Genomic DNA, 49965 nt, shown 5'->3' with positions numbered 1-49965 from the left:
GAATTCGTTTAAACTTTTTTCTTTTTGATGGGTTTGAACTTTTTCAAAGCTAACACAATAAAAGCAAGATAGTTAAACCCTGTCCAGCTTGCCACGGTGGTGTCAAACCTGTTTAGTAATGACCGGAAACTGTCCATCCAGGCATTGGTTCGCTCGATGGCATATCGCTGGTCATAAAGTTCTTTGTCAAAATAGTCATCTCTGTCCTTGTCACTGTTACGCCTGTTGAAACAGATATTGGCATTGATTTCCTTTTGGGCACAAGCCTGTCGGAAATCCTTGGAATCAAAGCCCGCATCAGCATTGAGGAACAACCCATCCACACGGAGGTCAGCATCTTCCAGAGTACCAGTGACTACTTCGAACTGCACCTCAATGTTATACAGGTCGTTATGATTGCCGGCAACAGGTTCAGACATAGCTAAAGGTAGTCCCTGCCTTTCGCTAAGGTATAGGGCATTGGTGGTTTTGCGCTTCTTACGGCCTTGGTATTCCACTTGTTCCCCGCCCCTGATGGCCGAGGTGTGACTGCCATCCAGGTCCACACTGGAAAGGTCAAGTTTTGATTTATGGCGGTTGAGGAAGCTCACCCAACAGTCTTTCCAAAAACCGCACAAGCACCATTTCCGGTAATGGTAGTAAACCGATTGCCAACTTAGCACTTTACTGTCAAAAAGGGCTTTTACAGGCACTTGATGCCACTGCACACCGGTCTTGAGCTTGTAGAGGATGGCGTTAACAATCTCAACCAATGGAACGGTCGGGGCAAATCCTCGATGAGTTTTAGGTATGTAAGGAACTATTTCCAATTCTATCGTATCTTTGTCAAGTACAGAGTACATAAAGGGTTGGTTTAGATAATTGTATGTTTCGCAACACAAATATCTTCAACCCTTTTTTATTTTTAAAAAAAGTTTAAACGAGTTCGTTATATATATTGCCACGGACCAAGAAAAAAGGTTGGTTTTATTATTTTTTCTTTCACCTCAAGCAATACACTTATTTACACGAACTTATTCTCTTACCGGAATGTTTTAGTTCGTTCATCCTTATCCATTACTAAAAATCCGATTTTTATCGGTTATCTACTCTCTATAATTATAAGTTCCGTCTGCCCCGGAGGCATCTTTCCAGCCTATGGTTTGTTCCAGCCAGTCATTTTGTGTTAAGACACTGGTGTTCAGTCCCTGGATATAATAATTCTGTTTCCAGTCTATCTGGACGGGATCTCCATTGACATTATCCATAGGGGTTATCAGTTCTTCCAGGACAAAATTATCGGTATAAAAGCCGGCCAGTTCCTGTAATTGCTCTTCGAAATCTCCGGCGTCGGGATCTACAGAAATATCCTCGCGTATACCGGCCAGGGGATCGTCGGCAGTAGTCACTCCATTATATTGCAGGAAATGCCCTGTGCGCTGAGTACCGTTAATAGGCGCTATTCCAAGCATGGCACAGGTATTGTTTCCTGCTGAAGCATCATCGTTGTACAGCATCCACCGTTGTACGTCCCAAAAGCGTTTTCCTTCATAAGCGAGCTCTATTCTGCGTTCGTACAGGCAGGCTTCGATAGCTTCGTATTTACTGCCCAGTGTACCGATACCGTAATTATTGGTAGATGGAATACCTACCCGCTGTCTTACTTTTCCGAGATAAGCGGCACAATTACCCAAGTCACCTATTCCCGCGTAGCATTCGGCTATATTCAGTAATAATTCGGCATATCGGTATTCGAAGATATCGGTACCGGAATATTCAAAACCACTTTCGTTGGTTACTTCGCTATTGGTCATTTTGCAAATGAATGCCGGACTGGATAACTGGTTATTATCACTGTAATGCGCTTCGTCATTACTATCTACCCAGCGATATGCCCATACGACAGATTCCGGATCTTCTTTATATCCCCATTTTCTGCCGGAAAAGGCAAAAGTCCTGTAAAACCGGGGATCGCGATTGAGAAAGAAAAGGAAATCGTCATACCCGTTTGCGGCAGTAGGCCTGGAACCGTCGGCCATAGGGAACAAATCGATCATTTCTTTCGGGGCCGATTGTCCTCCGCCACCGTCCTGACTGTTTAACCGGATATTCTGCTCCCACGAATTGTTCAGGTAATTGCTCAGGTTACCGCTACCTAAAAGCTGTACGGTAATAGCCTCAGAACAGAATGAATTATCTACCATAAACATTTCTTCCCAGTCTTTTGCGGAACTTCCGTATAACCCGTATCCATCTGCGGTTAACTGGTTTTCGGCTTCCAAAGCAGCCTGCAGGGCTTGCTGCCATCGCTCGCTACTGTCCCAGTTGCTGTTGAAAAGCGGGCTGGCATAGGTAAGTAATACTCTTGCTTTCTGAGCCATAGCAGCTCCTTTGGTAAAACGTCCGTAATCTGCCGGCTCCCAGTTCTCGGGCAATAAGCTTGCGGCCATATCGAAATCTGCTATGATCTGCTCTACCACTTCGTTAACACTTGCGCGGGGAAGTTTTATAGTTTCGTCGGTAGGAGATGGTGTCTGAACTTCGGTTACAACAGGCACACCTCCATAGACACGCATCAGATCAAAGTATTGCAACGCTCTCAAATAATACATTTGTCCTTTGGCCCTGTTGCGGAACTCTTCATCCAGGTCAGCTCCTTTAACATCTACTTCTTCTATAAAAGAATTACATTCCCTGATCCTGTGATAGGGCTCGTTCTTTACTTTATCTTCCAGCCTGGTCCCGTAATAGTCGGAAGCATCATCGGCATTAAAAAAGGTAAGAGTTGGGTTTATCAGGTTCCGCATCCCTCCTATTTCTTCGGTCATACCGGAATTTTCAGTGTCATAAGAACCTACCACAATGGATGATGGCGAAGTATAGGCCGCGAAAAAATCGTAATACACATTATCAATATACGCGGTAACCCGCTCCTCGCTTTGGTAAAATGTATCGTCGTACTCTCCGTAGTTTTTCATATCCTCCAGAAAATCATCGCTGCAGGAAACTCCTGTTACCAGGAGAAAGATCATGCTTACATATGTGCTTATATTTGTTTTCATAATTATTTTCCGGTTTAAGTTAGAATGTCACATTTAGATTAACAGTCCATGTTCTGAGTGTGGGATAGCTGACATAGGAGTTATCATACATATTTCGGTAATTACCGGGATACGGATTATTCAAAAACCAAAGATTGTTTCCTGTTACGCCAACAGTAAGCCTGTTTATAAAAACTTTGGACAGGAACTCTTTGGGAAGTTCATACCCTACGGTAAGGTTTCTTATAGCACATGAAAAGGTATTTAATTTCCAGAAATCTGACGGTTGTGCAACATAATCGTAATGGGCCAAGTTGGGATATTTTCCATCCGGATTATCGTCCGGATCATACATATCTTTCCAGTAACTTTCGTGGGCCCACATGTTGTGCGATGAAGATGTTCCCTGTTTTACGATATCCACCATACGGATGCCCCCCCAGGAAGTTTGGATCTGGGTCCTTAAGTAAACTGATTTATAGGCCATTCCCAGGTTTGTAGTGAAGCCGTAGGTGCGGTTCTTTTTCACCAGTTTTACATAGTCCAGGTTTTTGGCTATCTGTCCATCCGGACCTGCCTGTGTACCGTTTTCAGCATCGAACTGCCCCCCAACATCTTTATAAGCCATCATCCCTTTGCGCATGGCATCCATAGAATTGATATCGAAATACATAGGGTCTACTCCTGCTGCTCCCGCATTATCAGACAGATAACTCCAATATTTTTGTATATCTTCATCCGTACGCAGAATACCGTCCCCGGTAGAAGTTTCTTTCCAGGTCTCCATTCCCCAGACCGGGAAGAACAAGGATGCTCCTTCCTGTGTTATATTATTAGACGGATGCTGAAGCGCCTGTTCCGGATATTTTTTGACTTTATTATTAGAGAACCCGAAGTTGACCCCTACATTATAGGAAAAATCATCCGTTATGTCGTCCCGCCAGTTCACACCGAACTCTGCTCCCCAGGCATCTACCGCAGCAAAATTTTGCTCGGCGAATCCACCACCTACAGAAATAGGCACTCCGACTGCACCAGCCATACCTGTGAGCATATCCGTGGTTCTGTCATAATAAAAATCTGCTGTAACCTGTAGCCTGTTATCAAAGATATTGAAATCCAGCCCGGCATTGTGCTTTATGGTATTGTCCCAACCTACGTTACGGTTAGGATTAACTTTTGGAGTTAATCCGTTACCCAGCATTCCGCCGTTATCCCCAAACTGGAATCCTTTATCCGTGATCAGGTCGTAATATTGATTCCATCTCCAAGGTTTAATGTTATCTTTCCCTGTTTTACCTACAGAATAACGTATTTTCAGGAAATCAACCCATGGCAGGGCATCAGCAAACCAGTTTTCTTTAGACATTATCCATCCTAACTGAACTGAAGGAAAGAAACCCCAGTAGTTCTCAGGTGCAAATTTTGTGGAAGCATCACTCCGGAAAAGAAATTGGAACAAGTACCTGGATTTGTAACTATAATTTACCCTTCCGAGATACGACAAGGTTCCTGCCTCTCCCTTACTGGCCGTGGAATTGCTGGGAGATAGCTCTCCTGCTGTTTCATTGGTTCCCAAATAATCTGCGGAAGTATTTTCATAGGCCAGGCGTGTACTCTTATAACTGGATTCCGAACGCTCCATGGCAACCATGGCACTGATATCATGATCTCCGAAAGTCCTGGCATAATTTATAAAGAAGTTGGCCTGGGTACTTTTAGTGTTATAGTTATTGTAATAAACGCGCGAATTACGTTCGTTGGTTTCTATTTCATAATCCGAATCCTCGGCTGCACTGGCTAAATAACGTCCTTCTTCATCGTAGTTAGTAATTCTTGCCAGCTCATAAGGTAACTGAACCTGTTCAATATATCTGGAATTTTCATTCCTGGAGAATGTACCCTTTACAGACAACCCTTCAATAAAAGGAACCTTATAGGTTAGGGATACATTAAAATTGTACATAAAATCTTCTTCCGTTTGCTTAGACCCATTGTTCAGTGTCGCAAAGTAATTCCACCCTGCAATAGTACGGTTGGAATTGGCACTCCCAAGATTCCGGTCCGTACGCGGAAACGGTGACATCCAGTAATCTTCCCCATTTACGGTTGTCTGCCAGGGAATATATCTGGGCATATGGAGCAAATAACCGTAATCTGCCTGTTCTCCTCCACCTGCTTTGGAACCGTAACTGCTGTCGTTGATATTTGCAGCGGCCTTCGTAAACGATTTTTCCACACTTCCGGAATTTCCGGAAACAGATGCGGACAGATCAAAACTTTCCGAGATTTTGGCATCTACACCGGTACGGAAATTCCATTTATCATAATCCTGCTCCCCCAGATTAGATCCTTGCGTGAAGTAGGTAACTCCTGCAAAATAAGTTGCTTTCTCGGTTCCCCCGCTTACACTAAAGGAATGTCGTTGCTGTCCTGCTGCAGACCATGCCTTGTCCAGCCAGTCATAATCGAGGCCCCTCATTTCATCCAGTTCTTCGGTAGAAAACAGATTTCTTCCTTCATCATCCTGGCTGTCTGCTTTTAAAAACCTGTTATGCCAGATGCCATATTCATAGGCACTCATGGTTTTACTGTGACTTACGGCATCGTTAAAAGAAAACTGGCTGTAATAATTGAATGTGGGCTTACCTATTTTTCCTCTTTTTGTTTTTACGACTATGGCGCCCTGGGAAGCACGGGCCCCGTAAATAGCTGCCGAACCGTCTTTTAGGACGGTAATGCTTTCTATTTCCGAAGGGTCTAAACGGTTAAATGTTTCAAGAGTGGGTTTACCCGATTCCGGATCTACCTGTATCATATCGTCTATGACAACAAGAGGTAAGGTACTATTTCCATCTCTCGAAAAACCGAAAGTCTGACGGATCTGAAGGGTTGCGGCCTCTCCGGGACGGGTAGAACCTCCAGATACGGATAGTCCCGGTATTTGTCCCCGTAAGGACTCCGAAAGGTTGGATACGGGCAAATCCCTGACATTATCCGGGTCTATGGTCATGATAGCACCCGTAAGGTCCTCTCTTTTCTGGGCGCCATATCCTACAACCACTACTTCGTCAAGTTGAGCATTATCTTCTTCCATAGTTATGTCAATGTTCAGATCTTCATCGACAACATGCTCTACGCTTTTCATTCCTATATAGGAAAAGCGTATAATATCTCCTTTGGAAGCATTTATCTCAAAACTTCCATCCATGTCGGAGACAGTTCCGTCATTAGTGTCCTTGATCAAAATAGTAACCCCCGGCAGCGGTACACCCATAGTGTCCGTTATCGTACCGGAAACTGTAGACTCCGCCTTGTCCTGGGCATAGGCAATAATGTTTCCAAGGAGAATCAACATCGTCAGCCACCTTTTTATACATTCGTGTTTCATTAGTTATTGGTTTTAGTCAGTTAATCTAAAAATTTCTCATTATCAAGTAATTACCATTTGTAATCGATTACATTTTTGTATATTTTTTACATTTAATTTAATAGTTACTATAAGGTTTTGCGCCTTGTATTTCCGAAAACCTGCCCATGTTTTTCCGGAAAAAGCGATTTTTTGACAAATATTAATTTGATAATAATACCTCTCTGAAAATGTAGAGTAGTCAAATGTCAATAATCATTTTTAAGAAAGTGTCCTGTACTGTACTGCTTTTTCATTCTTTTTGTTCGTTCGCCATCACCCGAACAAAAACGTTTTCGTTCGCATTCAGGGTGAATACTGAGTTCAGGATATTTTACGAAAAAAAGCCTTGCAGATCCAACAAAAAAAAATTGTGCTAATCCCGTAGTTTTTTATCAGAGATTCTTAAAATCAAACATAAAACCATCAATACGCCATCCAGACGGCCATCTCTCCCACTCCCCGGTTTCCCCAGGTAAAATAGGGTACAAATTTCACGGCAATACCTTTTTCCTCCTTTTCCAAGGGACGGTATAACGATTTCTTCCATTCCCTGTTCTTTATCCCGGCGGTGGTTTTTAATATTACAACCTGCCGGTTTGCCATCAATTGTTTGTCAAGATCAAATCCGGCTTCCGGATCAAGCGCTATTTCATTTATCCTTGTATCTCCGGGCAAATCTTCTGATTCCAGGCAATATACCAGCGGTCCTCTTTTTACGGCTACCTGGTTCCTGGTTTCTTCTACCAGGGGATTGGCTTCCATCAGGGTTACCGGCATGGGCAGGTTTAGCACTATTTCGTCACCTCTTTTCCACTTACGACTTACCTTCGCGTAAGTCCCGGGCCGGAGATCCTGTGTGATCTCTTTACCATTTACCTGTATACTCGTCTCTTTACACCAGCCGGGAATGCGGAGAAACAGGCTATACGGTGTTGCCGAGGTCTTTTTTATTGTGAGTGTTATTTTTCCGTCCCAGGGATAATCGGTCTGTTGTTCGACTATTATCTCCGTACCATCGGGCAAAGCAGTATTGAGTGTATTACTACCATAAAGGTTGACATAAAGACCCTCCCCGGATATACTGTAGGCATAGTTATTCACTTCGGCCAGTGTACGGGTAACGTTGGGTGCACAGCAGTTGGACAGGGCTATATATCCCTGCCGGGTATTCCCCCATCGTTGTTCAAAAGGCAAATCGGCCGAAACCAATAGCGGATTGGTGTACAAAAATTCCTTTCCCTTTATACTGATACCAGACAAAACGCTATTATACAGGGCAAGTTCTACAATGTCGGCATATTTGGCCTCACCGGTCAGCTGTAACATACGCCAGTTCCAAAGGACATTGCCTATATTGGCACAGGTTTCGTTATGTGCGGTAGCATTAGGTAACTGGTACGGTCTGCCATACGCCTGGTGTATTTTTTGTACTTCGGAAGGATCATAAGAGGTACCATCCGGGGATACACCATCGTAAAGAGCCCCGCAGGCCCCGGTAATATACATCTTACGGTAAATAACATCTTCCCAGATGGATTGCAGATTATCCAACAGTACCTTTTCCCCGGTTTCCGCATAAAGATCGGCTACCCCGGCGTAGAGATAATTGGCCCTGACGGCATGTCCCATCGCCCTTTTCTGCTCCCGGAACGGGATACGATCCTGGTTATCATCCGTTCCATCATCGGTAGTACCGCGAATATCTACAAGATTTTTGGCCAGTTCCAGGTAACGGGGATCTTTGGTGGTACGATACATTTCTACAATACCCATATAATGTGAGGGACAAATGGCATTTCGTGCAAGTTCGGGCGATGCTTTCCGGTAAAAATCATAGAGATAATCAGCTACTCCCCTGGCTACCTTCAGAAAATTGTCCTTCCCGGTAGCCCGGTAATGTATGCAGGCCGCTGTCATTAAATGGCCCATATTGTATTTCTCGAAACCGAGCTGTTTTTGCAGTTCTTCTTCACCCAGGGTTCCCCAGCGCTCTTCGATAAGTACCGGGGTATGGAGATAGCCGTCCTGTCGTTGTGTTTTGGCTATGAGTGCAATGGCCTCATCCATCTGTTTATCCAGGGAAACATCTTTGGTCAGGGCATACATAGCTGCCATAGCTTCCATTATTTTGTAAAAATCGCCATCGTGAAACGACGGGCCGTCGTGCTTTCCTTTCATCAGGCCAGCCGCTATTTCAAAATTCCTGTACGCATGTGTGGTTTCGGCATCGTGGTACAGGTTCCACATATAAGGCAGGGTATTGTTTTTTTCCGTTTCGAACTGCTCTTTCCAGAAACCGCCGGTCCAGGTTACGTCGTTCAAACCTACGCCTTTTAACCGGGCGTAAGGGCTTTCGGAGGTATTCACCAGGGATTTGTTCTGGGCGGTGATTCCCTGAAGGATAAGGAATATTATGATATAGAAGGGTTTTTTGTGTGTTTTCATGGTTTTGTTTCAGGTTTCAGATTACAAGTTTCAAGTTGCAGGTTCCAGGTTCCAAGTATAAGTCCCTGAGTGAAGCCGAAGGGTCGGTTTTCAAAGCCTCAACAGAGGTGGCTGAGTATTCCGAACTGTGTTCGGAATGTATCGAAGCTACCGGTGCAACGAGTCCCTCTTTACAGGGCTATTCCATACTAAAGGCATTCACTCTCCTTATCATTGTATCTCCGGAAGCATCTTTTACCTGTACATCAAAGTACATAAATCCTTTTTTGGAACTTTTGAAGATGATCTCGTCTCCGGTTACGGATACACTTACATTTTCCTTTTGGAGAATGGTGTATTCCGGCTGGTTTTGATATCCTGCAAAGAGCTCCTTTCCGGAGAGTGCTGTTTGCGTTTCGGTATTCACAAAATAATGCGGTCGGGCCATCCAGTCCAGATATTCGCCCAGTTCGGTGTATCCGTCTTTATCCTCATCTGTATTGGTATCGGTGAAATCTCCTTTTACCGAATCAGGATTCAGACCACGTGCTTTTTCCCACCAATCGGGCAGACCGTCATGGTCGGTATCCCAGTCTCCGGGACGTTTTTCTTCAGGATAGTTTTCCCATCCGCCGGCATCTTCCTCGGTATCTATCGTACCGGGCAAACCACTTTTGCTGCCTTTATAGGTATAGGTGCTATCGCGTGTTTCTTTTATGATCCTTTTGTCGTATTCGTCCTGTTGCGATTGATTGGTTCCCACATCGGAAAGTACATTTTTATAAGCCTGCCGGGCGGCATGTGTTTTTACATAAGATTCAAAGAACGGTTTGTCCAGATAGGTTTCATAATCCACCTGTGCCGGGCCGGAAATTGAAATGGTCCTCCCTTTTTCCTGGTTAGATTCATCGAAATAACCTGTCATCACATTTTTATCGAAGAAATACTGTTGTTTTCCGAGACCCACGCCTTCATGTTGTGCATTCAGGGCATAGAAAAAGTTGGTAGAAGGTCCGGGTTTATAGTAGTTCCCCACAAAGTTCACCTGGTTGGCGCCGCCGTCCGTAGCCCGGTGTCCCCAGTTATACACTACATTGTTCCGGATATCCAGTCGTCCCGTATAGTAACCGTCACCGTTTATTCCTCCGGCAATACTCCAGTTCCTGCCGTAATTATGTGCCAGTAGATTATGATGAAAACTTCCGATATCACCGCCTATCGAGGCTGCATAGCCGTGCATTTTTCCTTTTTCGTATTTGCTGTGCCCGGCTACATTAAGTGCTTCGGAAATAAGTGTCCGCTGCAATGTAATATTATGCGCGCCACGGGAACTAAAGCCTTCATCCAGTGTCCAGCTTATAGAGCAATGGTCTATAATACTGTGGTTTGCTCCTGTCAACCCCATACCATCATAGGTCCGGCCGGCACCGATCCTTACCCGTAAGAACCGGATAATACCATCGTCCCCGGTAAGACCTATAGGCGCACGACTTATAGTGATCCCTTTTCCGGGAGCTGTCTGCCCGGCGATGGTAATATAAGGCTGGTTGACTACCAGTCTCGATTTCAACTCAATGTTCCCGGAAACGTTGAAGACGATGGTCCTCGGGCCGATTTCACTGGTTACGGCTTCACGCAGACTGCCCGGTCCGCTGTCGTTCAGATTGGTGACTTCCACTACTTTTCCGCCCCGGCCACCAATCGCGTAGCGCCCGTAGCCTTCCGCACCGGGAAATGCAAGTTGTGCCGGACGAAAGGACCATACGGTTCCGGGGGTTATTTCACCATTCTCCTCTATGACATCGACCCGCCAGAAATAGGTTTGCATACTGTATAACTTCTCCGTCCTGAAACTATTTTCCTTGATCTCTCCTTTATATTCCGGTGACTTCCTGGTTGCCCCGGCCACAGTTTTTTCGTCTTCACCAAAGTAAACATCATAAGTCATCTTTGTCTCCGGTGCATTCCACCGGAGCTCATGGCTTTCACCGGGGACGTGAAGGTCATTATTTGCGGGCTCCGGTGCATAAGCTTGTTTCATTTTGTTTGGCATATCTATTTCCAGCCCGTTAATCACCAGGTTTTCATTGGAAATTCCCGATGCTTCATCTGTTTCGAACCGAAAAACCACATTCTCTCCTTTCCGGGCTTTGAATTTTATAAAAGCCATAGCGGCATCTACGATTTTTATCTCCCTGTTACTCGGGGTTACCGTCTCCCTCAGTTCTTCGTTCACATAGATTTTCACAGGTCGGAACTTCGTAGCCTCAGGGCTGTCAAACGTATTGTGAAAAGTCAACAGTGAATGTTCTCCTTCTTTAAGTCCGCTTATGGTAAGGGTCAGACTGTTCCCGGTACGTAAGCCATCATTTATCAGCAAACTTTCTCCGCCCTTCTGTATCCCTGCCTTATACCATGATGAGGACAAATCTCCCTCCAGCCGGATGATCAATCCTTCTATTTCCTTTTCGGCTCTGGTTTCGTCACCTATAATCCAGGAGGCAGATTCCGGGTAGTGTACTTCTCCCGGTTTACGCCCGGCAAAATCAAAATCTATTTTTACAGGTTGTTTTTCCGTAACATCCTTATGTTCCGTACACTGAACACCCGTGACTATAACGACAAGTATCAGAATGGCATTTATTTTATTTTTCGCAAAGGCTTTCATTAGGTTTTATTTTTTTGAATTCGATATATCCAGTAGATTAATGACGTCTTTTTCCCTTTCCCGGGGAAGTATTTCCACTATTTTTAGTTTTCCGTTTTCAAGTTTGGCTTCTATCGTAGTATTTTTGGGAGCATGCAGTTTAAAATGGACATTCCAGTCACCGGGCCATGCCGGAAACAAGTATATTTTATCTCCTGCGGTCTGTAGCAGCATTTCCTGCATGCCTATCATACCGGAACCACCCTGGTTATGATCGGGTACCCAGTCAAATCCGGGGCCCCAGAAAGCGGGAAATCTCCTGCCGGAATCGGCCATTTTCTTCAGGGTTAATTGCGCGGCTTCTTTGGTCATGCCCATGACCGCCGCAAAAATATTGTCCTGTTTCCATCCTATATGGCTGCGGAACTTTACAGCATCGGGATCGTATTTCCAGGTATTCTTTGCTACGTCCAGCCCGGGCTTGCCAACGCCATATATCCGCCAGGGAAATACAGGGTATAATTGCGGAACTTCGGTATTGTTTATCCTTTCCCATACTTTGGCCGGAGCCAGTACTTTGTGTCCTTCTATTTCCCGGAAGCTCAACGGGGGAATAAGATTGGCAGCTTCCCGGATATATATATTTTCATTATCGCTCAGCATACCGTCCGGAAGTTCCAGTAATTTTTGCGTAATCACTCTTAGTCCGGCTATTGTGGAATTGGCATTATAAGTCATTTTATAGGTTTCGGCAGCGGACCCGGGGTATAAAACCAGGTGTCCCTCGTGGTCCAATGCTTTTGCCCCTCTTTTACGGGCGAGATGCTGGTAATGCTCGTCAAAAAAACGAATGCAGCTTACGATAAAAGGTACATACCGTTCTATACTCTTGTTGTTATAGCGATGTCTTTCCAGCATCATCAGGCAAAATTCGAGTACGGTGTCCCACTGGTATTCAAGCCAGGCGTTGTATTGCATGCCTGGGTCATATCCGTCCGGGCGTTTCCAGCCATATTCGGCAGGATTGGGCAGGCCGAAGTTTTCCAGTTGTTCGGTAAATGATGCCCCACTATGCCCCCAGTATACTTCGCTGCGCAGTTCGGCATTTTTCTGCAGGCGGAGATAAAAATTAAGCTGGGCATCCATCATATCGAAATCCCCGCTTTTGAGCATGGGAAAATAGACCAGCCGTTGGTTTTGTGCCGTCATGGTACCACCTCCCCAATTGCGGAAATCGGGAGTGAATTGCAGGGTGGTATCAGTATATACGGGGTCATAAGTAAAAAGCCCGCCGTTGAATTTCGTCGGGTAGTCTCCGTAGGCATTACAACCCAGCATATAGCGGAACAACTGATAGTTTCTTCCTGTTTGCCACAGGGTGTCCGTTTTCCGAGCGCCACGTTCCCCGGTATATACGAAACTGCGCTCCCAGTAATCGTTCCACCACCGCATGGTACGTTTCTCCTTTTTGACAAGACTTTCTTTATTATATGCCTTAATCTCTTTGTTAAGATTATCCTGCCACGACCGGATATTTTCCGCCTGTGAGGTATGGAGATAGATATGTAGTTGCTGGTGTTTTACAGGTTTTGAGGTTTGTAACCTCCATGCTTTAAAACCCGTATCGCGGTAGGTCCCGGAAACCGTACCGGTTGCCAGCATGCCGGATGCAGTGATATGCCCTCCGAAAGTGAGATCTGCCAGCGGATTGTACATCTGTTCTTTTACCGGGGTCATTTCCTGTTGTACTACTGCTACGTCAAAGACTGTTTTTTCCCTGTTGCGGTGGTAAAACCGGATATCGTTTTTGAGAAAAGAAACGGAGTCTTTATAGGTTATAATTTCCCCCTGCGGTGCCCATTTGTACGAATTGGCATTGTTGGCCTTTCCTTCTACCTTCCTGTTCCTGTAACGCCAGTTCTCATAGAAAGCACTGACGGAAACCGGGGTCCGGCTTTTAATATCGGCATGAATTACCGGGTCAAAGACATCTACCCACAGCTTAACCTTTGTTTCCTTCCCCTGTATTTCTATAAAACCGTCTTTCAGTACCAGTTCCTGACGGAAATCTTCATCGAAAGGATTGGGTTCAAATCTGATTTTCATCCGGCCCTGTTTTAGCAATGTATTGTGTTCGTCAAACGTGCCGCTCCGGGATATATAAAAATACAGGTCGCCATCTTCTACCCACACATTCAGACCGATATCACCGCCTCCCAGTGGCATGGCCCCGGAAGCATTTTCACTTTGTTCCGTCCATACAGGATTATAATCTTCCAGTACTGGGGTTTGTGCCGGGAGGATGGCAGTGAGAATAAGTAATATGCAGGGTAATATGTGTTTCATTAATTGGTTATAAATTACAGGTTACAGGTTTCAAGTTTAAATTACATGTTGCAGTTACAGCCAGAACGAAGGCGGCTGAGTGCCCGAGCGCAGCGAAGGGTGTATCGAAGCCCCGGTTATTACACCGCATGTTTACATATGTTTATTCTTTTAAAATTCCACTCCAAGACTCCGAACTCCCGAACTAACAACTATATCACTCCTCAATAACCACCGGCCCTAATAACCCGGCTTTTAACAACGGGGTATCTTCCAAACGGAACGGAGCCGTGGTATTGGTCAATCTTTCGGATGCGGGAAGTTTTTGATCTCCAATGAGCCGGTTGGCCCAGGTGTTGGTTATTTTGATTACGAGTTTGTTTTCTCCTTTTTGCAGCGCTTCACCTATAAATACCCGGTGCGGATACGTCCAGATCGTGCCACAATCTGTATTGTTAAGCGAGACTTCGGCTATATTGGCCACATCACCCAGATTGAGCCAGGTGTCTCCGGTTTCCCCGTTCCAGGTAAAGGTCTTTTCGTATACCGCAGTACCGGAATAATAGCGGATACTGTCGTTGCCGGAAGTACTCCAATCCGACAATGGCATTACTACCGGAGTTTTCGGGCCGTGGAACGCAGGATCAAAGATTATTTTCCAATCTTCCCCGATCTCCTGTACTTTGGCGTATTTTTTCCAGTTCTTTCCCTCATTCCGGGATGTTTCCCTTGTTTTTTCGCGAAATTTTACGAAGACGGAAGCATTCTTATCCAGTTGCAACGGAATTGTAGTCCGACCGTTTTCTGTTTTCCATTCTCGCAGTGTTGTAGTCTTCCCGGAAACCGCATCATATAGTTCGGGAACTTTCCCGGTAACCCGGAAAGATATGTTCACCCTTCGTTTTCGTTCTTTCTGGTTTGATATAAAATATATGTCTTCGGCAGTCGTACGCCGGTGGGTATAAGCTATATCTGGTACTTTTTCCGGGGTATCTTCCCCAGTAATGGTTATATCCGGCTCTATGCCAATCGGACTAAAATCCGTTAGGGTATAGGGTAGCATGATTACCGTACCTTTTCCTATTTTTCGTCTGTTTAATTCTTCTGTGTCCCCACCGGAAGCGCCAGCCCATAGTTCACTAACAACGGCTTCCAGTTTCTCCTTATCTTCCGGTGTTCCGAAACCGGGGGTGCGTTCCGGTTTGGTCCCCAGAAATACGGTAGCACCTGCTTTGACGAGTTCCAGTATTTTTTGCGCCACTTCAATCGACATCATAGCGTTCGGCGACATTTTCCTGCTTCCCGGAAATACCAGGGCTCCGTAATATATACCCGCACCAAAAGTTACTTTACCATCTTCTACCTTCGCTTTTCGGAGCAGGACATCCGGGTTAAAAGAATCGTATTTATATCCATGCAGGGCATTCACCCAATGGGACAGGTCCGTTATATTTGCCGAAGAGGTTACTTCTTTGGGCATTTTGGCCAGTGGCTGTCCCTCATTGGCAAGCCGTACCCTTTCTTTTTGTACGGTTTCTTCTCCGAATATTCCAGGCAGGGAAGGTACCAACCGATCCGGCAGCACGGCCCTCGACGGCAATTCCTCGCCGGTAAATACGGCAAGGTCTATAACAGGTTTTCCCTTTTGTAATTCGTACTGAACCCGTTGCGCGTAATCTATCCATGCTTTCCCCGGTTTCCACCAGGTCTGGTTGCGTTGTATGTATGTTCCTACCCCGTCGAGGGTCATTCCGGGTTTCCGGTCCGGCCAGGGATTGTGTACAAAGACGTGATAGAAGAAACGGTTTATGCCAAGGGCATAGTTCCGGTCACCTAATGCCTTCAGGTTTCCGGGATGCTCGTCCCAGTCCATCCGTAATTCGGTGTAGGCTTCGGCCTGGATGATATCTTTACCGTAGATATGTCCTCCTGAAATGGCATCGAGCATATCATTGGGTTTATCGTGTGTAGGGCTTTTCAACCAGAACTCACCGCCGGGATAATCCACATATCTGAAATGCCGGAGGGCATCGCTTACCATCGTAGGTGCCACATTTTCGGTGCTGAACGCTACTCCTGCCTTTTGTGCTTCGCCAGCCATAGTGCCGAAGAAATTATCGGCTATTAACTCCGAAATGGTTTTACGTACATCATAAAGTACCTTCTCGGATGTTTCGGCATCTTCTAAGGGAATCCCTGCCACGACAGGGAGATAATCCACCAGATCATACCCCCTTCGTTCTTTGAAGGCTTTGCGGAATACGGGCGACCAGTTCTGACTGCCGCATTCCCAGCTATCGATATGTAAAATACGCAATACTCTTGCGGCCAGTTCCGGACCGGCGGTACGTATAGCTTCGCCGAACCATTTATCGAACTGTAAACGTATGGCTTCCGGGTTGAACTTATCTACTTCCAGTCCTACCCCACCGCCACCGGTAGCATTGGTATGCCCGGTAGAAGTATGTGCAAAACGCATGATCTTCCACTTTCCCTCAGGCGCATCCCAGGAAAGTTTCCCTTCTGCATCGGTATGGGCCGTGATATTGATGATATCTTCTTTGGCGAGACAGTTTTCCGGTGGGAGCATTTCCGTAGTCGATTCCGTGCTTATGCGCCATACTACACCCGATTTACCTTCGTACTGGTCGATCTTCGGTTCTTCGGAAAGGATGATCTTGTTTACTTTTAACGCTGGTTTCCACTTGGCAGCATCCAGGTCTTCGGCTCCGGGTTCTGAGCCTTCCGGGTCATAGACAAAACGAAAATAACGGGAGGTTACGGGTTCTATGGCATGAGTGTAAGCGGCGTCCGTGTCCTGCCATCCCTGTCTCGGAGGGATCAGCCGGGTTACCCGCTCAAAATGCACTCCGTCTTTGCTGGTTTCTATAATAAGTCTGTGGGACTGGTAGTTATTACCGCCGGTTATTATTTTTATATTCCGACAGGTAAATGGTTCATTGAAACTATATTGTACCCATCCTTTTTCATACATTTTCACATTTCCCTTTCCATCCCGGTCACTGAGAAAGTTCAAATTCGTTTTATCGTCCGAACTCCATGTTATTTGCGGTTGTACCTGCGTACTGTTCCGGTAATTTTCCTTAACAGGAAGCGCAAAGACAGCAATATCCTCGTAATATCCCTTATAATTGGGAGGTATGGGGAGTTGTAAATCCAGTTTTTGCCCTCCGCGCACCAGCGTATCCGACCACACTACTTTCTGCATGGACAGTTCCCGGGTGATCCAGGGCCCACCAGCCACGGCAAACCCGTCGGAAGCGTGCATGGCCAGCTCCATACCGAGCCTGTCGGCCTCTTTCATTGCAAATTCTACCATATCCCACCATTCGGGGCTTAATTGCAATACGGGCGGATCGATAAGCGGAGGATCGGCGGGACCTTTTATAGCCATCAGGTAAGCCCCTCCTATACCCGTTTCTTTCATGGCTTCCAGGTCGGCCGTAATCCCTTCCCTGGAATAAGCCGACTGCATCCAGTACCAGTAAACCCAGGGTCTGGATGATTCCAATGTAGGTTCAAAACTGTCTTCCTCCCCCTCTTTTGGAGCATTACAGGAAAGGATGCTCAGCATGAACAGAACAATCCACAATATTTTGTTTGGTTTATGCATTTTAGTCACTTATTACATATTCAGGAAACTGGGGTGGCGCCCCCTCTGCCTTTGGTATCTCCCCTCAAAGAGGAGAAATTATTATCTTTTAAACATTCTCAAATTATCGCATTGACACACTCCGGCTGTGCTCACTCAGCGCATCACATTATTACATTAGTATTTCTATTCAAATCGTTGCAACATGGCATCCAACTCTCCTTCCATATAAGGAATAATACAAAAGTTATAATGATATTCTCCTGCCGGAACCTGGTATTTCTCCAGCGGTTGCCCTACTTCGGACCAACTGTCGTTCCCTCCTACTCCCATTTGCACGAGATCTATATTTACGGTAATGTAACCGGCATTCTGCAGATCAAAAGTATGTTTAGCTTTATTGATATCGGCTTCAGTATAGGGCCATGCACTCATACTTAACAAAGAATCGCCGGCCACGACCAGTAAACCTTTTTCCTTTCCCGAAGTTGTAAAGGCCATCCAGCGTACATCGGTACGGTTAGCGTTTTCCTGGGGCATTACATATGGTTCCGTAAACTTATCAAGCGGAAGGTTATATATTCCTGCTCCGAAACCGTGATTACGGTCGGAATAGTTCTCCAACGGACCTTTTCCGTACCAGGAGATACTCCTGTACGTATCTTTTATTCCGGTTTGCATACCCACTTTAGGAATATTGGGCAGGTCTTCAGAAGCTTTCAGGTGATAGTCTACATGTACCGTCCCATCCGCCGCAATCTTATAGATTACTTCTACCTCGGCTTTTTTCTTTATGACCGTATATGTATTCTGTAAGGTAACGGCACCATTTTCCTCCTTTACCTGCGTTTTTTTCAGTTCCGGTCGGGCATCGTACCAGGGTTTAAGTACTTTATCAGGTTTCCAGCCTTTCCGGTCGTTATCGGTAAGCGGTCGGGTAAAATGTGGCATCAGGGGACGAAATACCTGTTCTTCTCCACGGAACACATAGGAAGTCAACGCTCCGTTTTTCCGGTCGAAACTTATTTGAAAATCTTCTCCTTTAACTATGTAGGCACTTGATTTTTTTTGAATTTCCGGACTGATTCCTGTCATATTTGCATTAATCGTAACAGGCTTACGCTTTCGCAATATAAATTGGTCCGATGCTACGATGTGCCCTTTCGGGGCCCAGTCTTTGTCTTCCGGCAAACGGAAATTCAGGTTGAGCAGGTATTCGGAATCCTTATCCATTTCCGGCAGGTAAGATGCCATGCTAATCAAGGTATCTTTCCCGGCTTCGACAGCAAAGGGCGGAAGTTCTTTCTGCATAACGGAAATACCGTTTTTAAGCAGCTCTATTTCCGGTATGTATTCTGCCAATGAAATGGCTGAATGTCGGTTGGATATCCGTAGCATCTGTTCAACTTCCATACTGCTTTTTACCGGTTGAAAAACCCATTTGCATTCGTACATGGCTGCTTTCGGCCTGCCGTCGGAAGCTACGATGCCGTTGATATTAAAATTGCCATCGTGTAGTTTCTCTCCAAAATCTCCACCGTAGGCATAAAATTCCTTTCCTGTAACCGAATCTTTTTTCTGCAATCCCTGGTCTTTAAAGTCCCAGATACAACCGCCTATAATCCTCGGGAGGGAATGAAATTCGTCCCATAGCTCTTTCAAATTACCGGTAGAATTCCCCATGGAATGCGCATATTCCACAAAAATAATGGGACGGGTATCCGCTTCCTGGTCGACCAACAGTTTTGGAGTAAACACCCCGGGATAAAAGCGGCTTACCATATCCACATAAGGCTCATCCGTCGGGTTTTCTATGCGATGGGCATGGTCTTTAGGGTAACCGGGTTCGCCGGGAGCTATGTATCCTTTTAGTCCCGGGTTTCCCTGTGCGGGTTCGTAATGTACGGGCCGGGTAAGGTCAAAATCGTGTGCCCAGCCCGCCATGGCGGCATAGGCCGGGCCCTTCCCTGCCTCGTTCCCCAGGCTCCAGAAAATTACGGAAGGGTGGTTTTTATCGCGCTGTACCATACGGGTTAGTCTTTCCATATGTGCGTGCAACCAGCGCGTATCGTTGGCCAGCTTTCCTCCCAGACCGTGTGTCTCCAGGTTGGCCTCATCCATTACCATAATGCCGTATTTATCACAGAGTTCATAAAAATAAGGATCGTTCGGGTAATGGCTGGTGCGTATGAGATTGAAATTAAATTGTTTGATCGTCTTTACATCTTTTTCTATATCCTCCCGGGTAAGCGCTTTTCCCCGGACCGGGTCATGATCGTGGCGGTTTACGCCATACACGTAGGTTTCCTTTCCGTTGATAAGCAGTTTGCTGTTTTCTTTGGAAAATTCTACGGAGCGGAAACCTACCTTGCTGCTTTTTACTTCTTCTATTTCGCCGGACGGGTTTCGAAGAACAAGCAATATAGTATACAGGTCAGGTGTTTCTGTACTCCACTTCCGGGGTTCTTTAATCTCTTTTTCGAACATCCCGAATTTTACATTATCGAGCCTCGGGTAGCTTTCGTTGAGGATCTCTTCTGCCTTTTTTTCCATCGGCCCGGAAAATACCTCCCGGTTTTCCGGATCGTACAGTTGTACCTGCAAAGTATAGTCCCGAATGGTATCGCCGGTGAGGTTTTCGATATCGGGACGCAGTTTAAAGAGGGCATTTTTATAGTTTTCATCCAGTTCGGCCTGCCAGAAGAAATCGCGAATCCGCAGTTTGGGTTCGGCCATGAGGAAAACTTCGCGCTGAATACCGCTCATCCGCCAATGGTCCTGGTCTTCGAGATAAGAACCGTCGCTCCAGCGCAGCACCTGTACGGAAAGTATATTTTCTCCTTCTTTCAGGTATGGAGTAACATTAAATTCCGAAGGTAAAAAACTATCCTCCCCGTAGCCTGCAAATTCCCCGTTTACCCATACCCGGAAAGCCGAACTGACTGCTCCGAAATGCAGGGTAATGTTTTTGTCTTTCCAGCCGGACGGAACAGTAAATGTACGCTGGTAGGAACCCACGCCGTTGTAATCAGCAGGAACAAAGGGTGGGTTCACCGGGCGAAAAGGATATACGGCGCTTTTATAAATAGGAATGTCATAGCCCTTCATTTCCCAGTTGGAAGGGACTTCTATCGTATTCCAGCCTTTTACCCTGTCAACATAAAAATCATTCGGGGCTTCGCGGAGATTTGCGCTGTACCTGAAATCCCATAAACCGTTTAACATTTGTATGCGGCTCTTATTCCTGTTGCCCTCCAGAGCATCTTCTACGGAAGTATAGGAATAGGCCGTTGTACGGGCTGCATCCCTGTTAAGGCTGGTCACCAGGGGATCTTCCCAGGGGCTATCGGCATATTTTTGTGGTACCCGGGGTATTCCTGCCGGTTCACCGGTTACGGTTTGCGCCAGGGCTAAACCACAACCGGCCAGAAAAGTACATATGATATAAAAAAACAGTTTATTCTTCTTCATTGTTTCCGGTTACAAAATACATATCACTTTCCCCGAGGTCTTTGGAGGTGGCAACGGCTATTCCACGCTGATCTTTTTTGTTTACGGCACAATAAAAATGGTATACTATACCGTCATGTTTCACCACGAACGATTTGTGAGCAAAGCGGTTATCGTAATCTTCGGAAGAACGGATCAGGTCTTCTCCCTCCCAGTCTTTCCAGTGGATAAGGTCATTGGAAACGGCAAAACGGTTAAATGCCCCGTCTTTCCAGAAGGCCCCGAAATAGAACATTACCCATACATCGTTGATCCGCTGAATATACGCATCCCCGGATATTCCCTTGTGATGATTGATCACCGGATCTTTTCCGAAACGCTCCCAATGTTTCATATCATCGGACACCGCCATACCGATACGCTCGGCACCGCGGGCAGGGTTAATACTATCTCCCCGGGCATTGTAATACATGACGAACTCGTGGCCTGTTTCCCTGTTTTCGTCACGGATCACGGAATTTTTGTACATGGTGCTATTGTCCCACCAGCTTACCTCTTTGTCTTTAGGGGTCAATACGGGCTCAGACAGCCTTTTCCATTCGTGTACCTCGTCAGGTGATTCTTCGGTATAGGCCATTCCTATGGAAAGTATTCCTGCCTCGTAACCCCTGCTATCCCCCCCGAAGTAGCTCATCCAGTATTTATCGTCATAGGTTTCCCAGGTGTAGCTCCCTCCCCATTCGTAGTCCTGCAAAGCGATATAGCCGGCTTTCTGGTTGACGTCCCAATCGGTAGTATCGGAGAAAGACATGATTTTTCCTTTCTCTTTCCAATGCAGCAGATCATCGCTTTCTCCCAGCCAGGTTTCATACCCGCGACCATCGTACATCAAATAGGTCATATACCACTTCCCGTCTTTCCGGAAAATACTTGGGCAATCCATCTTCAGGGAATCATTTGGCGGCACCATCACCAATCCGTACTTATACGGCGTTTTTATCTCCTCATAAATTTCCTGCATCACGGCATCCGTGATCTTTCTTTTCTGTTTCTTTTGGGTACATGCCACAGACAGGGCTAACAGGAGCAGGATTACCGGGATATATATTTTATTCTTGTCCATATATTATGCTTTTTTTGTTGCATAGGGAAACACGAAACTTTACAGAGCTTAGTATGACCTGAATTTCAGGAATAATGTATGTTTTTTTACGCCTTCTATCCATTTCGGTTGGGATGAAGGGCCTACGAGATCGGTGGCGTTTACCTTGTTTCGTACGGCAGGTATCACATCAAACACAGCTATACCTGTTTGTGGCAGGGTGTACAACAGGGCATCCCTGCCATCTCTGGGAGTATATACACCAAGATAACTGCCGGACTCGGGGTTACTTAACTGTACTTCTCCCTGCGAGGTACGGAAAACCGCCCATTGCCATTGGTTAAAATACCCCTTGAACTCGGGATATACAAAAGATTCTCCGGGGATGGGATCATTATAATCGTTCTCCCATACGTCGAGCGTAGTTCCCTGTAGACGATTTTGCCATACGCGGTACGGACCTTTCCCAAGCCACCTAATACTCTTCATGTTATCTTCCGGGTAATCGAAGGACACTCCTGCCAATTCCACTACGCCATGATAGTCATACTCATAATCCAGTTGTACGGTACCACCAGCTTTTACTGTCCACTGTACTTTTTGCAACGGTCCGAAATAGTCGGCACTGACAACTACTTCACCATTTTTTTCTTCCGCAGAGATATGTTGCAATTTTTCTTCGTAAGCTATTTCTTCATAGATACGGTCCTCTCCTTTGGCCGCATCTTTATCTACAGAACCATCAAGGGTCCTGTCGCCTCTTCGGGCGGCTATAAAACGAGGGCCATTGTTGATATCTATCACCTTCCCCGACTGAACAACCTGTTGCAATTTCCCGGTTTTCCGGTCTATTTTTATTTGTGTACCGGAAGCGGTAATCTGGTAATAGTCTACTGTTTCCTGCAGAGAGATTTTGCCTTCTGCATGCTCTGCCACCGGTTCTTTTTCTTTATCCCAGGTATAGGCCCATGTCCACAACTCTTTGCCTTCCGGGTCGAGTGCTTTGAGGTAAAGTACGTCCGCTTCCTTCCAGTTGCCGGGAAGTTTTATTTGGAGTTCCCCGGTAGCATGGGGGGCTATATCCGGCCCTTTTACCGTTTTCTTCACTATGGTCTTACGCTCTGCATTTTTGTCTTCCGGATTCGGAAACTGCGCCAGTTCCCATTCCAGTGTACAGCGATTGGTATTAGTGAAGTCGTAACGGTTTTCCAGGGTAAAGACGCCATCGAAATCGTCCGGGAGTCTTTCTTCCTGAGTTATCATTACCGGTGACCATATTTGTTTTATGGTATAGAAACTGCCTTCTTTTTCGTGGTGCGGACCTACGATACCGTCCGCCCCGTAATTTCCCTGGTTATCTATCCGCCCATCCTGATCGGTACGGGCAATACCTTCATCTGCATATACCCATAAATAACCGCCGCCGCTCCTGGGATGTTTTCTCATCACTTCCCAATAATCATGCAATCCCGCTCCGTGTCCGCCGTCATAGAGACCGTGCAGAAACTCGGTGGCCATAAAAATCTCTTCACCGCGGAAATATTCAAGCGTCTCCCCGTAGGACCTGTAGTGCATAGTCTCTACCCCGTTGAGTTCCTGTTGCGGATGTAATACGGGACGTTTTTGCAGATCCCAGATATCGAACTGGTTGTCGAGATTGGTATTCCAGCCGCCTTCGTTCCCGTTAGACCAGAAGATAATAGACGGGTGGTTCAGGTCGCGGGTTACCATTTCCCGGACCAGTTTTTTCCCTATGGCATCGTCGTAATGTCCGTGCCATCCCCCGAGTTCGTCCATGACATACAGTCCCAATTCATCACAGGCATCCAGGAATTCCGGATCGGGCGGATAGTGCGATAGCCTTACGGCGTTCATATTCATCTCCTTAATAAGCCGCACATCGGCATAATTGAGTTCCTTATTGAGCGTGCGTCCCGATTCGGGCCAGAAACTATGCCGGTTTACTCCTTTCATCAATACACGCCGGCCATTGACATAAATACCGTCTCCTTTATGTATTTCTATCGTATGAAAACCGAACCTGTCGGAAACTTTGTGTAACAGATCGTTTCTTTTGTAAAGTAAAAAATCAACATGGTAAAGATCCGGAGTTTCGGCGGTCCATTCCTTTATATTATCGAATGTACCGGCCAATCTTACCCTGTCGCTCCCCGGGGAAACTTCTCCCTGCAACGTCCCTTTCTTTTTGCCATCGGCACCGGTTATAACCGCTTCTACCCGGAGGGCGGAAGCACCTTCCCCGAGAAAGACATCCGCTTCGAAACTACCGTCCGCTTCGGCTTTTATGGCAGTACGTTCTATATTTTGCGCCGGACGGGCTTCGAGAAAAACGGGACGGAATATTCCACCGAAATTCCAATAGTCCGCCCTTCGCTCTGCAAGGTTTACACTGCCGTTTTCGGATTCTTTGCTTACGGTGACTTCGAGCAGGTTTTCTCTACCGTATTTCAACAAGCTGGTAACATCATACTGAAAGCGATAAAAAGCCCCTTGGTGTTTCGATCCGGCGGAACGGCCGTTAACTTTAACTTCGGTGTCGGTCATGGAACCGTCGAAAACTATCTTCACCCTTTTACTTTCCCATTCCTTCGGAACGGTAAAAGTATACTTGTATTCTCCGACCTCATCGGCTATACCGTCCGGGTGGGGCTTTCCGTAAAATTTGATACCGTATTGGTATTTGCCGTAGCCCTGCTGCTCCCATACGGAGGGTACTTCTATGGTTCCCCATTTCCCGCTGTTTCTTCCTTCTGATACTTTAAATTCCCATGTTTCGGTATCCTGGTAGCCTTTACCGGAAAGATAAAGGACTTCTGTTTCATTTCCTTGTTGCGCCCTGAGGCTATACAGGGATACAATGCTTAAGATCAGGTGTAAGAGAAATACTTTTCTCATGGTTAACGGTTAGTTTTTATATTTATATTGAATGTTGTATGTTTTTCCGGGCGCTATCTGCAATTGATAGGTATGTGCCGCAGTTTCCGTAATTTCCCCTTCACCGCAAACGGGTTTGGTCTTACTCTTAAAAGTTAGTATTCCCGTTCCTCCGGCTCCGCGAATGCGCATTTTCTTTGTGCTGCAATACACTTCTATTTCTCCTTTTGGCGCAGGTACTTTACCCTCCATCCATTTCAGTCCGCCGAGATTCGGTTCTACCGAATAGGTTTCATAACCCGGTGCGGTAGGTTTTACCCCCAGGTAATACTTCCCGAAAAGGTATATGGGGCTCGCTCCCCAGGCATGGCACAGGCTCTTTCCGAAAGGTCTGCCATACATAGCAAGCTGGTCGGCTCCTTTTTCGGAGGGGTCGTATTTCTCCCAGAAAGAAGTGGCTCCTAGATCGAGCATGCCTCCCCAATAATCGCGTATTTCATCGAGCACGTATTCCTGTTCGCCCATGGCACAAAGGGCTTCGAGTTCATAAAAACGCATATATGGCGTGGTGATCTGCTGTACATCGTCATTCAGCAATACATTTTGTTTTACTCCTTGTTTTTGCTTTCCGTCCAGGTAATCAAAGAAAATGGCAAACATATTAGTGTAGCGGGTTACTTTATCTTTGGTTTTGCCCGCTACACGGTTGTGCAGGAATGCCTGTTTTTCTTCTGACCAGAATGCACGGAATATATCCTGTTTTAATACTTCGGCTTCTTTTTTATAGGTTGCGGCTGCCTCGTTATCCTCAACAATACCGGCACAGAGTGACATGGCTTCCAGACTGCGTGCCAACAGTAATTGTTCAAAACTAACCTCGCCTTCCTTGCTCAGTCCGTCCGCCCAATCGATAAAAACCCAGTCTCCGGCCAGCCCCTGCATCATATTATTTTCGTTACGCCTTTCCAGGCAAAAGTCCATCAACGATACCATACCGGGATATATCTGCCGGATAAAATCCTCATCCCCGGAATACAGATAATAGTCGTATACACCGAGGAACCAGTAAAAAGAATAGTCCATAATGGTATTGATATGGCTGTTTACCGGGTCTTTTCCGCGTAAGGCAAAAAGTGTTCGTTTTACCGAAGGGTTATCGAAAAACAGGTAGTAATTCATCAGGTAGCTCTGGTAGGCATCTCCGGACCATATCCACCTGTCGCGCTTTATGCCGTCTATAAAAAACTCCCGCGTGGTCAGGTGCATGGTATAGGCCGATACTTCCCATATTTTGTTGAGCAGATCGTCGGAGCTTTTAAATTCGCCCCGGTATTCGAGAGGCAGATATTCATATAACATGGATACGGAGTCTACCTGAGCCGTTCCTTCGGTGCGCACCTGCACATAGCGGAAGGCTTTGGAGGTATCGAGGGTATACGTTTCCAGCAGGGTTCCATCCACAATAATTTCATCCAGGGTTTCACAAGCTTCGACCGACCGGGCTTCCTCTTCCGATTCCCCGTAGTACAGGTTTACTTTTCCCTTTCCCTTTAGTCCGTGCAGGCGAATAAAACCAAAAGTCTCTTTTCCGAAGTCGGTTATAAATCCGTTGTTTTCTCCTTTAACGGATATGGCATGTTTCGGTGTGGTTTGCAGTTTAAATGCGGAAGGGGCGTTTTCGGGAGAATCGAAATTCCAGCTTCCTACCTGCTGCCATTCGGTCCCGGACTGACCAGAGGCACGACCTGTTTCGTCTATCCATTCCTTATCTTCATAAGTTACTTCCCACGAAGGGTCGCTAACCAGGTGTTTTCCCTGTACGAAAAGGGCCGGAGTTTTCTCCTGGTTATACACTTTAATGGTAAGATGGTGCTTCCCGGCGGGAATGGTCATACGGGAGGGATCTCCATAATACATGGCTCCATCGAGTTGTATTTTACAATTCCCTTCGGAGGCAATGCTAATGATATCTTCCTCCGGAAAGGTAAAGTGCTTTTGGAACGTTACCAGTGCATACGGACTGTAATAACGCCACAAAGGTGGAAAGAATGCTCCGCGTTCCGTACGGCGTGCCTGCATTTTGTTACTCAACCATATTTCATAATCCCCGGGATACCAGATCCAGGTAGCATCCGGACTCTCTTGCTGTGCGGCTACCGGTCCTCCGCATAAGCACAACATGGCCACTAAGGCCAGTAAACTGTAACGAATATATTTTTTATTGTTTTTCATTTTTATTTTTGTTGGCATGTATTTTCTCTTGCTCTACGTCTCAATAACTAACGACTCCGAAACTCCCCGACTACCTGCCGTTAAAAAGCAGGTATAACCCTATCATAACTATGGCCAGTGCTCCCCATAACCAGCGTACCGTACCGGACATCCAGGCTATCTGTGTTTCCTTCCGGTCTACTGTAATTTGTTTTTCCTTATCTGATATAGAAATAGCTATCATCAGCACGGACAATACCAGGAAAATATAAAAGGACAACAACAAAAAGTGTGGCCAGAAATCATGGGTTTCTGCCGGAAATACCCATAGATAAAAAATTCCTGTCCCTATACTCAGGGCTGTCCCCAGGGTCAGTACAATATTCACGGCTTTTGTCGTGGCCTTCCTCCACAGAACACCAAAGAGAAATACGGTGGTCATGGGTGGGGCTATGAACCCGAGTACGGACTGAAATACGTCAAAAAGGTTCAGTCCCTTTATACTATCTATGCCCAAAGTAATAAATACGGCGATAGCTGCCCCGATAACAGTAACGAGATGGCCTGTTTTCCTGATCTTTTTAGAATCGGCTTCCGGTTTGTATTTTTTCACATAAATATCCATCGTAAACACAGTGCTCAGGGCATTCAGTGCAGAGTCAACCGTACTCACCAAAGCAGCAATAAGCACTGCCATGACCAAGCCCTGCATTCCCGGGGGAAAAAGTTCTGTCACCATGGTCATATATGCTTTATCCGGATCATCCAGGTTAGGGAAAAGTACGTAACACAGTATTCCGGGCAGGATAAACAGAGGAACATCCAGTATTTTGAGCCACCCGGTAAAGTTGGCTCCGAATTGTCCCTGCTTTAAATTTTTTGCTCCCAGAACCGACTGTACCATCGATTGATCTGTACACCAGAACCACACGCCCATCACCGGATATCCGAGTAAAATAGCCGGCCAGGGATAGCTTGTATTGTCCGAAGACAAAAAAAGGTTCCAGAATTCGGGTGGTGTGGCATCCTTCAGGGCGCCGATACCACCGGCCTTATCCAACCCGGTAAGAGTAAGTGCCAGTGATACTACAATAAGTAATATCATTTGGAATACATTGGTATACGCTATGGTTTTGAGTCCGCCCGCAATAGTAAAGAAAGCTGCAATAGCCAAAAGGACAATAACGGAAAGCCACAGGGGAAATCCCAATATCTGCCGGATAAGGATGCCCCCGGCAAAGAGGGTAAGTGACAACCAGCTTATAAGAATCGTTATCAAGGTATACCATGCCAGAATATTCCGGGTGGAGTCTCCGAATTTATTGCCCATATAGCCAGGTAGTGTAGTCGTTCCGTCACCGAGATATCTCGGCGCGAAAACAGCGGCAAGCAAGAATATAAACACAAAGGCATACCACGCAAAATTTCCGGCTACGACACCGGTGGTAAAACCTATACTCGCCGATGCTATTAGCATGGAAGGGCCCACATTGGTCCCCCACATGGTAAAACCGATACCAGACCACCGTAGCGAATTCCCGGCCAGAAACTGGTTATCCCCTACGGCACTTTTACTCCTGAAGCTTACCCAGGCGCCAATACCGATCACTATAATGAGATAAATCCCCACTACAATAAAATCGATCGGTTGTAACTTATCGTATATGTTCATTTTTTCGGTTGGTTAACGGCTCTGGTCCAAACCGTATTCTTCCAGCACATCCTTTATTTTCTCCGGTTTGCCTGATTTCAATGATTTTTCCATTGCTTTCAGCAAGGCAACGGTACCGATACCTTCCTTCAGATCGGGATATGCGGTTTCATTGTTGCGTATGCATCCGGCAAAATATTCCAGGTAATTGCGGTATTCGCCGGCATGATGGCTTTTACCCTCAAAAGGGAAATAATATTTGAGTTTATGTTCCCAGGTAATGATACGTTCTTCTCCGGTATTGTCGGTAATGGCATACCGCAGGTCCATATAATCACCCTGACTGCAACCTTCGGTACCGCGGAGTATGCAACTCATTTCACTATCTCTCTTTACAGGTTGTACCGGACCGGTATATGCCCCGGAAACCCGGGCTATCCGTCCATCCGAAGCCCGGAAAATGAAATGCATTGTATCCGGGTTTTTCAGCCCTCCCACTTTACCATTGGCACTCAGCATACCATATCCCATGACCTCCTCCACATCAGGCAGATACCATCGGATAAAATCCACAGGATGGCTCAATCCTCCATACAACCATTGGAACGATGGTTCAAGCGACCAGGGTTTGGCCAGAAACCAGCGATGATCGGCATGATAGTATGCTTCTATGGTAATGAGTTTGCCTATTAACCCGGCTTCATAATCCTTCCACTGCCGTTTCATAGGCTCAAAAAAGCGGCTGCTTTGTCCGACAAATAATTTCAAGTCTTTTTCCTTCTGAAGTTTCAGCAGCCCGGCCGCATCTTTCAGATCGTCGAGCAAGGGTTTCGTACAGATCACATGTTTCCCGGCTTCTAAGGCAGCCATGATATGTGAAGCGTGCAGGTGGTCAGGGGTATAAATGGCTATGGCTTCTATTTCCGGGTTGTCAAGCATATCCTCATACCTGGTCGTATAGTTAGCAAACCCCATTTCTTCACCTCTTTTACGACATAAATCCCCGTTCAGGTCACAGATCTGGACGAGTTCTATTTCTGTACTCATCAGGGCGGCATGCATGGTGCTTCTGCCTTCGCCCAGTCCGAGTATTCCAAGCCGTAATTTTTTACTGTTTGTCATTGTGTTTACACGATTGGTTTGTGTTTTTCCTTCCGGGAATCTCCCCTCTGTCTTTACCTCGGCTAACTCAGTGATCACGTCATCTCCCCTGAAGGGGGAAGGATTATCTTTTTAGCATGTTTACACTTTTTCAAATGCAGCGCCTATTCTTTTATAATATCCGTGTATTCCGGTTCAATCCCTGCATTTTTTCTTATTTCTTCAGATACATCCGGACCGTTATTCTCCCATTCGTTGCCAGGGCCGGGAGTGTTGGAAAAGAACTTGTCTTTTTCCGTCCAGTTATCTTTTATCCTGATATAAGACGACCCTTCGTCCAGATATACATACTGATAGTGTTCCGGTATATGGGCATAAGGGGCTTTCATCAGATCGTATATGGCATTCTCACTGATCTCGGTATTGGGCTGGGCGGACAACGTATACACGCCTCCGACATCGTACATTTGTTTGGCAAAACGGTGTATCCTGTTGGCATGCACCAGGTTATTACGGGAAGCATTCACCGTTTTTGTCCATCCCCAACCGACGCATATTCCCGAATAGTTGACGTCTCTTATTTCGTTGTGCGCGATGGTTACGTTCTGCGCATAGCCCACACTTATACCGACACAACCCCAGTCCTCATTGGTAGCATCGGACACCAGGTTATTGGCTATTCGTATGTCACTTACCAGCTCGCGACGGTCGGAAGGATTATAAGGCAAATGCGCTTCAAAATCGGCATTTCCGAAATAACCTGCCTGTATTCCCGTTCCACCTATATCCCGGAATACGTTTCCTTCTACACGACTATGGTTCACCCCTGTAATAAAATCGACCCCCGTCGCCGCCATATGGGTAAAACGGCACCGTTCAATAGTAATATCATTAGCATATTCCGCCTCCAGGGCGGCAGGCTGTCTTCCTATCCAGGCCTGGTTTTCGAGGGCGGCTTTGTCCGGGGTTCCCGGGGTTTCCAGCTTATATGCGTCGAGAAGATAAAATCCGGCCTGCAGCGGTACATGTCCTTTACGGGAGGGGCGTAACCAGGTAGTATGTGCAAATTCTATCCCTTTAAAAGTAATATGCGATACCGGGCGATCTGCCGAGCCCATAATTTTTGTAATCGATTGCAAAAATGGAGCGATAATTTCGGCTTTTTGCATGTCTTCACCTTCTTCCGGCCAGTAGTATATTTTCCCGGTCTTATAATCGGCAAACCACTCTCCCGGACTGTTGAGCAACTCTATGGCGTTACTGAAGAAAAATGCCGAATTGCCATTATACTCCTTTTTTTCGTCTATAAATGGTGCGGGCCACGGATGCTCGAATTCTATTTTACTCTCGGGCTGCTCAAAAGTAAGTTTGGTTTTGTTGCCGTTTACCTGTACATTCCTGATCCGGAGATTGGCTATGGCCCACCACTGATGAATTATAAATTCCGGGTGGGAACCATTGCCAAACGTAATATCGGGCGTTGGAATCCACAAGGCTTCCTCTTCACTATCTACAGAAAGAATACGTTTCAGTTGACCATCGTTCAGCGTATTGGCCAGCACGGCCTTTTTACCATTTACCCAAAGCTGCCGGAATTGCAGCCAGCTTCCTGCCATAAAAGGTATATCGGCCACCCATACCTTTCCCGAAGCTTTTACAGGAAGACCGGGTACCTGCTGTTCCGGTTTTTTCCAATTGGAGATGATCCGTCCCCCGGAAACCAGCGGATGTGCCCCTTCTGCCGCCTGTATTATCGTAGGGCTGTCCGGGGTGCCGGAATCTTCCGGTCTTATGAGTATAGGGGCATCCGGTCTGTATACGCCGTCCTTGAGAATAATATGTATGCCTCCCTGTATAGAAGGATCATTTAACCTTCGTAACTCCCTTGCCTGTCGCAATGCAATATCAATCGATGCCAGGGGCTTTTCCTCCGTTCCGGGATTCCGGTCATTTCCGTTATTGGCTACCCATATTTCCGAAGACCGGCAATAATTTACTGAAAACAAGGTGCATAACACAGTTGCAACTAATAATAAATGTTTCATTACACAATATGAATTCTATGTGTTCTGCCCAAATTTAAAACTTCCGCAAGTTTCAACTATCCTGTACTTACTTGCAGTTTTGTTAATATCCCGGATTTTGTTCCGGTTTGGCATCAATGACAGAAAACGGAATAGAGCAGATAATCCCGAACGGAGGTTCGCTTCTCCCGGCTTTATATCTTTCGCATGAAGAAGAAATTAACGGATAAAAAAAGTGGTTTCCATATAAAACACGGTTTTTCAAAATCATCGTTTAAAAAATAAAGACATATCCTGTTCTGTCCTGTAAGCCAATTTCACATTGTTATTTCTATGAATATCCGAAAAGTTATACGAATTTTCATCTTGATTTTTAAAAATGAGCATCGAACACACTTTATTTTCAGATACTTACACAAATAAGGGTTTGGGAATACTTAATGCTAAAATCAGCTCTGTTCAGCTACAGTTTGGTGTAGTTCAGCTAAAAAAATTGGATTTTATATTCTTTTTAATGTAACTTTTTAATGGTTAAAAAAGTAAGAAGTATTATTAAAAAAATCTAATTTATCGAAACACAAATACCCTAAATCATGAATTTACACCTACTTAAGATCCTTCTCCGGAAGTGGATCACACCCCTTATCGTATGTTTTACATTCGTTAACGCCCCATATGTCCGTGCACAGGTAAACACGGGCGGAAATGCCTCCACGGCAGACCATCAGAAAGAAATAATCGGGTACATCACCAACTGGGATGCCTGGAAAAGTTCGGCGGCAGGTGTCCCGTCTGCCGGTGCTCTCACGCATCTCAATATCGATTATTCCAAGTATACTATCCTCAACTATTCGTTTTTTGGCGTTGCGGTAGACGGCTCACTGCACAGTGGCGACCTGCGTAACAAAAACATTCACCAGGAAGGCCAGGTACAGCAGCCGGCCGACATATTCTTTACCAGTATCTATGACAGCTGGGATATGCTGTTGCTTTTCGGTGAGATCGAAGCGGTGCATTATATCAGTGAAGATATCAAGACCCGTGCGGAAGCCCAGGGTTTTGTGGTCGAAGTAAACAGCAATACCTGGGAACATCCGGATTGGGGCCTAAGCGGCACCCTGCCCCTGCCCCTCCATAAAGAGGACGGGGCTCCCGGGGTACTGGAACTCGCTCATCAGAATAATGTTAAGGTTATGGCATCTATAGGCGGCTGGAGCATGTGTAAACACTTCCCCGAAATGGCCGCCGATCCGCAGAAAAGAGCAACTTTTATTGCCGATTGCCAAAAACTCATCAATACCGGTTTTGACGGCATTGATCTGGACTGGGAATATCCGGGGCCTTATGCGGGAATGAATTTTACGGGAAGCCAGGCCGATTTTACCAATTTCCTGACCCTGGTACAGGAGTTACGCGCTGCAATAGGTCCGGATAAACTTATCACTGCCGCATTCTCTGCCGACCCGGTGAAAGTCCAGGGGTTCAACTGGTCTTCCCTTTCGGCGACTATGGATTATTTTAACTTTATGACCTACGATTTCAACGGCGGATGGTCGGACATTGCTGGGCATAATTCTCCGTTATATCCCTATGACGGTGCCGAAGCCCCGGATTTCAACTGGCAATCTACCTTAAACGCACTTACTTCACTCGGGGTTCCTAAAAACAAGATCAACTTCGGAATGCCTTTCTACGGCCGCGGGGTGATAACAGACGGCTCCGCCGGGCTTAATATATCCACTCAAAAGAGAAATGAAACGGTACAACCTGACGGTTCTATCGTTACCTGTGCGGATTTCGTAAACTGGCCCAGGGATGTTTACGATGGTACACCAAATTATTTCTTCATTCAGCAAGCCATGAATGCCGGGGGATGGACCAGGCACTGGGACGACCAGGCCAAAGTTCCCTACCTGACCAAGGGTAATTATTTCCTGAGTTATGACGATGAAGAATCCATAACCCATAAATCACAGTTTATTGTTGATAATGACCTTGCCGGGGCCATCGTCTGGACCGTATACGGTGACCTCGAATTCAGCGGAAGTCCGGAAAGTTTCGGTACCAAACTGAAACGCTGGCCTTCCATGGCCTCTCCCCTTATCAATACGGTAAACGAAGCATTCGCCGGGGAAGGCAGCCCACTCCCAACGGCACGTATTACCTCCCCGGAAAGCGGAACAGCTTTCGAAGCCGGTGAAAATATTACCATTGAAGCCACTGCATCGGGAGGTACCATTACCAAAGTGGAGTTTTTTAACGGAGAGGAAAAGCTGGGGGAAGATACCGAAACTCCCTATAGCTTTACCTGGAATAATATTCCGGCAGGTAGTCACAATATCAAAGTAGTTGCCACAAGCGATGCGGGAACCACCGTGTCTTCGGAAAGTATATCCATAACCGCAAGCACGGACTCTGCCTGTCCTAATGATTTCCGTATAGTAGGGTATATGCCGTCCTGGGCGGGGACTGCTGCCGAAATACAATATGACAAGCTAACACATATTATATATGCCTTTATCAATCCGCAGGCATCGGGAGATGGCAGCCTTACGGCCATAGAAAACCCGGCAAAACTACAACAGATAGTTTCCAGCGCTCATGCCAACGGAGTTAAGGTAATGATCGCCGTAGGCGGATGGACCGACCTCAACAATCCCGGGTTTGAAACACTCTCTGCCAATGCCACATCCCGTCAGAACTTTGCCGACAACCTGCTCAGCCTTGTCAACCAGTACAACCTGGATGGTGTGGATATAGACTGGGAATATCCCCGTGAAGGAAACGACCCACAAAATTATGCTGCCATGATGCAAAAACTGGGCGAAGTGATGCACAGCAACGGTAAGCTCCTCACGGCAGCAGTTGCAGCAGTGGGCTATTATGCAGACGGTATCCTGGACAGCGTATTCCCTCACATCGATTTCCTTAACCTTATGGCCTATGACGGAGGAAACGGATCTACCCATTCGCCCTACAGCTATGCCGTACAAACCCTTGATTATTGGCTGGGGCGCGGACTTCCGGCATCCAAAGCCGTCCTCGGTGTGCCTTTCTATGCCCGTCCGTCCTGGAGTTCGTACCGCAATCTCGTAGCCAGCGGAGCCGATCCGAACAGCGATACTTATAATGGTGATTACTACAACGGGCTCACCACCATCCGGCAGAAAACGCAACTGGCAGCAGATCGTGCTTCCGGGATTATGATATGGGAACTTTCACAGGACACCAATGATAATATTGCCATTTCCCTGCTCAATGCCATTCACGATGAAGCTCCGGATGATTGCCAGGGCAACGGAGGAAATCCGAGTATATTTTTTACATCGCCAGCCAACGGCAGTACCGTAACCACCGGTGAACCGGTTACGCTTTCAGCCAATGCCAGTGATGACGGTAGCATTACCTCGGTCGTATTTGAAATAAACGGCCAAACCCTAACCGCTTCCGGAACGCAAGGCTCCTATTCGGCTTCCTGGATTCCACCTTCGGACGGAATGTATACTATAACTGCCACGGCCACGGATAATGAAGGAAACACAGCAAACGCACAACTAACACTTACGGCAGGTTCCGTTTCCGGCTGTTCCGCACCTGCCTGGGAAGCCAACGCCATTTATGTTGCCAACGACCAGGTATCTTATAATGGCGGACTATACAGGGCAAAATGGTGGACCCAGAACGAAGATCCGGAAACACGTTCGGGAGAATGGGATGTCTGGGAATACCTGGGGCCATGTAACAGTGCTTCTATAGCCTTCGGTAAAGAGATGTCACCAGCCGTACTGTACCCGAATCCGTTTTCCGGAACCGCTACGCTGGAAGTAAATCTCAAAGAAAGCGGTAATACAAAAATATTGATGTACAATAATTCCGGAAGGCTTATCCGGAATGTCAGCGAGGGAGACCTTCGTAAAGGCAGGAATGAAATAACCATAGAAGGGTCTTCCCTCCCGCGAGGAGCATATTACCTCAAAATTTTCAGTCCGGATAACAAACCTATAACCATACCCGTAATTAAAAACTAGATGTTTTTATAAATCGGGTGACCCAAAAACTTACATTATGAAAAAAACAGTATATAACATCCTACTTATGTTTTTATTGCTTTATGCCCGGGCAGAAGCACAAACAACCGTTCCCTTTGAGATCAACAACAACTCGCCTTACCCTGACAGTGAACTTTATGTCGCTGTAGTGGGAGAAGACCTTGCAGAACCCAGCCAGCATATCTGGGTAAACACCGCTACGGGTAATACCTTTCCTATGAGCCCGTCGTATAATACGATCCAAGGGCCCGTCGTTGGAGGGAATGCAGGACCGGGAGGAGATGGTAAATATGCCGACTGCTTCACCAGGCTAAGTGATATTCCCAATAAAACAGTAATGATTCCTCCCATCCAGGGATGCCGGGTTTTTATCTCTGTCGGAAGTCCGTTATACCTCTACTTTTTCGGAGCTTCGGGAGCACAGAGAGGATACACTTCTCCCAGTTATACCAATCCCACCGATCCGAATATCGGTATCAAATATGAAATTATAGAGCTTACCAATAATGAATATGGTTTTTTTGGCAATCCTACCAGGGTGGATTCTTACCAATATCCTTTAACCATGAAATTGTACGGTAATAGCGGTTATTATAAAAAAGTGGGAGAACAGGCCACACACAGCGAAATCCTGGCCGCATTCCCTTCGAGCGTACCTGCGGAATTCCAGGGGTGCCTGGACGCGGAGGCCGAAGAAATTACGGCTCCCGGAAAAATTGAGGATTTTGCAGATGGCAGCGTGGGTACTATGCCCAATCCCGGTCCTTATGTACATTATATGAAGCCATATGTCGATGCCGTATGGACCAAATACGCCAATGAAGACCTTATTTTCGATTCCGGGGATGCCGGGGTATGGCAGGGACGTGTTCAGGGAGAACAACTTGTAATGACCGCCGTTTCGGGAGGTTTCCAGGGACGACAAGCCATTATTACCTTGCGCCCTACCACACAGGAAGTATTTGAAGGAAAAGGTGTTCTGGACATGGGTGTACAGGATGATACCACTGACAAACTGGTACAGGCGCAGATTTGTGCCGCTCTGAACAGGCATGTTATTGATATAACTACCCCAAACGTCGGGCAGCAGGATTGGTCGGACGCTTCCGAATACTACCAGGAATCTCCCTGTAATCACTACGCCAAGTTCTGGCACCAGCAGGGAATAAGTATAGATGACCTTTCTTACGGCTTTCCATATGACGACGTATGGGATTATTCTTCTTCCGTACACACTCCAAACCCGCAAAAAGTAGTAATAGGTTTCGGGGATAACAATGGTCAGCAAAATGCTGTGGAAGGTGACTGGCAACTGGTGTGGCAGGACGAATTTACCGATGGTATTGGCCCGGACTGGGTATTTGAAACAGGTAATGGTGCTAATGGGTGGGGAAACAATGAACTGCAATATTATCGCGCGGAAAATGCCAGCGTTCAGAACGGGGCCCTGGTCATTACAGCCAGGCAGGAAAATTTCGGGGGATACGGCTACACCTCAGCCAGAATGAAGACCCAAGGCAGAAAATCCTTTAAATACGGAAGAATGGAAGCTCGTATTGCCATCCCTTCTTCCCTGGGTACATGGCCCGCATTCTGGATGCTGGGCAACAGCATATCTTCCATTGGGTGGCCTAAATGCGGTGAAATAGACGTCATGGAACATATCAATACTTCTCCCAATATACATGGCACCATGCACTGGGAAGACCACAACGGAAACTATGCGAATTACGGAGGAGATACTCCGGCCAATGTTACGGCATATCATGTTTACGCGGTGGAATGGGACGAAAACTATATCCGGTGGTTCCTCGACGGACAGGAATATCATGTAGCCCACATTAGCAACAGCGTTAACGGCACCCATGAATTCCATGAGAATTTCTTTCTGATACTCAATATGGCCATAGGTGGAAACTGGCCTGGTTTCCAGGTAGACAACAGCGCTCTTCCTGCTAATATGTATGTAGATTACGTAAGAGTTTACCAGCGCAATGGCGACGGTGGCGGAGGAGACCCGGGATTTTCACAACATATAGAGGCGGAAAGTTACAGTAACATGAGTGGTGTGCAGACCGAAAACACAACAGACTCAGGTGGCGGACTGAATGTCGGATATATAGATACGGGAGACTGGATGGCCTATAATGCCATTAACATCCCCTCTTCCGGTAATTACACCATACAGTACCGGGTAGCCAGCGAAAGTGGAGGCGGACAATTATCCCTGGATATCAATGCAGGATCAACGGTACTCGGTACGGTTAATATTCCGTCTACAGGCGGATGGCAGAACTGGACTACTGTGTCTCATTCCGCATACCTCAATGCAGGAACACACAATTTTGGTATCTACGCACAGAGTGGCGGATGGAACATTAACTGGTGGCGTATCGTACGGCAATCGACAGCTTCAATCCCGGCTCTACAGGAAAAAGAAGAAGAAAGCATCCTTTACCCCAATCCTACTCCCGGCCATTTACAAGTTAAATTCGATGGAGATAATGCCGGTATTGGCGTATATGATATGAACGGGCGACTCGTTATACCATTCCGGAATGTACAGCCCGGAGAAGATATAGACGTTTCCAGCCTGAAAAGTGGTATATATATACTCAAGATGAATGTCAACGGCGAAGAAAAAACCCGGAGATTTATCCGGAAATAAATTTCATATTAAAAACTGAAAAAGGTTTATGGTTTCTGTTAAGAGTAATGCCATAAACCTTTTTATATTTATCCGAAACACTTTCTTTCCTCCCTCCTCTGCAGTTAATTTCCGATCACAGACAACCCGCAATACCTTTGTATAACATGTTGTTAACAGCATAGACACCCAAAAGAATTCCTGCCCTTCACTATAATGTCTTTAAAAAAAAGAGTATATTTATACTTTTATTTAAAATAAAAAAGAGTAATTTTACTCTAAATATATAATAGAAATGATGAACTACACACTGGTACGAGATGTTATTTCGTTAGTTGAGGACTATGAAAAATCCGCAGACTATCCTGCCTACGGCCCCGGAGTAGAGGGCTTTAAAAAGTGGATTTGCCACCGGGAACAATCCGTATTACTTCAGGATAACGAACCTTACTGGGAAGGCAAAGAAAACGGCCGCGGAGCGGACAGTGTGATTAATACGCTACTGGTACATCTCAACCGTTATGCAAAGACTTATTCAAAAGCCGCTATACACGATTCCGAATTTTCCACCCAGGAAGAATTTATCTACCTGATAAACCTGAAGGCTTTCGGGCCTATGACAAAAATGCAATTGATTAAAAAGAATATTCACGATAAATCGGCGGGAATCAAAATAATTCACCGGCTACTCGAACATGAATGGATCGAACAGAAAACCTCTTCGGAAGATAAACGAAGTAAGATAATTCATTTAACTGTAAAAGGTTCCGAAACCTTGGAAAAGCAAATGCAGAAAATACGTAAAGCAACACAAATAGTTACGGGAAACCTTACCTCTCACGAAAAAATGGAACTCATACGATTGCTCGATAAACTCGACAGGTTTCATCGCCCTATTTATTCTGAAAATATCTCGCCGGGAGATTTACTTGAAAAAGTAAATGCGCAGTATTTACCTGGAAAAAATTGATCCCATGACAATGAAAATCGCTATTATCGGTTCGGGTTTTTCCGGTATTTCCGCCGCCGCTTATACCGCTTCAGCAGGCCATGAGGTACATGTATTTGAAAAAAACAGTACCATGGGCGGGCGAGCGAGACAGTTTAAAACTTCTAACGGCTACGTGTTTGATATGGGGCCCAGCTGGTACTGGATGCCCGATATCTTCGAAGAGTTTTTTAAGGATTTTGATACTACCCCCGATCATTTTTATAAGCTGGTTTCCCTGGATCCACAGTTTGAAATGGTATTTCGTGATGGTATTACCGCTATTCCGGAAAAATACGATGACATGCGCAGGCTTTTTGAAAGTCTCGAAGATGGAGCTGCCCGTAAACTAGACCGGTTTATGGAAGAAGCCAGAATAAAATATGAGATAGGTATGCGGGAATTTATCAACAAACCCTGCCTGTCATGGACAGAATTCCTTTCGTTGAAAATAGCCCGGAATACTTTGAAACTGGATCTGCTCACTAATTTCCGTAATCACGTGCGACGGTATTTCAAAAATCCGAAATTAATAACGCTCATAGAATTTCCGGTGCTTTTTCTAGGAGCTACTCCCAAAGATATTCCTGCAATGTACAGTCTTATGAACTACGGTGGTTATAAACTGGGAACCTGGTGTCCCATGGGGGGATTTTATCGTGTTTGCGAAGCCATGATTGCTGTGGCCGGACAACAGGGTGCACACTTTCACGTGAATGCCGACGTAGAAAAAATACATGTTGTCGATAACCGTGCCCATGCGATAACCGTCAACGGGGAAACCCTCTTATTCGATGCTGTAATTGCAGGATCGGACTATCACCATACTGAAACACTCCTGGATGAATCATATCGTAATTACAGCGAAGATTACTGGCAAAAGAGGATATTTGCTCCCTCCTGCCTGATTTATTATCTGGGGTTTCGTACCCGGATACCAAACCTGAAACATCATACCTTATTTTTTGAAAATGACTTCGATGTACATGCCGATGAAATTTATCGTGACAAAAAATGGCCTTCCAAACCACTTTTCTATGCCTGTTGTCCGTCACAAACAGATGATGAAGTGGCCCCTGAAGGACATGAGAACCTGTTTCTGCTCATGCCCCTGGCCACGGGTATAGAAGATCATGAAGAATTACGTGCAAAGTATTTCGGAGAAATGATCTCCCGCCTGGAAAAACATACCGGCACTTCAAACCTGACAGAATACATCGACTATAAAAAAAGCTATTGCATTAAAGATTTTATCAGGGATTACAATGCCTACCAGGGCAATGCCTATGGCCTGGCCAATACACTAAACCAGACAGCGGTATTGAAACCATCTATAAAAAACCGAAAAGTAAAAAACCTGTATTATACCGGTCAACTCACGGTTCCGGGGCCCGGAGTTCCTCCTTCTATTATTTCCGGTAAAATAGTGGCCAAAGAAATAAATCAACTTAAAAACATACTGGTATGAAAAATTTTTTTGACGAATTATCATTCAAGATCTGCCAGGAAACCACCAAAAAATACAGCACAAGTTTCTCTCTTGGGATACTTGCGTTATCTAATGAAATACGCCCCGCTATATATGCAATTTACGGATATGCCCGCCTGGCCGATGAAATCGTAGATAGCTTTCACGGCTATGACAAGAACTATCTCATGCAACATCTGCGGGAAGAAACTGTCTATTCCATAAAAGAACAAATATCCCTGAATCCCGTTATTCATGCGTTCCAGCAAACCGTAAACCGGTACGGAATAGAATGGGAACTTATAGATACGTTTCTTCGTAGCATGGAAATGGACCTCCGGTCAATCGATTACGATTCCGATCTCTATGATACATACATCCTGGGCTCTGCAGAAGTTATCGGGCTTATGTGCCTGCGGGTATTTGTAAAAGGTGATAAAGAAGAATACCAAAAGCTGAAACCCTATGCCATGAGATTGGGATCGGCATTTCAAAAAGTGAACTTTCTCAGGGACCTGAAACACGATTATAATATCCTCGGTAGAACTTATTTCCCGAACGTCAATATAAAGGAGTTCGATACCGGGGTAAAACTGGAGATCGAAAAGGAGATCGAACAAGAATTCCGGGAAGCCCTGGAAGGTATAAAAATGTTACCCCATTCGGCTAAATTCGGCATATACCTGGCCTATACCTATTATACTTCCCTGTTCCGCAAAATACAGCAGACACCTGCACAAAAGATCATTTCCGAACGGATTCGTATTCATAACGGTAAAAAAATATCGTTGATGATGAGCAGCTACCTTCAGTTTAAAATGGCTATGATATGAAACTAATGTTGCTCATATTTTTTACAACGGTCAATACCTTTTTTGCCGTGAAGCAACAGGAATTTCCCGAAAATATAAGGAAGCGTTACACTATGGCTCCGTTTAATAAGGAAATATGTATGCAAACACTGGATATTCTCGAAAATATAACAAAAAGCAGCAGGCAGACAGCTTACCTGGGAGCTTTCCAGATTATCAGTGCGAAACATCTGTTCAACCCTTTTAAAAAACTGAAGATTTTTTCGGAAGGAAAGAAAAACCTGGAAAAAGCCGTAGCACAGGTACCGGATGATGTGGAAGTACGTTTTATCCGGATGTCCATACAACGGGAAATCCCCGGTATCCTGAATTATAAATCCGATCTGGAAAAGGACAAAAAATTTATTGTGAACAATTATTCTCACATCACTGATACCGAATTACAGGATCTTATTTTTAATTTCCTGAATAAAAATGATATGCTAACCCCGGAAGAGGAAAAGAAGTTAAAGAGATGATATATCAATTGCACAGATCACAACAATTGTATTGTGATATAGAAACTGCCTGGCGTTTTTTTTCCAACCCGGAAAATCTCCCTGAAATAACGCCGGATACCATGGGATTTAAAATAGTCTCAAAACCCGAAACACATAAAATTTATGAAGGGATGGCCATCGATTATAAAGTCTCTCCCCTGTTGGGTATACGGATGCACTGGCAAACGATTATCACCCAGGTCAGTGAAGGCCGCAGTTTTACCGACTTCCAGGAGAAAGGCCCTTATGCGTTGTGGAATCATTTTCACGAGTTCATTCCTAACGAAAAAGGTGTCCTGATAAAAGATACGGTAGACTATAAGCTTCCAATGGGCATATTGGGCCAATGGCTGCACCGCATGATGATAAAGCGCAAACTGGAAGCTATTTTTGATTACAGATACCAGGTCCTGGAAGAGAGATTTAACAGGAACGGACGAAAAAAACAGGTACTATGAACTTGCTTATTGTAGTTATTACATTCTTTACCATGGAAGGTATTACCTGGCTTACCCATAAGTACATAATGCATGGATTTTTATGGGTTTTACATAAAGACCACCACGATAAGAGTCATAGTGGGAAAATGGAACGCAACGATTATTTTTTCCTGATTTTTGCTATTCCGGCCATCAGTATGCTATATTACGGATCTTTAAACGACTTTAGTCCCTGGTTTTATATAGGTCTTGGAGTAACGCTGTATGGTTTTGCCTATTTTTTCGTGCATGACATTTTTATCCATCAGCGTATACGGATCTTCCGCAATACCAAAAGTCCTTATCTGCTTGGCATCCGTCGGGCCCACAAACAACATCATAAGCATACGCACAAAGGAGAAGGTGAATGCTTCGGTTTTCTCTGGGTACCGGTAAAGTATTTCAAAATGTATATGAAAAAAAGATAATATGAAAAACTACCTGTACCTGGCTGTCAATTTTTTCACGATTATTATTTGCTTTATATACGCATTTCACAGAAAAGTAAGGTTCGACAAATATTTTATTCCCTTTCTTAAAGCCAGCCTTTTAGTAGCTGTTCCTTTTATTCTCTGGGACATATGGTTTGCCGCAAACGGCGTTTGGTGGTTTAACGAGCGGTATCTTACAGGGTTCCGGTTATTAAATCTGCCCGTAGAAGAATGGCTTTTTTTTATTTGCATTCCTTTTTCCTGTGTATTTACATACTACTGCCTGGATCTGTTTCTGAACCTCGGGAAAGATCGGTCAAAAGTACCTTATGGGATTTACATGGCCATCTTTTTATGCTTTGGAATTGCGGTAATACACTATGATAAACTATATACTTTTGTGACCTTCTTCACCACAGGACTCTCCCTGGTCTTTTTGAAATTTGTAGTTAAATTTGATTCCATAACCAAAATTACGGCAGTATATGCCGCTTTACTTCTGCCATTCCTGGTAGTTAACGGAATTCTCACAGGTACGGGACTGGAAGAAGCTGTTGTAAATTATAATCCCGAAGATTTCATGAAGATCCGGATACTCACCATTCCTGTGGAGGACGCCGTTTACGGTTATGAGCTTGTTCTGTGGAATATCTTCTTTTTTCGCAAATTCTCGAAAAATATTGAAAACAATGAATAAAATAAACGTATTCTGGTTTCGCAGAGATCTCAGGCTCCATGATAACTCCGGTTTGCACCATGCACTTCAATCGGACAGGAACGTTTTACCGGTGTTTATTTTCGATACGGAGATACTGAAACAATTTACCGACAAAAAAGATCGCAGGGTGCATTATATTCATCAGGTGCTTGAACACATCAATTCGGAGTTACAGAAAAACGGCTCTTCCCTCCTCACCTTTTTCGGCACTCCGCAAGAAGCATTTGAAAAGTTATCGGAACAGTATGACATAGAACGTGTTTTTTGTAACAGGGATTACGAACCCGCAGCATTAAAGCGCGATAAAAATATACATGAACTACTGAAGCAAAAAAATATAGCGTTCCAGGACTATAAAGATCAGGTCATATTCGAAAAAAACGAAGTTGTTAAAAAAGACGGTGATCCGTATACGGTGTATACCCCTTATTCGAAGACCTGGAAAAATTTACTGAAGGAAACGGATTATGAAGCTTTCGATATAAAAAAAGACAATTTCCTTCCCGGAAAGAATAACAAATTCCACACGCTGAAAGAAATCGGTTACGAAAAAACGAATATCACCTTTTCCGTACCGGAACTGAATCCCTCTGTCATAGACACCTATGATAAATACCGGGATTATCCTGCCATGGAACATACGACAAACCTGGGTAAGGATCTCCGGTTCGGCACCATTTCCATAAGACAATGCGTGCGTTTTGCCCTTCAACACAATAAAACCTGGCTTGACGAACTGATCTGGCGGGAATTTTTCATGCAGATACTATACCATTTTCCGGAAGTGGTAAACCGCTGCTTCAAGGAAAAATACGAGCGGATAAAGTGGCGCAATAACGAAGAAGAATTCCAACGCTGGTGCAAAGGCAAAACAGGATATCCTATCGTAGATGCAGGTATGCGCCAACTGAACCAAACCGGGAGCATGCACAACCGTGTGCGGATGATCACAGCCAGCTTTCTCACCAAACACCTACTTATCGATTGGCGTTGGGGAGAAGCTTACTTTGCGCAAAAGCTACTGGATTATGACATGGCAGCCAATAACGGTAACTGGCAATGGGCAGCCGGGTGTGGCTGCGATGCGGCCCCGTATTTCCGGGTATTCAGTCCGGAGGCCCAGACCAAAAAATTTGATAAGGACCTCAAATACATTCGCAAATGGTACCCGGACTATGATTCCGACCTGTCTAATCTTCCCATAGTGGAACACAGCTTTGCCCGAAAACGCGCCCTTGAAGCTTACAGAAAAGGATTGCACGAGAAGGATTGACTTCCTGCCGCAAAAAAACGGTATAACCGAATAACGTTAATTCGTTCCTAAACAGCTTTTGGTTACTTCCCGTATTGTCATAATTTGTTTAACTTTACTCATACTACATATTCAACATAAAAAAGTTTTTTTTAAAAGAAAATGGCAATAAACCGGGAATACACGAGTAACTATAAGAAAATAGGTTTTTTACCCGTATCGAAGCTTACCCTGGATGAAATAAACGATTCGTTCTATACGGGCTACATCAAAGTGTTATATCTCCCTGTGGGCTACGAACTGACCGTAGATTTTACGCATTATAACATCCGTAAACCTTCGCTTTTCTTTATAAACAGTAACCAGTTCATACGCCTGGACAAGGCCGGGGAAGAGCAGGGTTACTTTATGTATTACAACCGTGATTTTTATTGTATACAGATCCACGATGCCGAAGTAGCCTGTGACGGTTTGTTGTTCAACAACATATACCAGGTTCCTGTCACCGAATTGTCTCCTAAGGAAAATACAATTATTCTCGGTCTATACGAACAGATCCGTGAAGAATTCGAGTTACAGGCTTCCACACAGGAAGAAATGCTGCGCATTTACCTCAAGCAGATTATTATCCGTGCCACACGGCTCTGGAAGGAGCAGCAACTGGGAAAACTAAACAACGAGCCAAACCAGGAAATCGAGTTTTTCAGGGACTTCAGCCGCCTTGTCGAAATCCATTTCCGGAAAAAGCACAGTGTTGCCGATTATGCGGATATGCTCGGTATAGCGGCCAAAACCCTGTCCAATAAATTTAAACGTCACGACCTGCCCCAACCTAATGAAGTAATAAAAGACAGGATCATCCTCGAAGCCAAAAGATTGTTGAATTATACGGGACTGAGTGTAAAGCAGGTAGCTTATGACCTGGGCTATGAAGACCCGGCCTATTTTAACCGTCTGTTCACCAACAAAGTGGGAAGCAGTCCGGCCGTTTTCAAGAAAAAATACTCAGAAGGGAAAAAAGTACAATCAAAATAGACTTTTAGGTATTTCCGACGGCTTAGGACGACTATATCTTTGTTCCATCAAAATAAAAGAATGTTTAACTATTAATGAAATAAACCATGAAACGTAAAGCACAAGCCGTATGGAACGGCAGCATCAAAGAAGGAAAAGGACATCTTACCACCGGTAGTACTGTCCTGGACAAAACCCAATATTCATTTAACAGCCGTTTTGCCGAAGGTAAAGGCACTAATCCCGAAGAACTTCTCGCCGCAGCTCACGCGGGATGTTTCACCATGAAACTGAGTCTGGATCTCACCGAAGCAGGATATGAAGTGGAAGAACTGAGCACTTCCTCTACCGTAACCCTCGACAACGGAAAAATCACAAAATCCTTACTTCAACTCCAGGCTAAAGTTCCCGGGATTGACAACGATACCTTTCAGGACATCGCCAAAAAAGCCGAAGAAACCTGCCCTGTTAGCCAGGCCTTTAGTTTTGACATAGAACTCGAAGCCAAACTTGTATGATATTGGATTGCAGGTTCCAAGTTGCAGTTACAGTTACAAGCTTGGGTCCCTTAGCAGCCGAAGGGCAGGTTACAAGTTGCAGGTTTGTACTGCACAGAGCGTAGGTGGCTGAGTGCCCAGGCGCAGCGAAGGGTGTATCGAAGCTACCGGGTTACAGGTTACAGGTCCGGAGAATTATAAATACAACTGGCAACAGCCAAACGGATGGCATCACTGTCAGTCTCCCTACACCTCCAGGATGGACAGCCGCCCTGAAAAGGTACACCTGTCTTTGCCGCCGGACCGGCATATCGTATTCCCGGCCGGATGATCCGGAGCCGGTTTTTGCCATTTAAGGGATTGCGTATACGCCGAACCGGGTTGGGTTAGCCGCATACCCATCCCCTTAAGCCGTAAACGTAACCAGGTTTGCTGCTTAAGCAATTGCTTTTGATTTCATAAGCAAACCGGTTAGCGGTCAACGGAACTGCGTATGCGGCAAACAGGATCCCTTACGATTTCGTACCCATTCCCTTACGCCGCAAACGTAACCCGATTAGCGGCTAAAGCAATTGGGTGTGATTTCACAAGCAACCCGGTTAGCGGTCAACCGAACCCCTTAAGCGACAAACGTAACCCGGTTAGCCGCCTAAGCAATTGGGTGTGATTTCACAAGCAACTGCTTAAGCACTCAACCGAACCCCTTAAGCGGCAAACGTAACCTGGTTAGCCGCTAAAGCAATTGCGTAGGAATTCACAAGCAATTGCTTTAGCGGTTAACGGAACTGTGTATGCGGCAAACAGGATCCCTTAGGATTTCATACCCGTTCCCTTAAGCGGTCAACGTAACCCGGTTAGCGGCTAAAGTAGTTAAGTAGGATATCATAAGCAACCTGGTTAGCGGCTAAAGGAAACAGGTAAGCCGCATACCGGGTCCGGTTCGGCGTATACGCAATCCCTTAAATGACCGTTTTCCGGGCTTAAAAAAGGAAAGAAACGGAGCGTTTTTTCGTGGGTCCCGGTACAGGAGTGTATAGAAAAGAAACACGCTCAGAATGACTACCCCGGTCTTCTGAAAACAGGCAGAACTTTGAAAACCTGTCCGTACCTGGTGAAGTAGCAAGGCAGGTGCCATTCATACCATTCAGATCGTCACGTCATAAAAAAGTGTGGAAAGCTATGGGGTATAAGAAGTTCAAAGAACATATATTCATTTTTAGCGGACATTAGTGCCCTATTAACTCAATAACTCCGAACTCATCTACTCCAAAACTCCTTAACTTTCCATCGCCCCAGAAACTCTCTGCATATCATCCGCTTACCCTGGAATAACACCCCCGTAAATACTCTTTATTAAAAATAAATAAGTATTTTTATAAAAAAAAGTGACCTTTCCCATATATAATGTGTCTAATCCTAAAAAAGGTTTGCTCTTTACCTGGCTATGAAGAGAAATCATCCGATATCAGATGTGGAAAACATCACCGATGAGGTGCTTGTTTCACGGATAGTACAGGTAAATGACACCTATTGGTTCGGGATATTGTATGACAGGTATGCACGTATCGTTTATTATAAGTGCCTCTCCTTTACAAAATCCGTAGAAGAGGCACAGGATCTGACCCATGACATTTTTGTTTTGCTTTTTGCCAAACTGAAAACTTTCAGGGGCCAATCCAGATTTTCGACATGGTTGTATTCTTTTGTCTATAATTTTTGTGTAAACCATATGCAACGGAACCTGAATAAATACAGGCAGGTGTTTGTCCCTACGGATGACTTTACCGGTGAAACAGCCGAAATAGAAGATGAAGTCATCCTCGAACTAAAAGAAGATACTTTGAAAAAGGCCATGGAAGAGATGGATCCGGACGATAAAATGATCCTTTTGATGAAATACCAGGATGATTTTTCGGTAAAAGATATAAGCACAACCCTGGAAATAGGAGAAAGTGCGGCCAAAATGCGCCTGAAACGGGCTAAACATCGCCTTATCGAATTGTACAATAAAATAATTGCGTAAATCAGTGGATAATCCTTTCAAAAACATAATTCATGACGAGGAACTACCCAAATCCCTTAGAGAGAAGGTAATGGATGACGTTGCCCTGATAAAACTCTCCCTGGACATGGCAGACCTCATAGCTGTAAAATATCCGTTGACTGCAAACGAGATATTAAAAATTAAAGACAAACCAGATAAAAAATAGTTTACTGATCATGGAAAATAAGCTTGATTCCAATATACTCGAAACGCTTTTTGAGCTACTTTACCATATTGTTCCCCAAATATTATGGGCGGTTTTCTTTATCTTTTTGGGATGGATAGTTTATAAGCTGAGAATTCGTTTAAACTTTTTTCTTTTTGATGGGTTTGAACTTTTTCAAAGCTAACACAATAAAAGCAAGATAGTTAAACCCTGTCCAGCTTGCCACGGTGGTGTCAAACCTGTTTAGTAATGACCGGAAACTGTCCATCCAGGCATTGGTTCGCTCGATGGCATATCGCTGGTCATAAAGTTCTTTGTCAAAATAGTCATCTCTGTCCTTGTCACTGTTACGCCTGTTGAAACAGATATTGGCATTGATTTCCTTTTGGGCACAAGCCTGTCGGAAATCCTTGGAATCAAAGCCCGCATCAGCATTGAGGAACAACCCATCCACACGGAGGTCAGCATCTTCCAGAGTACCAGTGACTACTTCGAACTGCACCTCAATGTTATACAGGTCGTTATGATTGCCGGCAACAGGTTCAGACATAGCTAAAGGTAGTCCCTGCCTTTCGCTAAGGTATAGGGCATTGGTGGTTTTGCGCTTCTTACGGCCTTGGTATTCCACTTGTTCCCCGCCCCTGATGGCCGAGGTGTGACTGCCATCCAGGTCCACACTGGAAAGGTCAAGTTTTGATTTATGGCGGTTGAGGAAGCTCACCCAACAGTCTTTCCAAAAACCGCACAAGCACCATTTCCGGTAATGGTAGTAAACCGATTGCCAACTTAGCACTTTACTGTCAAAAAGGGCTTTTACAGGCACTTGATGCCACTGCACACCGGTCTTGAGCTTGTAGAGGATGGCGTTAACAATCTCAACCAATGGAACGGTCGGGGCAAATCCTCGATGAGTTTTAGGTATGTAAGGAACTATTTCCAATTCTATCGTATCTTTGTCAAGTACAGAGTACATAAAGGGTTGGTTT

At 45.3% G+C, this 49965-nt stretch carries 29 protein-coding genes; 14 read left to right on the top strand and 15 right to left on the bottom strand.

Translation table 11 applies throughout. The annotated features are described in order from the left end of the window. Positions 1-8: 8 nt before the first annotated feature. The 14 genes from ACVBDU_RS02450 to ACVBDU_RS02385 all read right to left on the bottom strand — a co-directional run bounded on the left by ACVBDU_RS02450 (position 9) and on the right by ACVBDU_RS02385 (position 31896). Complete coding sequence (locus tag ACVBDU_RS02450; RefSeq protein ID WP_447177729.1) at positions 9-842, bottom strand: IS5 family transposase; 834 nt, start codon at positions 840-842, stop codon at positions 9-11. 243 nt (positions 843-1085) lie between these two features. After that, positions 1086-3041 carry a RagB/SusD family nutrient uptake outer membrane protein gene (locus ACVBDU_RS02445; protein WP_447178193.1) on the bottom strand — a complete coding sequence of 652 codons (1956 nt, stop codon included), beginning with the start codon at positions 3039-3041 and terminating at the stop codon, positions 1086-1088. Between the two features lie 19 nt (positions 3042-3060). Then, a complete protein-coding gene (locus ACVBDU_RS02440; RefSeq protein ID WP_447178192.1) occupies positions 3061-6411 on the bottom strand; it encodes a SusC/RagA family TonB-linked outer membrane protein in 3351 nt (1116 codons plus the stop codon). A 444-nt stretch (positions 6412-6855) separates the two neighbouring features. Continuing rightward, positions 6856-8877 (bottom strand): aceric acid hydrolase, encoded by a 2022-nt coding sequence (locus ACVBDU_RS02435; RefSeq protein WP_447178191.1) that lies wholly within the window; start codon positions 8875-8877, stop codon positions 6856-6858. Positions 8878-9055: 178 nt separating this feature from the next. Beyond that, positions 9056-11524 (bottom strand): pectate lyase family protein, encoded by a 2469-nt coding sequence (locus ACVBDU_RS02430; protein ID WP_447178190.1) that lies wholly within the window; start codon positions 11522-11524, stop codon positions 9056-9058. Positions 11525-11530: 6 nt separating this feature from the next. Beyond that, the gene (locus ACVBDU_RS02425) at positions 11531-13849 is read right to left on the bottom strand and encodes a DUF5703 domain-containing protein (protein WP_447175023.1); all 2319 of its coding nucleotides are present in this window, start codon (positions 13847-13849) and stop codon (positions 11531-11533) included. A 196-nt stretch (positions 13850-14045) separates the two neighbouring features. After that, the gene (locus ACVBDU_RS02420) at positions 14046-17462 is read right to left on the bottom strand and encodes a glycosyl hydrolase (protein ID WP_447178189.1); all 3417 of its coding nucleotides are present in this window, start codon (positions 17460-17462) and stop codon (positions 14046-14048) included. Positions 17463-17627: 165 nt separating this feature from the next. Beyond that, the gene (locus tag ACVBDU_RS02415; protein ID WP_447178188.1) at positions 17628-20912 is read right to left on the bottom strand and encodes a glycoside hydrolase family 2 TIM barrel-domain containing protein; all 3285 of its coding nucleotides are present in this window, start codon (positions 20910-20912) and stop codon (positions 17628-17630) included. Beyond that, positions 20899-22014 carry a glycoside hydrolase family protein gene (locus tag ACVBDU_RS02410; RefSeq protein ID WP_447175020.1) on the bottom strand — a complete coding sequence of 372 codons (1116 nt, stop codon included), beginning with the start codon at positions 22012-22014 and terminating at the stop codon, positions 20899-20901. Before ACVBDU_RS02410 ends, ACVBDU_RS02415 begins: the two co-directional genes overlap by 14 nt. 48 nt (positions 22015-22062) lie before the next feature. Further along, positions 22063-24909: a glycoside hydrolase family 2 TIM barrel-domain containing protein gene (locus ACVBDU_RS02405; protein WP_447175019.1), complete on the bottom strand. Its 2847-nt coding sequence runs from the start codon at positions 24907-24909 to the stop codon at positions 22063-22065. 9 nt (positions 24910-24918) lie between these two features. Next, positions 24919-27120, bottom strand: a complete 2202-nt coding sequence (locus ACVBDU_RS02400) for a family 78 glycoside hydrolase catalytic domain (protein WP_447178187.1) — start codon at positions 27118-27120, stop codon at positions 24919-24921. 70 nt (positions 27121-27190) lie between these two features. After that, positions 27191-28771, bottom strand: coding sequence for a sodium:solute symporter family transporter (locus tag ACVBDU_RS02395; protein ID WP_447178186.1), 1581 nt, complete (start codon positions 28769-28771; stop codon positions 27191-27193). A gap of 12 nt (positions 28772-28783) precedes the next feature. Further along, the gene (locus ACVBDU_RS02390) at positions 28784-29872 is read right to left on the bottom strand and encodes a Gfo/Idh/MocA family protein (protein ID WP_447178185.1); all 1089 of its coding nucleotides are present in this window, start codon (positions 29870-29872) and stop codon (positions 28784-28786) included. Between the two features lie 143 nt (positions 29873-30015). Then, on the bottom strand, positions 30016-31896 hold the full coding sequence (locus tag ACVBDU_RS02385) for a right-handed parallel beta-helix repeat-containing protein (RefSeq protein WP_447178184.1): 1881 nt from the start codon (positions 31894-31896) through the stop codon (positions 30016-30018). Positions 31897-32468: 572 nt separating this feature from the next. On the opposite strand from ACVBDU_RS02385, the gene ACVBDU_RS02380 reads away from it, so the two are divergent. The 14 genes from ACVBDU_RS02380 (at position 32469) to ACVBDU_RS02315 (ending at position 48979) form a co-directional block, all read left to right on the top strand. Beyond that, positions 32469-35903, top strand: a complete 3435-nt coding sequence (locus ACVBDU_RS02380; protein ID WP_447178183.1) for a glycosyl hydrolase family 18 protein — start codon at positions 32469-32471, stop codon at positions 35901-35903. 37 nt (positions 35904-35940) lie between these two features. Further along, on the top strand, positions 35941-38592 hold the full coding sequence (locus tag ACVBDU_RS02375; RefSeq protein ID WP_447178182.1) for a beta-1,3-glucanase family protein: 2652 nt from the start codon (positions 35941-35943) through the stop codon (positions 38590-38592). 274 nt (positions 38593-38866) lie between these two features. Further along, positions 38867-39541, top strand: coding sequence for a MarR family winged helix-turn-helix transcriptional regulator (locus ACVBDU_RS02370; protein WP_447178181.1), 675 nt, complete (start codon positions 38867-38869; stop codon positions 39539-39541). Positions 39542-39545: 4 nt separating this feature from the next. Continuing rightward, positions 39546-41027: a bifunctional phytoene desaturase/3,4-desaturase gene (crtID, locus tag ACVBDU_RS02365; protein WP_447178180.1), complete on the top strand. Its 1482-nt coding sequence runs from the start codon at positions 39546-39548 to the stop codon at positions 41025-41027. Continuing rightward, entirely contained in the window at positions 41024-41860 is an 837-nt protein-coding gene (locus tag ACVBDU_RS02360) for a phytoene/squalene synthase family protein (RefSeq protein WP_447178179.1), read from the top strand. Before crtID ends, ACVBDU_RS02360 begins: the two co-directional genes overlap by 4 nt. Further along, on the top strand, positions 41857-42357 hold the full coding sequence (locus tag ACVBDU_RS02355) for a hypothetical protein (RefSeq protein WP_447178178.1): 501 nt from the start codon (positions 41857-41859) through the stop codon (positions 42355-42357). The genes ACVBDU_RS02360 and ACVBDU_RS02355 overlap by 4 nt, the downstream gene beginning before the upstream one ends. Next, positions 42354-42836, top strand: a complete 483-nt coding sequence (locus ACVBDU_RS02350) for an SRPBCC family protein (protein ID WP_447178177.1) — start codon at positions 42354-42356, stop codon at positions 42834-42836. The genes ACVBDU_RS02355 and ACVBDU_RS02350 overlap by 4 nt, the downstream gene beginning before the upstream one ends. Beyond that, positions 42833-43285 carry a sterol desaturase family protein gene (locus tag ACVBDU_RS02345; protein ID WP_447178176.1) on the top strand — a complete coding sequence of 151 codons (453 nt, stop codon included), beginning with the start codon at positions 42833-42835 and terminating at the stop codon, positions 43283-43285. The genes ACVBDU_RS02350 and ACVBDU_RS02345 overlap by 4 nt, the downstream gene beginning before the upstream one ends. Position 43286: 1 nt before the next feature. Further along, positions 43287-43985 carry a lycopene cyclase domain-containing protein gene (locus tag ACVBDU_RS02340; protein ID WP_447178175.1) on the top strand — a complete coding sequence of 233 codons (699 nt, stop codon included), beginning with the start codon at positions 43287-43289 and terminating at the stop codon, positions 43983-43985. Beyond that, a complete protein-coding gene (locus ACVBDU_RS02335; RefSeq protein WP_447178174.1) occupies positions 43978-45279 on the top strand; it encodes a cryptochrome/photolyase family protein in 1302 nt (433 codons plus the stop codon). The genes ACVBDU_RS02340 and ACVBDU_RS02335 overlap by 8 nt, the downstream gene beginning before the upstream one ends. Positions 45280-45420: 141 nt before the next feature. Beyond that, on the top strand, positions 45421-46293 hold the full coding sequence (locus ACVBDU_RS02330; protein ID WP_447178173.1) for a helix-turn-helix domain-containing protein: 873 nt from the start codon (positions 45421-45423) through the stop codon (positions 46291-46293). Between the two features lie 86 nt (positions 46294-46379). Continuing rightward, positions 46380-46790, top strand: coding sequence for an OsmC family protein (locus ACVBDU_RS02325; protein ID WP_447178172.1), 411 nt, complete (start codon positions 46380-46382; stop codon positions 46788-46790). A 1423-nt stretch (positions 46791-48213) separates the two neighbouring features. Beyond that, positions 48214-48792 carry an RNA polymerase sigma factor gene (locus ACVBDU_RS02320; RefSeq protein WP_447178171.1) on the top strand — a complete coding sequence of 193 codons (579 nt, stop codon included), beginning with the start codon at positions 48214-48216 and terminating at the stop codon, positions 48790-48792. Positions 48793-48796: 4 nt separating this feature from the next. Further along, positions 48797-48979 (top strand): hypothetical protein, encoded by a 183-nt coding sequence (locus ACVBDU_RS02315; protein ID WP_447178170.1) that lies wholly within the window; start codon positions 48797-48799, stop codon positions 48977-48979. A gap of 139 nt (positions 48980-49118) precedes the next feature. Here ACVBDU_RS02315 and ACVBDU_RS02310 read toward each other — a convergent pair whose 3' ends face one another. Continuing rightward, on the bottom strand, positions 49119-49952 hold the full coding sequence (locus ACVBDU_RS02310; RefSeq protein WP_447177729.1) for an IS5 family transposase: 834 nt from the start codon (positions 49950-49952) through the stop codon (positions 49119-49121). Between the last annotated feature and the right edge of the window lie 13 nt (positions 49953-49965).

It is taken from the genome of Sinomicrobium endophyticum, from assembly GCF_052983315.1.
Note: the sequence above shows the minus strand (reverse complement) of the source record. Positions and strands in the feature narration are given on the sequence as shown.

Bases quoted from the DNA above. Each gene is read 5' to 3' on its own strand.
- ACVBDU_RS02360 (WP_447178179.1), top strand. From the start codon at position 41,024: ATGAAAAATTTTTTTGACGAATTATCATTCAAGATCTGCCAGGAAACC.
- ACVBDU_RS02335 (WP_447178174.1), top strand. From the start codon at position 43,978: ATGAATAAAATAAACGTATTCTGGTTTCGCAGAGATCTCAGGCTCCAT.
- ACVBDU_RS02355 (WP_447178178.1), top strand. From the start codon at position 41,857: ATGAAACTAATGTTGCTCATATTTTTTACAACGGTCAATACCTTTTTT.
- ACVBDU_RS02325 (WP_447178172.1), top strand. From the start codon at position 46,380: ATGAAACGTAAAGCACAAGCCGTATGGAACGGCAGCATCAAAGAAGGA.
- ACVBDU_RS02330 (WP_447178173.1), top strand. From the start codon at position 45,421: ATGGCAATAAACCGGGAATACACGAGTAACTATAAGAAAATAGGTTTT.
- ACVBDU_RS02375 (WP_447178182.1), top strand. From the start codon at position 35,941: ATGAAAAAAACAGTATATAACATCCTACTTATGTTTTTATTGCTTTAT.
- ACVBDU_RS02425 (WP_447175023.1), bottom strand. From the start codon at position 13,849: ATGAAACACATATTACCCTGCATATTACTTATTCTCACTGCCATCCTC.
- ACVBDU_RS02420 (WP_447178189.1), bottom strand. From the start codon at position 17,462: ATGCATAAACCAAACAAAATATTGTGGATTGTTCTGTTCATGCTGAGC.
- ACVBDU_RS02435 (WP_447178191.1), bottom strand. From the start codon at position 8,877: ATGAAAACACACAAAAAACCCTTCTATATCATAATATTCCTTATCCTT.
- ACVBDU_RS02445 (WP_447178193.1), bottom strand. From the start codon at position 3,041: ATGAAAACAAATATAAGCACATATGTAAGCATGATCTTTCTCCTGGTA.
- ACVBDU_RS02345 (WP_447178176.1), top strand. From the start codon at position 42,833: ATGAACTTGCTTATTGTAGTTATTACATTCTTTACCATGGAAGGTATT.
- crtID (WP_447178180.1), top strand. From the start codon at position 39,546: ATGACAATGAAAATCGCTATTATCGGTTCGGGTTTTTCCGGTATTTCC.
- ACVBDU_RS02415 (WP_447178188.1), bottom strand. From the start codon at position 20,912: ATGAAGAAGAATAAACTGTTTTTTTATATCATATGTACTTTTCTGGCC.
- ACVBDU_RS02395 (WP_447178186.1), bottom strand. From the start codon at position 28,771: ATGAACATATACGATAAGTTACAACCGATCGATTTTATTGTAGTGGGG.
- ACVBDU_RS02380 (WP_447178183.1), top strand. From the start codon at position 32,469: ATGAATTTACACCTACTTAAGATCCTTCTCCGGAAGTGGATCACACCC.
- ACVBDU_RS02400 (WP_447178187.1), bottom strand. From the start codon at position 27,120: ATGAAAAACAATAAAAAATATATTCGTTACAGTTTACTGGCCTTAGTG.
- ACVBDU_RS02370 (WP_447178181.1), top strand. From the start codon at position 38,867: ATGATGAACTACACACTGGTACGAGATGTTATTTCGTTAGTTGAGGAC.
- ACVBDU_RS02440 (WP_447178192.1), bottom strand. From the start codon at position 6,411: ATGAAACACGAATGTATAAAAAGGTGGCTGACGATGTTGATTCTCCTT.
- ACVBDU_RS02430 (WP_447178190.1), bottom strand. From the start codon at position 11,524: ATGAAAGCCTTTGCGAAAAATAAAATAAATGCCATTCTGATACTTGTC.
- ACVBDU_RS02410 (WP_447175020.1), bottom strand. From the start codon at position 22,014: ATGGACAAGAATAAAATATATATCCCGGTAATCCTGCTCCTGTTAGCC.
- ACVBDU_RS02390 (WP_447178185.1), bottom strand. From the start codon at position 29,872: ATGACAAACAGTAAAAAATTACGGCTTGGAATACTCGGACTGGGCGAA.
- ACVBDU_RS02385 (WP_447178184.1), bottom strand. From the start codon at position 31,896: ATGAAACATTTATTATTAGTTGCAACTGTGTTATGCACCTTGTTTTCA.
- ACVBDU_RS02310 (WP_447177729.1), bottom strand. From the start codon at position 49,952: ATGTACTCTGTACTTGACAAAGATACGATAGAATTGGAAATAGTTCCT.
- ACVBDU_RS02405 (WP_447175019.1), bottom strand. From the start codon at position 24,909: ATGAGAAAAGTATTTCTCTTACACCTGATCTTAAGCATTGTATCCCTG.
- ACVBDU_RS02450 (WP_447177729.1), bottom strand. From the start codon at position 842: ATGTACTCTGTACTTGACAAAGATACGATAGAATTGGAAATAGTTCCT.
- ACVBDU_RS02350 (WP_447178177.1), top strand. From the start codon at position 42,354: ATGATATATCAATTGCACAGATCACAACAATTGTATTGTGATATAGAA.
- ACVBDU_RS02320 (WP_447178171.1), top strand. From the start codon at position 48,214: ATGAAGAGAAATCATCCGATATCAGATGTGGAAAACATCACCGATGAG.
- ACVBDU_RS02340 (WP_447178175.1), top strand. From the start codon at position 43,287: ATGAAAAACTACCTGTACCTGGCTGTCAATTTTTTCACGATTATTATT.